At 38.1% G+C, this 57,671-nt stretch carries 54 protein-coding genes, 2 tRNA genes and 1 pseudogene (2 of these 57 cut by a window edge); 35 read left to right on the forward strand and 22 right to left on the reverse strand.

The window, feature by feature from the left end:
* The 4 genes in view from ACNKXV_RS02710 to ACNKXV_RS02725 are tightly spaced (at most 8 nt apart) and all read left to right on the forward strand, a layout consistent with a single transcriptional unit that may run on beyond the window.
* Positions 1–437: the 3' portion of an LUD domain-containing protein gene (locus tag ACNKXV_RS02710; protein ID WP_417906161.1), read on the forward strand. 175 nt of this gene lie to the left of the window's left edge; 437 of the gene's 612 nt are visible here — the last part of the coding sequence; its start codon lies beyond the left edge, outside the window; its stop codon occupies positions 435–437.
* Positions 438–440: 3 nt separating this feature from the next.
* Positions 441–1,277, forward strand: a complete 837-nt coding sequence (locus ACNKXV_RS02715) for a phosphatidate cytidylyltransferase (protein WP_417906162.1) — start codon at positions 441–443, stop codon at positions 1,275–1,277.
* Positions 1,267–1,923, forward strand: a complete 657-nt coding sequence (locus tag ACNKXV_RS02720; RefSeq protein WP_417906163.1) for a phosphatidylserine decarboxylase family protein — start codon at positions 1,267–1,269, stop codon at positions 1,921–1,923. The genes ACNKXV_RS02715 and ACNKXV_RS02720 overlap by 11 nt, the downstream gene beginning before the upstream one ends.
* An 8-nt stretch (positions 1,924–1,931) precedes the next feature.
* Positions 1,932–2,204: an acyl-CoA-binding protein gene (locus ACNKXV_RS02725; protein ID WP_417906164.1), complete on the forward strand. Its 273-nt coding sequence runs from the start codon at positions 1,932–1,934 to the stop codon at positions 2,202–2,204.
* A gap of 63 nt (positions 2,205–2,267) precedes the next feature.
* Here the strand turns inward: ACNKXV_RS02725 and ACNKXV_RS02730 are convergent, their stop codons facing one another.
* Positions 2,268–4,898, reverse strand: a complete 2,631-nt coding sequence (locus tag ACNKXV_RS02730; protein ID WP_417906165.1) for a valine--tRNA ligase — start codon at positions 4,896–4,898, stop codon at positions 2,268–2,270.
* A gap of 136 nt (positions 4,899–5,034) precedes the next feature.
* On the opposite strand from ACNKXV_RS02730, the gene ACNKXV_RS02735 reads away from it, so the two are divergent.
* Complete coding sequence (locus ACNKXV_RS02735) at positions 5,035–5,427, forward strand: DUF1573 domain-containing protein (RefSeq protein WP_417906166.1); 393 nt, start codon at positions 5,035–5,037, stop codon at positions 5,425–5,427.
* Positions 5,428–5,476: 49 nt separating this feature from the next.
* On the opposite strand, the gene ACNKXV_RS02740 is transcribed toward ACNKXV_RS02735, so the two are convergent.
* On the reverse strand, positions 5,477–6,820 hold the full coding sequence (locus ACNKXV_RS02740) for an aspartyl protease family protein (protein WP_417906167.1): 1,344 nt from the start codon (positions 6,818–6,820) through the stop codon (positions 5,477–5,479).
* A 96-nt stretch (positions 6,821–6,916) separates the two neighbouring features.
* Here ACNKXV_RS02740 and ACNKXV_RS02745 point away from each other — a divergent pair, with 96 nt between their 5' ends.
* Together ACNKXV_RS02745 and murB are read left to right on the forward strand one after the other, a co-directional pair.
* Complete coding sequence (locus ACNKXV_RS02745; RefSeq protein ID WP_417906168.1) at positions 6,917–8,107, forward strand: pyridoxal phosphate-dependent aminotransferase; 1,191 nt, start codon at positions 6,917–6,919, stop codon at positions 8,105–8,107.
* A gap of 4 nt (positions 8,108–8,111) precedes the next feature.
* Complete coding sequence (gene murB, locus ACNKXV_RS02750; RefSeq protein ID WP_417906169.1) at positions 8,112–9,125, forward strand: UDP-N-acetylmuramate dehydrogenase; 1,014 nt, start codon at positions 8,112–8,114, stop codon at positions 9,123–9,125.
* Between the two features lie 50 nt (positions 9,126–9,175).
* Here murB and ACNKXV_RS02755 read toward each other — a convergent pair whose 3' ends face one another.
* Positions 9,176–9,802 carry a fasciclin domain-containing protein gene (locus ACNKXV_RS02755; protein ID WP_417906170.1) on the reverse strand — a complete coding sequence of 209 codons (627 nt, stop codon included), beginning with the start codon at positions 9,800–9,802 and terminating at the stop codon, positions 9,176–9,178.
* 167 nt (positions 9,803–9,969) lie between these two features.
* On the opposite strand from ACNKXV_RS02755, the gene ACNKXV_RS02760 reads away from it, so the two are divergent.
* The 6 genes from ACNKXV_RS02760 to ACNKXV_RS02785 all read left to right on the forward strand — a co-directional run bounded on the left by ACNKXV_RS02760 (position 9,970) and on the right by ACNKXV_RS02785 (position 16,093).
* Complete coding sequence (locus ACNKXV_RS02760) at positions 9,970–10,173, forward strand: membrane or secreted protein (protein ID WP_417906171.1); 204 nt, start codon at positions 9,970–9,972, stop codon at positions 10,171–10,173.
* A gap of 8 nt (positions 10,174–10,181) precedes the next feature.
* A complete protein-coding gene (locus ACNKXV_RS02765) occupies positions 10,182–11,285 on the forward strand; it encodes a glycosyltransferase (protein WP_417906172.1) in 1,104 nt (367 codons plus the stop codon).
* Positions 11,276–11,845: an RNA polymerase sigma factor gene (locus ACNKXV_RS02770; RefSeq protein ID WP_417906173.1), complete on the forward strand. Its 570-nt coding sequence runs from the start codon at positions 11,276–11,278 to the stop codon at positions 11,843–11,845. Before ACNKXV_RS02765 ends, ACNKXV_RS02770 begins: the two co-directional genes overlap by 10 nt.
* Before the next feature lie 78 nt (positions 11,846–11,923).
* Positions 11,924–12,805, forward strand: coding sequence for a lipoyl synthase (gene lipA, locus ACNKXV_RS02775; RefSeq protein WP_417906174.1), 882 nt, complete (start codon positions 11,924–11,926; stop codon positions 12,803–12,805).
* A gap of 7 nt (positions 12,806–12,812) precedes the next feature.
* On the forward strand, positions 12,813–13,820 hold the full coding sequence (gene gap / locus ACNKXV_RS02780) for a type I glyceraldehyde-3-phosphate dehydrogenase (protein WP_417906175.1): 1,008 nt from the start codon (positions 12,813–12,815) through the stop codon (positions 13,818–13,820).
* Between the two features lie 41 nt (positions 13,821–13,861).
* On the forward strand, positions 13,862–16,093 hold the full coding sequence (locus tag ACNKXV_RS02785; protein WP_417906176.1) for a response regulator: 2,232 nt from the start codon (positions 13,862–13,864) through the stop codon (positions 16,091–16,093).
* A 96-nt stretch (positions 16,094–16,189) separates the two neighbouring features.
* Here the strand turns inward: ACNKXV_RS02785 and lpxK are convergent, their stop codons facing one another.
* Positions 16,190–17,200, reverse strand: coding sequence for a tetraacyldisaccharide 4'-kinase (lpxK, locus tag ACNKXV_RS02790; protein ID WP_417906177.1), 1,011 nt, complete (start codon positions 17,198–17,200; stop codon positions 16,190–16,192).
* Positions 17,201–17,304: 104 nt separating this feature from the next.
* Between lpxK and ACNKXV_RS02795 the strand changes: the two genes are divergently transcribed.
* From ACNKXV_RS02795 to msrA, 4 genes are all read left to right on the forward strand, one after another.
* Positions 17,305–18,399, forward strand: a complete 1,095-nt coding sequence (locus ACNKXV_RS02795) for a Nif3-like dinuclear metal center hexameric protein (protein WP_417906178.1) — start codon at positions 17,305–17,307, stop codon at positions 18,397–18,399.
* A gap of 1 nt (position 18,400) precedes the next feature.
* Positions 18,401–19,180 carry a zinc ribbon domain-containing protein gene (locus tag ACNKXV_RS02800; RefSeq protein ID WP_417906179.1) on the forward strand — a complete coding sequence of 260 codons (780 nt, stop codon included), beginning with the start codon at positions 18,401–18,403 and terminating at the stop codon, positions 19,178–19,180.
* A 184-nt stretch (positions 19,181–19,364) separates the two neighbouring features.
* The gene (locus tag ACNKXV_RS02805) at positions 19,365–19,934 is read left to right on the forward strand and encodes a hypothetical protein (RefSeq protein WP_417906180.1); all 570 of its coding nucleotides are present in this window, start codon (positions 19,365–19,367) and stop codon (positions 19,932–19,934) included.
* Entirely contained in the window at positions 19,935–20,597 is a 663-nt protein-coding gene (gene msrA, locus ACNKXV_RS02810) for a peptide-methionine (S)-S-oxide reductase MsrA (RefSeq protein ID WP_417906181.1), read from the forward strand.
* 27 nt (positions 20,598–20,624) lie between these two features.
* On the opposite strand, the gene ACNKXV_RS02815 is transcribed toward msrA, so the two are convergent.
* Positions 20,625–21,968 carry an FAD-dependent oxidoreductase gene (locus ACNKXV_RS02815; RefSeq protein ID WP_417906182.1) on the reverse strand — a complete coding sequence of 448 codons (1,344 nt, stop codon included), beginning with the start codon at positions 21,966–21,968 and terminating at the stop codon, positions 20,625–20,627.
* Between the two features lie 193 nt (positions 21,969–22,161).
* Here ACNKXV_RS02815 and ACNKXV_RS02820 point away from each other — a divergent pair.
* From ACNKXV_RS02820 to ACNKXV_RS02840, 5 genes and pseudogenes are all read left to right on the forward strand, one after another.
* A pseudogene (locus ACNKXV_RS02820) lies at positions 22,162–23,270 on the forward strand (alkene reductase).
* A 200-nt stretch (positions 23,271–23,470) separates the two neighbouring features.
* Positions 23,471–23,626, forward strand: a complete 156-nt coding sequence (locus tag ACNKXV_RS02825) for a lmo0937 family membrane protein (protein ID WP_011710576.1) — start codon at positions 23,471–23,473, stop codon at positions 23,624–23,626.
* A gap of 67 nt (positions 23,627–23,693) precedes the next feature.
* Positions 23,694–24,452, forward strand: a complete 759-nt coding sequence (locus ACNKXV_RS02830; RefSeq protein ID WP_417906183.1) for an SDR family oxidoreductase — start codon at positions 23,694–23,696, stop codon at positions 24,450–24,452.
* A 60-nt stretch (positions 24,453–24,512) separates the two neighbouring features.
* On the forward strand, positions 24,513–25,151 hold the full coding sequence (locus tag ACNKXV_RS02835; protein ID WP_417906184.1) for an SDR family oxidoreductase: 639 nt from the start codon (positions 24,513–24,515) through the stop codon (positions 25,149–25,151).
* Positions 25,152–25,207: 56 nt separating this feature from the next.
* The gene (locus ACNKXV_RS02840; protein WP_417906185.1) at positions 25,208–25,879 is read left to right on the forward strand and encodes a hypothetical protein; all 672 of its coding nucleotides are present in this window, start codon (positions 25,208–25,210) and stop codon (positions 25,877–25,879) included.
* 40 nt (positions 25,880–25,919) lie between these two features.
* On the opposite strand, the gene kynU is transcribed toward ACNKXV_RS02840, so the two are convergent.
* Complete coding sequence (gene kynU / locus ACNKXV_RS02845; protein ID WP_417906186.1) at positions 25,920–27,206, reverse strand: kynureninase; 1,287 nt, start codon at positions 27,204–27,206, stop codon at positions 25,920–25,922.
* Positions 27,207–27,298: 92 nt separating this feature from the next.
* On the opposite strand from kynU, the gene ACNKXV_RS02850 reads away from it, so the two are divergent.
* The gene (locus tag ACNKXV_RS02850) at positions 27,299–27,940 is read left to right on the forward strand and encodes an O-methyltransferase (RefSeq protein ID WP_417906187.1); all 642 of its coding nucleotides are present in this window, start codon (positions 27,299–27,301) and stop codon (positions 27,938–27,940) included.
* A 1-nt stretch (position 27,941) separates the two neighbouring features.
* Here the strand turns inward: ACNKXV_RS02850 and ACNKXV_RS02855 are convergent, their stop codons facing one another.
* From ACNKXV_RS02855 to ACNKXV_RS02875, 5 genes are all read right to left on the reverse strand, one after another.
* Positions 27,942–28,499, reverse strand: coding sequence for a phosphatase PAP2 family protein (locus ACNKXV_RS02855; protein ID WP_417906188.1), 558 nt, complete (start codon positions 28,497–28,499; stop codon positions 27,942–27,944).
* 13 nt (positions 28,500–28,512) lie between these two features.
* On the reverse strand, positions 28,513–28,794 hold the full coding sequence (locus ACNKXV_RS02860; protein WP_417906189.1) for a Sec-independent protein translocase subunit TatA/TatB: 282 nt from the start codon (positions 28,792–28,794) through the stop codon (positions 28,513–28,515).
* An 82-nt stretch (positions 28,795–28,876) separates the two neighbouring features.
* On the reverse strand, positions 28,877–31,174 hold the full coding sequence (locus ACNKXV_RS02865) for a M1 family metallopeptidase (RefSeq protein ID WP_417906190.1): 2,298 nt from the start codon (positions 31,172–31,174) through the stop codon (positions 28,877–28,879).
* Positions 31,175–31,236: 62 nt separating this feature from the next.
* Entirely contained in the window at positions 31,237–31,737 is a 501-nt protein-coding gene (locus ACNKXV_RS02870) for a DUF6702 family protein (protein WP_417906191.1), read from the reverse strand.
* Between the two features lie 100 nt (positions 31,738–31,837).
* Entirely contained in the window at positions 31,838–32,653 is an 816-nt protein-coding gene (locus ACNKXV_RS02875; protein WP_417906192.1) for a peptidase associated/transthyretin-like domain-containing protein, read from the reverse strand.
* Between the two features lie 171 nt (positions 32,654–32,824).
* Here ACNKXV_RS02875 and pepE point away from each other — a divergent pair, with 171 nt between their 5' ends.
* Together pepE and ACNKXV_RS02885 are read left to right on the forward strand one after the other, a co-directional pair.
* On the forward strand, positions 32,825–33,529 hold the full coding sequence (gene pepE, locus ACNKXV_RS02880) for a dipeptidase PepE (RefSeq protein ID WP_417906193.1): 705 nt from the start codon (positions 32,825–32,827) through the stop codon (positions 33,527–33,529).
* A 2-nt stretch (positions 33,530–33,531) separates the two neighbouring features.
* The gene (locus ACNKXV_RS02885; protein WP_417906194.1) at positions 33,532–34,446 is read left to right on the forward strand and encodes a glutaminase; all 915 of its coding nucleotides are present in this window, start codon (positions 33,532–33,534) and stop codon (positions 34,444–34,446) included.
* Positions 34,447–34,520: 74 nt separating this feature from the next.
* Here the strand turns inward: ACNKXV_RS02885 and rpsT are convergent, their stop codons facing one another.
* The 4 genes from rpsT to proS all read right to left on the reverse strand — a co-directional run bounded on the left by rpsT (position 34,521) and on the right by proS (position 36,570).
* Positions 34,521–34,769, reverse strand: coding sequence for a 30S ribosomal protein S20 (gene rpsT, locus ACNKXV_RS02890; protein ID WP_417906195.1), 249 nt, complete (start codon positions 34,767–34,769; stop codon positions 34,521–34,523).
* A 30-nt stretch (positions 34,770–34,799) separates the two neighbouring features.
* Positions 34,800–34,871, reverse strand: a tRNA-Glu gene (locus tag ACNKXV_RS02895).
* 70 nt (positions 34,872–34,941) lie between these two features.
* A tRNA-Glu gene (locus ACNKXV_RS02900) sits at positions 34,942–35,013 on the reverse strand.
* A 78-nt stretch (positions 35,014–35,091) separates the two neighbouring features.
* Positions 35,092–36,570: a proline--tRNA ligase gene (gene proS, locus ACNKXV_RS02905; RefSeq protein WP_417906196.1), complete on the reverse strand. Its 1,479-nt coding sequence runs from the start codon at positions 36,568–36,570 to the stop codon at positions 35,092–35,094.
* Positions 36,571–36,675: 105 nt separating this feature from the next.
* Between proS and ACNKXV_RS02910 the strand changes: the two genes are divergently transcribed.
* A complete protein-coding gene (locus ACNKXV_RS02910) occupies positions 36,676–37,764 on the forward strand; it encodes a hypothetical protein (RefSeq protein ID WP_417906197.1) in 1,089 nt (362 codons plus the stop codon).
* Positions 37,765–37,832: 68 nt separating this feature from the next.
* Positions 37,833–39,350 (forward strand): OmpP1/FadL family transporter, encoded by a 1,518-nt coding sequence (locus ACNKXV_RS02915; RefSeq protein WP_417906198.1) that lies wholly within the window; start codon positions 37,833–37,835, stop codon positions 39,348–39,350.
* A 47-nt stretch (positions 39,351–39,397) separates the two neighbouring features.
* Here the strand turns inward: ACNKXV_RS02915 and ACNKXV_RS02920 are convergent, their stop codons facing one another.
* Positions 39,398–41,230 carry a T9SS type B sorting domain-containing protein gene (locus ACNKXV_RS02920; protein ID WP_417906199.1) on the reverse strand — a complete coding sequence of 611 codons (1,833 nt, stop codon included), beginning with the start codon at positions 41,228–41,230 and terminating at the stop codon, positions 39,398–39,400.
* 152 nt (positions 41,231–41,382) lie between these two features.
* On the opposite strand from ACNKXV_RS02920, the gene folE reads away from it, so the two are divergent.
* Genes folE through ACNKXV_RS02945 form a run of 5 tightly spaced genes read left to right on the forward strand, consistent with a single transcriptional unit; the run spans position 41,383 to position 45,185 of the window.
* Positions 41,383–42,060: a GTP cyclohydrolase I FolE gene (gene folE, locus ACNKXV_RS02925; protein ID WP_417906200.1), complete on the forward strand. Its 678-nt coding sequence runs from the start codon at positions 41,383–41,385 to the stop codon at positions 42,058–42,060.
* Positions 42,061–42,082: 22 nt separating this feature from the next.
* Positions 42,083–43,567, forward strand: a complete 1,485-nt coding sequence (gene cysS, locus ACNKXV_RS02930) for a cysteine--tRNA ligase (protein ID WP_417906201.1) — start codon at positions 42,083–42,085, stop codon at positions 43,565–43,567.
* A 5-nt stretch (positions 43,568–43,572) separates the two neighbouring features.
* Entirely contained in the window at positions 43,573–43,821 is a 249-nt protein-coding gene (gene yidD / locus ACNKXV_RS02935; protein WP_417906202.1) for a membrane protein insertion efficiency factor YidD, read from the forward strand.
* Positions 43,822–43,866: 45 nt separating this feature from the next.
* Positions 43,867–44,691 (forward strand): prolipoprotein diacylglyceryl transferase, encoded by an 825-nt coding sequence (gene lgt, locus ACNKXV_RS02940; protein ID WP_417906203.1) that lies wholly within the window; start codon positions 43,867–43,869, stop codon positions 44,689–44,691.
* A complete protein-coding gene (locus ACNKXV_RS02945; RefSeq protein WP_417906204.1) occupies positions 44,688–45,185 on the forward strand; it encodes a DUF192 domain-containing protein in 498 nt (165 codons plus the stop codon). Before lgt ends, ACNKXV_RS02945 begins: the two co-directional genes overlap by 4 nt.
* 89 nt (positions 45,186–45,274) lie before the next feature.
* Here the strand turns inward: ACNKXV_RS02945 and secDF are convergent, their stop codons facing one another.
* From secDF to asnB, 5 genes are all read right to left on the reverse strand, one after another.
* Positions 45,275–48,277, reverse strand: coding sequence for a protein translocase subunit SecDF (gene secDF / locus ACNKXV_RS02950; protein WP_417906205.1), 3,003 nt, complete (start codon positions 48,275–48,277; stop codon positions 45,275–45,277).
* Between the two features lie 167 nt (positions 48,278–48,444).
* Positions 48,445–49,371 (reverse strand): malate dehydrogenase, encoded by a 927-nt coding sequence (gene mdh / locus ACNKXV_RS02955; protein ID WP_417906206.1) that lies wholly within the window; start codon positions 49,369–49,371, stop codon positions 48,445–48,447.
* 95 nt (positions 49,372–49,466) lie between these two features.
* Complete coding sequence (locus ACNKXV_RS02960; RefSeq protein ID WP_417906207.1) at positions 49,467–50,444, reverse strand: DUF6588 family protein; 978 nt, start codon at positions 50,442–50,444, stop codon at positions 49,467–49,469.
* Between the two features lie 111 nt (positions 50,445–50,555).
* Positions 50,556–52,496, reverse strand: coding sequence for a DNA topoisomerase (ATP-hydrolyzing) subunit B (gyrB, locus tag ACNKXV_RS02965; protein WP_417906344.1), 1,941 nt, complete (start codon positions 52,494–52,496; stop codon positions 50,556–50,558).
* A 168-nt stretch (positions 52,497–52,664) separates the two neighbouring features.
* Positions 52,665–54,275 (reverse strand): asparagine synthase B, encoded by a 1,611-nt coding sequence (gene asnB / locus ACNKXV_RS02970; protein ID WP_417906208.1) that lies wholly within the window; start codon positions 54,273–54,275, stop codon positions 52,665–52,667.
* Positions 54,276–54,531: 256 nt separating this feature from the next.
* Between asnB and ACNKXV_RS02975 the strand changes: the two genes are divergently transcribed.
* The gene (locus ACNKXV_RS02975; protein WP_417906209.1) at positions 54,532–55,110 is read left to right on the forward strand and encodes a DUF2911 domain-containing protein; all 579 of its coding nucleotides are present in this window, start codon (positions 54,532–54,534) and stop codon (positions 55,108–55,110) included.
* A gap of 43 nt (positions 55,111–55,153) precedes the next feature.
* Here ACNKXV_RS02975 and ACNKXV_RS02980 read toward each other — a convergent pair whose 3' ends face one another.
* The gene (locus ACNKXV_RS02980; RefSeq protein ID WP_417906210.1) at positions 55,154–55,786 is read right to left on the reverse strand and encodes a 7-carboxy-7-deazaguanine synthase QueE; all 633 of its coding nucleotides are present in this window, start codon (positions 55,784–55,786) and stop codon (positions 55,154–55,156) included.
* 37 nt (positions 55,787–55,823) lie between these two features.
* Between ACNKXV_RS02980 and ACNKXV_RS02985 the strand changes: the two genes are divergently transcribed.
* Both ACNKXV_RS02985 and ACNKXV_RS02990 read left to right on the forward strand, forming a co-directional pair.
* A complete protein-coding gene (locus ACNKXV_RS02985) occupies positions 55,824–57,155 on the forward strand; it encodes a D-alanyl-D-alanine carboxypeptidase (RefSeq protein ID WP_417906211.1) in 1,332 nt (443 codons plus the stop codon).
* Positions 57,156–57,205: 50 nt separating this feature from the next.
* Positions 57,206–57,671 carry the beginning of a S66 peptidase family protein gene (locus tag ACNKXV_RS02990; protein ID WP_417906212.1) on the forward strand. Its footprint extends 584 nt past the window's final position, so the window shows 466 of its 1,050 coding nt (coding positions 1–466); its start codon is at positions 57,206–57,208; its stop codon lies beyond the right edge, outside the window.

Here is a 57,671-nt window from a genome sequence, read left to right on the forward strand (position 1 = left end):
CAGAAGTATTGGAGGCTTTTGACAACATACTTCTTGAAAACGACTGGTATGAAAAGCAATGCTGTTGTTTTGATGAACAGCTAAAGAATAAATTTCAGGGCTTTAATCTGGATTTTAATAAATCTGCAGATGCAGAATTTTATTTATCTACCTGCGAATTTCTGGTTGCCAATGATGGTTCAATTTTGATCTCATCAAACCAGATCAAGGAACGTAAACTTCATGAGCTCCCTGCTAATTTCATAATTTTTGCCTCTACAAGTCAGTTAATTGACACCATTGGTGAAGGCCTGAGAGGAATAAAATTTAAAAACAAACAGCAGATCCCATCGAATATTACAACCATTAAAAATTTTGAGACTCAAAAGGAAGGTGATTTCATGAGTTACGGGAGTAGTACAAAAAACCTATATTTGCTCCTGCTGGAAGATCTGTAATATATGAGGGAAACCATTATACGTACTGTATCAGGATTATTGTATACTTCCATTTTGGTTGCTTCAATACTCTCATCTGAATTAATTTTTATCTGCCTTTTTTACTTGTTAAGTCTGGTTTGCCTCGTAGAGATGCAAAAACTTCTAAGGCTTAAAAGTTATGCTTTATACATTTTGCAGGCGGTGCTGTTCTATTTATTCAGCTTCTTAAAGTTTAATCAGGACGCTACCATTCTTTTACTATTAGTGACCATATTTGTGAACCTGTTTCTGGTAAAGGACCTCCTGGTGGTCAAAAAAATTCCGGTATTCGAAAAGAAGAAATATATCATCATCATATTCTATCTTATTTCATCTACCATCTTTTTAACCCTTATTCCAACTATTGAAGGGGTATTTATTCCAAAACTGGTTATTGGTATTTTCTTCCTTATCTGGACCAACGATACCTTTGCATACCTGGTGGGTAAAAATTTCGGGAAACATAAACTCTACGAAAAGATTTCCCCCAACAAGACCGTAGAAGGTTTTATGGGTGGTCTGGTCTTTAGTTGCATTATGAGTTATGCTATCTGGTATTACAGCCCGTTGTTTCCAACAACATTTTCTGAATTCAGTTCATTTAACACCCCCGGGATCTGGTTAGGGATGGCGATCATACTAAGTATTTTTGGAACTCTTGGAGATCTTATTCAGTCCAAATTCAAGCGACAAGCCGGAGTTAAGGATAGCGGAAAATTAATGCCCGGCCATGGCGGATTGTTTGATAGGTTGGATAGTATTATATTTGCAAGTCCATTCATTTACGCATATTTATATATATTGAATTATGTTTCATAAGGAAGGTTATAAAATAATGACTGTTACCGCGATCGTTTTAATCGCGATAAATATTGTAAGCTACAACCTTATAGAAACCTACTGGGTGAAATTTCTTATTCTTGTTGTATCAATACTATTCTTCCTTTTAATCATTCAATTCTTCAGAAATCCTGCAAGAAGAACGGTTCATAATAATGAACATATTGTTTCACCAGTAGATGGAAAAGTTGTGGTGATCGAAGAAGTATATGAAAAAGAATATTTTAAAGATAAGAGATTACAGATCTCGATCTTCATGTCGCCAATTAATGTGCATGTTACCAGACACCCTGTTGGAGGGAAAGTAAAATTCAGCAAATACCATCCCGGTAAATTTCTTGTTGCCTGGCATCCAAAATCCAGCGAAGAGAACGAAAGAACCACGGTGGTAGTAGAAAATGAAGTGGTAGGCGAAGTGCTTTACAGGCAGATTGCCGGTGCACTTGCAAAACGCATTGTAAACTACGCAAAAGAAGGAACCGAAGTGGTTCAGGGTAGTGACAGTGGATTTATCAAATTTGGTAGCAGGGTTGATGTATTCCTGCCTCTTGGAACGAAGGTGAATGTTGGAATCAATGATAAAGTTAAAGGTGGTGTTAGCGTAATTGCTGATGTTGCATCATAAATTACATAATGGCAGAAGAAAACCTGAAATTTTTAAAAGCCTATGAAATGGCTAGCAAAACGCAGCAGCAATTCCCGCCTGACGTAATGCTACACTTCTATGCCCTTTACAAAAGAGCTACCGAAAAAAACGGATTCTATATCCCTCCAAGCAGCCACGGAGACCTTAAAAGCGCTTTTAAAATGAATGCTTTGATTCAAGTAAAAGAGTTAAGCAAGAAGGAAGCTGAGGAGAAATACATAGAACTGGTTGAAAAGCATATTGGAGAAATATCTCAGTAATCTGAAATAAGAACATAAAAAAAGAGGGCGATTGCCCTCTTTTTTTATGTGTAATACTCAATTTTAGTTCAAACTATTCAAGCTGGCTTTTAGAGCTTCGATCTTAGCTTCGGCATCGGCTTTTTTAGCTTTTTCAATCGCTACTACCTGCTCCGGTGCATTATTAACGAATCTTTCGTTTGAAAGTTTTTTATCCACAGATTTTAGAAACCCTTCTGTATAACTTAACTCTTCCTGAATTTTCTTCTTTTCGGCTTCTATATCTATAGCTCCAACAATTGGAATAAAATATTCATTTGACTTTACTCTAAATGATAAGGCACCGTCTACTGCCCCGGAAACATATTCAAAATTGGAGATATTCCCCATTTTAGCAATTACCGAATCAAAGGAATTCCCGGTATTCTCGTTATTCAATACTTTAAGGTCTATCACATTTTTAAAAGCGATATTCTTATCCTTCCTTATTTTTCGTACTCCAGCAATAACTTCAGCAGCATGAGTAAATTCCTTAATGATTGTAGCATCATATTCTTTCTCTTCCGGCCACTTTGCAATTATTAAAGCTTCCTCTGGCGTACGCTCCGTGATCGTTTGCCAGATTTCTTCAGAAACAAAAGGCATGAAAGGATGTAACAATTTAAGGTTCTCCTCTAAAATTGTGATAACAGCTTTAAAGGTTTTAGCATCTATAGGATCTCCATAACCAGGCTTTACCATTTCCAGGAACCAGCTACAGTAATCATCCCAGATTAGTTTATAGGTGGTCATCAAGGCATCACTAATTCGATATTTTGAAAAGTGATCTTCAATTTCTCTTAAGCTTAGCTGAAATTTAGCATTATACCAGTCTATTGCTTTTTTAGCAGTTTCGGGCTGTTCTATTTCTTCTGAAACTTCCCAACCTTTAACAAGCCTAAACGCATTCCAAATCTTGTTAGAAAATGCACTTCCCTGTTTGCAAAGATCCTCATCAAACATAAGATCATTCCCGGCAGGTGAACTAAGCAACATTCCAACTCTTACCCCATCTGCACCATACTGCTCTATCAATCCAAGCGGGTCTGGTGAATTTCCCAGGGATTTAGACATTTTTCGTCTTTGTTTATCCCTAACGATACCTGTTAGATATACATTTTTAAAAGGTCTTTCACCTCTGTATTCATAACCAGCCATGATCATTCTGGCCACCCAGAAGAATAGAATTTCCGGTGCGGTAACAAGATCGTTGGTTGGATAATAATATTGAATCTCTTTATTCTCCGGTTCAAGAATTCCGTTGAAAACACTCATTGGCCATAGCCAGGAAGAAAACCAGGTATCCAAAGCATCTTTATCCTGAGTAAGATCTGATGCCTGTAATTCTTTATTTCCGGTAACTTCTTTAGCCTTTTCAAGTGCAGCTTCAGCAGTCTCGGCTACTACAAAATCGTTTTTACCGGAACCATAGAAATAAGCCGGAATTTGATGACCCCACCAAAGCTGGCGGGAAATATTCCAGTCTCTTACATTTTCCATCCAGTGACGGTATGTATTAAGGAATTTTTCTGGAACCAGGTTAATGTCATCACCAATTACGGCTTCAATAGCAGGCTTGGCCATCTCCTTCATTTTAAGGAACCACTGGTCACTTAATTTTGGTTCGATTACTGCACCGGTACGCTCACTTGTCCCAACTTTGTTCAGGTGGTCTTCCACCTTTTCCAAATGGCCGGTAAGCTCAAGCTCCTCTACAATTTCAGCCCTTACCACAAAGCGATCTTTCCCTTCGTAATGAAGTCCGAATTTATTTAAGGTAGCATCATCATTTAAAATGTCTATAACTTCAAGATCATGCTTATCTCCAAGGTTCTTGTCATTCTCATCATGTGCAGGAGTCACCTTTAAACATCCTGTCCCGAATTCCATATCCACATACTCATCTTCAATGATTGGAATTACCCTGTTGCAGATTGGCACAATGGCTTTTTTACCTTTAAGATGTGTGAACCTTTCATCATTTGGATTGATACATATTGCAGTATCACCTAAAATGGTCTCCGGTCTTGTAGTCGCAATCGTTAGAAACTCTTCAGTCCCTTCTACTTTATATTTCAGGTAAAATAATTTACCGTTTCTCTCTTCATGATTTACTTCTTCGTCAGACAAGGTAGTTTGTGCCACCGGATCCCAGTTCACCATACGATAACCGCGATAAATAAGACCTTTCTCGTAAAGATCTACGAACACCTTTATAACAGATGCCGACATATCTTCGTCCATCGTAAACTTGGTTCGGTCCCAATCACAGGAAGCACCAAGATGCTTTAACTGCTGTAAAATTATACCGCCATGTTTGTGAGTCCAGTCCCAGGCATGCTGTAGAAATTCTTCACGGGTAAGATCATTCTTGTCTATCCCTTCAGCTTTAAGCTTGGCAACCACTTTTGCTTCAGTAGCAATAGATGCATGATCTGTCCCGGGTACCCAGCAGGCATTATAACCCTTCAATCTTGCTCTTCGCACCAGTACATCCTGAATGGTATTATTCAGCATATGCCCCATATGAAGCACCCCGGTAACGTTAGGCGGTGGAATTACTATCGTATATGGCTCTCGTTCATCAACTTCAGAATGAAAATAATTATTTTTCATCCAGTAGTCGTACCATTTATCTTCTACTTGTTTAGCATTATAATGTGAAGCAATTCCCATTTCTTGGTCTGATTTTTGAAATAATGGCAAAAGTAATTATTAATGGAGGATTATGAAAGCTGCTGAATTGATTTAAAAATTTGAGATTTGAACTATTTCAGCTTATATTTACTATTCCGCTTAAAATTTTCGAATTATGAAAAAACTTATTGCAATCGCCATATTCATATTTGCAGGTCTGGCTACCGCACAGGCGCAGAAGACTGCTAAATTTGAATTTAAAACCGAAACTATCGATTACGGCGAAATAAAAAAGGGCAGTGACGGAGTCCGCGTTTTTGAGTTCAAGAACGTAGGAGATGCGCCGCTCGTTATAGAGGACGTTAAATCCAGCTGCGGCTGTACTGTCCCTAAAAAACCGGAAAAACCGATAATGCCTGGAGAAACCGGGAAAATTGAAGTTAAATATGACACGAGTCGTGTTGGACACATTCGAAAAACAGTTACTGTTTATTCCAATGCCGATGAACCGATAAAAGGTTTGAAAATAAAAGGGCAGGTTATAGATGAATCTGCAGATAAGAGTTAATCATTCTTAAAATGAAAACTAATAGCCTTCCATTGTGAAGGCTATTTTTTTATAAAATCCTTTTTAATACAAATGAAAGTTTAACTGGCTTTCCCTCCCGCAAAACTTCCATTCTAATCCTTTTCCCTTCACCAGACGACAACACTCTGTTTATATTTTCCAGGCTGTACTTATGGACAACCTTTCCATTTAATTTTAAAAGTTCATCTCCAATTTTCAATCCGGCAAATTCTGCCGGGGAATCCGGCCTTATCTCGGCGATTTCGTAATTAGGCTCCATGGAATAAAATACCTGAACACTGGTTTTATAGACCATCACACCTCTCTCCGGCCCCTCTTCATCTGAGTATCTTTGGGAATTAAGGTCTTTATTTTTCACAATCTTGAAGCCACTGTGTTTTACCACCACTCCACTCATGTCGTATTCAAAGGGTTCCCTAAAGTCACCATTGGGTTTTAATCGAATATTCCTTCCGCGATAATCTATCACCGAGTGAAATCTCTTGATGACCTGAGCGCCCAGGGTTCCGTTCCGGGCTTCAAAATTATCCATATAAGCCAGTGAGGTACTATCAGGAAAACTGGCCGTGACATCCATTAACTGAAATTTTCCAATGTGCAGTTCTTTTATTCTCGTTCTGTCACCATAGACACTTCCGGAAATTCCGAAGCCTAAAAAGTCACTAAAAGAAGCCTCCGGTAATTCGATTCCTTTTTCTTGATTTTGAAATAACCAGATTGCGTCGCCAGATCCACTGTCCAGGAGAAGTTTTACTTTCTTTTTTTGATTATCGTCTAAAACCACCTCAGCATCTATATAGGGTTTCTTTTTATAGAAACTTAAGGGGAGATCTATGCACTTTCCACATTTACCATATTCATAATATTGGGGATCGAAAACACTGACCTTCTCTCTCCTGTAATTGAATTCCACAATAAAATTTTTAAAGAAATCATATCCAAGAATTCCATTTATGGCCACCCCCATTCTATTGGAAAGATTAAAAACACCTCCCTGAATAACATAGATATTGTGTTTATCACTTATCGCATCGCCAAACTGAACCTCATTTCCTCGGGAAAGAATTGCCCGTAAGGGCTTCCCATCCCCCAGCCCTTTCAAATAAATAACCGACTGGCTATTAAGATCAATGGTATCACCCTCTGCATGATCAAAAAGAATTGTTGAATCTACACCTGTATCCAAAAGAAATGAGAGAGGCTGACCGTTCACCGAAATCGGGATAATTACAAGGTCATTAACCAGATCAAATTTGGCAGTAAACTTTCCTTTTCCATTCTCAATTCTGAAATTATTTTGCGAATAAATTGAAGCAGACAGAATAAGGATGAAAAAAACTAAAAGATACTTAGTCAGGATTTGAAAGTTCATACCTTATTAAATTACAAAAATAACGGGATAATAACCGGTGATTTTTATTGATTAATCCATTAATTTTGCAATTTTGCAACCCACAATTAATAAGCTATGCCTAAGATATCTATAAAAGGGCTTCAAATGCCCGAATCACCAATTAGAAAACTGGTTCCTTATGCTGAAGCAGCAACTGCTCAGGGTCGTAAGATCTATCAGCTTAATATTGGTCAACCCGATATTAAAACGCCGGAAGGAGCTCTTGATGCAGTAAAAAATCATAATATCGAAGTTCTTTCCTATAGTCATTCGGCAGGTTTTGAAAGCTACAGAAAGAAACTTGCGAAATACTACCAGAAAACTTCCATTCCTGTAGATAAAAATGAGATCATTATCACCACCGGTGGATCTGAAGCTTTATTATTTGCCATGGGAAGCATTACAGATCCGGGAGATGAAGTTATAATTCCTGAGCCATTTTATGCCAATTATAATGGATTTGCAACGGCTTCAGGAGTTAGCATCAAACCTATTCAGTCTAACATCGATAATGGTTTTGCGCTTCCTCCAATTTCTGAATTCGAAAAACTGATTTCAGAAAAAACAAAAGCAATTTTAATTTGTAACCCGGGAAATCCAACAGGATATTTATATACTGAAGAGGAAATCAAACAACTGGCAGACCTTGCTATTAAACATGACCTGTTCATAGTTTCAGATGAAGTTTACAGAGAGTTTGCTTATGATGGTGCTGTTCACCATTCTATTATGAGCATCCCGGAACTTGCAGATCACGCGATCATGGTTGACTCCGTTTCCAAGCGTTACAGCATGTGTGGAGCCAGAATTGGATGTCTGGTATCTAAGAATAAAGAGGTGATCGCCACAGCTATGAAATTTGCTCAGGCGAGATTAAGCCCACCTACTTTTGCACAGATCGCCAGTGAAGCAGCGCTGGATACACCAGAAGAATATTTTAACGAGGTAATTGAAGAATACACTTTTAGAAGGAACCTTTTAGTAGAAGGTCTTGAAAGAATAGAAGGTGTAAAAGTTGCCAAGCCAAAAGGCGCATTTTATTGTATCGCTGAACTTCCGGTAGAAAATGCCGATGATTTTGCTAAATGGTTACTGGAGAGTTTCGAAGATAATAATGAAACAATTATGGTTGCTCCGGCCGCCGGGTTTTACTCCACTCCAAATACAGGAAATAATCAGGTTCGAATTGCTTACGTACTTAAAAAGGAAGACCTTGAAAGAGCCATTGTAATCCTGGAAAAGGCTTTAAAAGAGTACAACAGATAATCGAATGCAAATACAGCATAATTTTTCCTTAAAGCAATACAATACTTTTGGAATCGATGTAAAAGCTGAAGCTTTTATTTCGGTAACAAAGCTGGAAGATTTACGTAAAGTTTTAAAGAGAAGTTATGCTTCAGATCTTTTTATTCTGGGAGGCGGGAGCAATATGCTCTTAACCGGGGACATCCCGAAAACCGTACTTCATATTGCCCTTACCGGGAAGGAAATAATTTCTGAAACTGAGGAAAATGTTATAATCGAAGCTGCCGCAGGAGAGAACTGGCACGAATTTGTAATGTGGACTTTAGACCAGGATTTTGGAGGACTCGAAAATCTCTCCTTAATTCCGGGAAATGTAGGAACCTCCCCTATTCAAAATATTGGGGCTTATGGCGTGGAATTAAAAGACAGCTTTGTTAGCTGTAAAGCCATGCACATCCAGACTCTTGAAGAAAAGGAATTCAGTCTGGAAGATTGCAATTTTGGTTACAGAAATTCTGTATTTAAACATGATCTAAAAGGGGAATATATAATCACCTCGGTTAGATTCAGACTCACCAGAAAGAAACACCAATTAAAGGTAGACTACGGCTCCATAATTTCAGAACTGGAAATCAAAGGAATCACTTCTCCCTCCATTAAAGATATTTCAAATGCTGTGATCGCAATTAGAAGATCTAAATTACCAGATCCTGCCGAAATTGGGAATAGTGGGAGTTTTTTCAAGAATCCGGTGATTGAAAAAAGCCAATACGAAAAATTAAAAGCTGAATATCCAAATATCCCCTCCTACCCGATATCGCACACTCAGGTAAAAGTCCCTGCAGGTTGGCTTATCGATACTGCCGGCCTTAAAGGATACAGGGATGGAGACGCAGGAGTTCATAGAAATCAGGCGTTGGTACTTGTCAATTACGGAGAAGCCAGCGGGAATGAAATTTTAATGCTGTCAAAGAAGGTTCAGGAAACAGTTTATAAACGCTTTGGCATTCATTTAGAAGCCGAAGTGAATATTATATAAAAAAAGGAGGGCAAATGCCCTCCTTTTCCTTTAACTAATAACTAATCAAATTAAGATTTCTTCATTACAACGGCGTCAATTACGTGAACCACACCATTTGAAGCATCTACATCTGCCATTACTACGGTAGCTTTTTTACCATTTTCATCTGTAAGCACTACTTTATCTCCCTCCATAGAAGCAACTAAAGTACCTCCACCAACGGTATTCAATTCATACTTTCCGTTATTATCCTTGATTTTTTGAACAAGCGCTTGAGAATTAACTTCCTCAGCAACTACATGATATTTCAAAACATCTGCCAACTTCTCTTTATTTTCAGGCTTCATCAGGGATTCCAATGTAGCTTTATCTACTTTATTAAAAGCGGCATTATGCGGAGCGAATACAGTAAATGGTCCTTCTTCAGATTTGAACATAACCGCCAGATCTGCAGATTTTAGAGCAGAAACCAGGGTGCTAAGCGTATCTGTTTCCATTGCTTTGGCTGCAATGCTATTGGATTCCATTTCCATGGTTGCTTTTTCAGCTTCCATTTCGGCTTTTTTCTCAGCTTCCATTTCTTCCATTCGTTCCTTTTCAGCCTGTAACTCCTGTTCTTTTTTATTATTGTCTTCACAGGATGTGAAAACTATTGCAAAAAGCGCAAGAGTCATAAATAACATTCTAAATTTCATATTTTTAGTTTTTTCGTGATTAACAGTGCAAGATATTGTAGAAAAGGCAGTTACGGTCATTATAGGGATTAAACTTTAGTTAAATATTGTAAAGATTATATTAATGATGCGTCCTACTTTCAGAAGGTTTTAATTATTATTATTTTTGCATCAGAATTAAGGAAGCTATGAAACTATTTATCATCAGTATTATTCTATTAGGTCTCGCTTTTGCCGGAATCGCCATTAAGATCTGGGGAAAGAAAGAAGGAAAGTTTGCAGGCACCTGCGCCAGCCAGAATCCTTATCTTAACAAAGAGGGAGAACCTTGTAGTTTTTGCGGAAAAATGCCTGATGAAATAGAGAATTGTTCAGATACTCCAAAGAACTAGAATACTGAATGGCTTTAATTTTACTCGGGATCTTTATACTTATTAGTTTAGTTAATCTTATATACTTTTTTTCTTTTTTCTCTTTTGCCAACGCCACTACTTCTGGAAAGAATGGTGCAGAAGTGCCGGTGAGCATCATCATCTGTGCTAAAAATGAAGAAGAAAATTTAAGGAATTTTCTTCCCGCTATAATTGAACAGGATTATCCATCATTTGAAATTATTGTAATCAATGACGCCTCGACCGATAATACTTTGGAGGTCATTGAGGAATTTCAGCAATTAGATCCAAGAATTAAAATTGTGGATGTTGCAAATAATGAGGCTTTTTGGGCGAATAAAAAATACGCCTTAACTCTTGGGATAAAAAAGGCTGTAAACGAACATCTACTCTTTACAGATGCCGACTGTGCACCTCAATCCCGCAACTGGATTAGAGAAATGGCCGGGCAATTCCAACCGGGAATCGATATTGTTCTGGGATATGGAGGTTTTTTCCAGCATACCGGTTCTTTATTGAATAAACTTATTCGGTTTGAAACTCTTCTAACCGCGATTCAGTATTTTTCATATGCCAAAATGGGCTCCCCTTATATGGGTGTTGGGCGTAACCTTGCATACACTTCCTCAAAATTTTACGAAATGAAAGGTTTTGCCAGTCATCTGCATTTAAGGTCCGGGGATGATGATCTTTTTGTAAATGAAGCTGCAACGCCGCACAATACTGCTCTTAGTTTTGGTCCCGATTCTATTACGCGGAGTGTCCCAAAAGGAAGCTTTAAAGAATGGTTTACGCAAAAAAGAAGACATGTTTCTACGGCAACAAATTATAAAAGCAAACACAAACTTCTGCTTGGTGTCTTTTATATAGCCAGATTATTATTCTGGGTCTTTTTTACTTTGCTTTTAATTCTTCAGGTGCATCCGGAAATCGTTCTTGCTACTTTAGGAGTTAAATTATTAGTTGAAGGAATAATTTATTTCAAATCTGCTAAAAAACTCGGTGAGCAGGATGTCGCCTGGTTCTTCCCCTTTTTCGACATTTTCCTGATATTAATGCAATTGGTTATATTTATCACGAACCTTGTTTCAAAACCTAAAAGTTGGAAATAGACCCTGATAAGTTATCTGCAAAAATACAAGAAGCAAAACAGGGCAACCAATCTGCTTTTAACTACCTGTTGGACAGATTTTGGAATGATGTTTATGGATTTCAGTTAAAAAAGACTCACAATGAGTATGAATCTGAGGACATCACCATTCAAACCTTTTCCAAGGCCTTTAAAAAAATAGATACTTTCGACAGCAATTATTCTTTTGCTACCTGGCTTATAGCAATTTCCAAGAACATTCATATCGACCAGATTAGAAAAAAGAAATCTTCAATTCGCTCCGGCACAACGATTGAAAACGAAGATCTGGTTTATGAGATTGCTGATGAAACTCCAGGAATAGAAGATAAATTAATTAAGGAACAGAACCTGGAACAATTGCTTGCAGACATCAAGCAACTTAAACCACAGTATCAGGAGGTGATCAACCTTCGGTTCTTTCAAGAAATGTCCTACAAAGAAATTGCTGGCAACCTTAATGAACCCATGAATAATATTAAGGTTAAATTACTCAGAGCCAAGAAACTACTTGCCCAAATTATCGAACAGAGGAAGGCTTAAGTAAGGTTTAAAAACCTGAGCTGTCTAATTTATGCAGTTTGGCTTATTATTGTATCTTTGAACCCTTAGATTTTGACTATGAATACAGACGTTGCTCCCGTTAGATCAAAGACCGAAAGAACTCCTAAACCAAAGTGGTTAAGGGTAAAACTTCCTACGGGGAAAAAATATACAGAATTAAGAAGTCTTGTAGACAAATATGACCTTCACACCATATGTACCTCCGGTAGTTGTCCAAATATGGGAGAATGTTGGAGTGAAGGGACTGCAACCTTTATGATTCTGGGAAATATTTGCACAAGATCCTGTGGGTTTTGTGGTGTAAAGACGGGGAGACCGGAAACTGTAGATTGGGATGAACCTGAAAAAGTTGCCAGATCCATTAAATTGATGAAAATCAAACATGCGGTGGTAACAAGTGTAGACAGGGACGACCTTAAGGACATGGGATCTATCATTTGGGCTGAAACCGTTAAGGCAATTCGCCGAATGAATCCAGAAACCACTTTGGAAACTTTAATTCCCGATTTTCAGGGAAATGAAAGGAATATTGACCGAATTATCGAGGTAATGCCTGAAGTTGTTTCCCATAACATGGAAACTGTAAAAAGGTTAACCCGAGAGGTTAGAATTCAGGCAAAATATGACCGAAGCCTTGGTGTTTTAAAATATTTGAAGGATAACGGGATAAGAAGAACAAAATCCGGAATCATGCTGGGTCTTGGTGAACAGGAAGATGAAGTAATTCAAACGCTGCACGATCTACGTGATGCCGGGGTGGATGTGGTTACTATTGGCCAGTACCTTCAACCAAGTAAAAAACATTTACCGGTAAAACAGTTTATTACTCCAGATCAATTTAAAAAATACGAAGAAGTAGGACTGGAACTTGGATTCAGACATGTTGAAAGTAGTGCTTTGGTAAGATCTTCTTACAAAGCTCAGAAACATATAAACTAGTCATTAAATGGCTACACCCATAAAGATTGGTCTTAACGGTTTCGGAAGAATTGGAAGAAATTTTTTCCGACTGCTACTCGACCATCCTACGATTCAAATTGTTGCGATAAACGATATCCATGATTCGGTTAGTCTGGCACACCTTTTAAGGTATGACAGTATTCATGGCCGTATTTTTAATGATATTACCGCCGGAGAAGGGTTTATAAAAGTGGATGGAAGAGTTATACCATTAACTCATCACCCACAACCCGATGATATTCCATGGAATAACCACGAGGTGGATTATGTTGTAGAGGCAACCGGTAAATTTAAAACCGAGGACACGTTATTTGGTCATTTAAAAAAAGGAGTTAAAAAGGTAATTCTTTCTGTTCCTCCACAGGATGATAATATTAAAATGGTGGTTTTAGGAGTAAATGAACATATTCTGGATGGTTCAGAAAAAATTATTTCAAATGCCTCCTGCACCACTAATAATGCTGCTCCCATGCTAAAAGTGATTCACGATCATTTTACAGTGACTCAGGCATATATTACCACCGTGCATTCTTACACTTCAGACCAGAGTTTACATGATAAACCTCATCGTGATTTAAGAAGAAGTCGTGCGGCTGCACAGTCTATTATCCCAACCACAACCGGTGCAGCCAAAGCTCTTACAACTATTTTTCCAGATCTTAGCGAAGTAATTGGAGGATGCGGAATTAGAGTACCGGTGCCAAACGGATCACTTACAGATATGACTTTGAATGTGGCAAAAAACACCAGCATTGAAGAAGTAAATGAAGTTTTCAAGAAGGCTGCGAATTCACAAATGTCTCATATACTTGAATACACTAGTGATCCTATAGTATCCATAGATATCATTGACAATAAACACAGCTGCATTTTCGACTCCCAGATGACCTCGGTTATTGGTGGGAAACTTGTAAAATTAATAGGATGGTATGACAATGAAATTGGCTACTCTAACCGTCTTGTCGATTTAATTTCACTTGTTAACGATAAATAGCTATATTTAACAAATATTAACAGCTTCTAGCTATTTCCCAAATGAAGAACCTAAAGCTTATATTTCTCTTTATTGCCAGCATGGTATTGTTTGGATTCCAGGATCCCGGAATCGACGAGGCTGCGCCTAAACCTGAAGAGATCAGGGAATTGCTGAATAAAGCTGAACATTCCATAGATATAATGGAATTTGACAAGGCCCGGGAAGATTTAAACAAGTCTCTCGAGTATGCAAAAAGAATTGACAATAAAAGATATATTGCTCTTGCCAGTAGTATTCTTTCCAGATTACACCACGTAAGGCATGAATATGACAAAGCAATTACGCAGCTGGATAGAGCCATGTCCATCCAAAGGGATATAAAAGACGACCTTGGCCTGAACTATTCTTACATTTTATATTCTAAAATACTTACCTCTAAACGTGAATATGATCGTGCTTTAAAATATTTGGATCTTGCTGATAAATTTTATCAAAAACAGGAAAATTCAGAACAATTAGGTGTGATAGCTCTTAACCGGGCTGTTATTTATTTTGGGAAAGTAGAGAATCATGACCGGGTACTTTCAGAATTGCACAATGCTGAAGTTTATTTAGATAGGAGCAAAAATAAATACGAATTGGCCAGGTTAAACTATTTCTACGCCCGAGCTTATGCCCTAGAAGGAGACTATCAAAAGGCTGAAAAAGCTGCTCAGGATGCTCTGCGAATTTCTCAGGAAGGCGGATATACAGGAATGACCATGTACACCTATGGCTTATTAAGTCAGATCTCCGAAAGCAGAAATAATTTACCAAATGCACTGGAGTATCTTAAAAAAATGAATGAGATACGCGAGACTGTTTTTGACATGAACAAAGAAGCACTGGCAACTGAAGCCAATGCTAAACTGGGAATGAATGCGCTTAAAACCACGGTTGATGAATTGACTTTACAGGCTGAAGAAAATGAAAAAACATTAAAGGTCAATAAACTTACAACCATCCTTAGTGTGGCCTTAATAACCATACTTTCGTTACTAACGCTTTCTTTATATAAGAACAATAATTTACGGGCAAGAGCGAATGAATTGCTTCAGAAGAAAAATTCTGAACTTATTCTGGCAAAAGAAAATGCCGAAAAAGCCTCTCTGGCAAAAGCACAGTTTTTAACAACCATTACCCACGAATTACGAACACCGCTTTATGCGGTTACAGGCTTGACTCATCTCCTCCTGGAAGAAAGTCCTACCGAAAGTCAAAAAGAGCACCTTAATTCATTAAAGTTTTCTGGGGAATATTTACTTTCTCTAATCAACAATATCCTTGACCTCAATAAACTGGAGGCAAATAAGGTAGAAATTGTAAAAAGTAAATTCGATCTGGAAAAAAGAATTTCTGATGTACTTATCGCATTAAAAAATTCTGCCGATGAGCGCAATACTAAATTACATTTCAATTACGATAAAAAAATTCCGGAGAAACTGGTTGGTGACCCGCTTAAGGTCTCACAAATCCTCATCAATTTAATAGGGAACTCTATTAAGTTTACCGAAAATGGAGACATCTGGATCAATGTAAAACAGTCTAAAATCGAAGGCGAGAAGGTATTCTTACAGTTTGAGATAAAGGATAACGGAGAAGGTATTGGTAAAGAAAAACAAAAAGCGATTTTTGAGAATTTCACTCAGGGCTCCACGCAGATCAACCGTAAATTTGGTGGCACCGGTTTAGGTCTTTCTATTGTGAAAAACCTTTTAGGCTTACTTGGAAGTGAGATCATCCTGGAAAGTGAACTTGGCGAAGGATCTTCTTTCGCATTTGAACTTGAATTCGAAGCTCCTGAAGCAGAATTGAAAAAAGCTGCAACAGCTTCTCCGCAAACCAAAGAGATTGAACTTACCAACGATATCATGAAAGACAAGCATATCCTGGTAGTAGAAGACAACAAGATCAATCAAATGATCACCCGGAAAATACTTGAGAAAAACAAGGTTGTTTGTGATGTTGCAGATAATGGGACCATTGCCATTGAAAAGGTGAAAAATAATGATTTCGACCTTATTCTTATGGATATTCATATGCCGGGAATCAGCGGAATTGAAGCAACCATAGAGATCAGGAAGTTTGATTTTGACATTCCTATTATTGCTTTAACCGCAGTGACTCTGGATGATAATCTGGACGAATTCTATTTGAATGGATTTAATGATATTATCCCTAAGCCATATAAAACCGAAGAATTCTTCCATAAGATTAATAAGTATTTAGCGGCACGGGAAGCAGCTGTATAATTTATGGCATGGGCTTTGCAAAATATTGCTAAGTAGGATTATATAAAGAGAAGAAATTATATAGTTTGAATTAGCCAAAACAAAATGAGGTGTATTTTACACCTCATTTTTATTTACATAATCTTTAATCGCTGAATCAAATTGTTCAGCATTATCAATAATTTCTGTTTTTATTGGCAAATAGTATAACTTCCCCTTAAGCCTGCTGTCCTTTAACCGCATAAAATCCTTTTCAGTAGTTAATATCCCTTCATACTTATCAAGCTGACTTAACTCATTCTCGGTAAAAATATGATGGTCTGGAAATTTTAAATGCGGTAATTCAAGTCCTGCTTTTTTCAGATGATCAATAAACGGGGCCGGATTGGCGATTCCTGTAACAATAGCATAGTTTTCCTGCTTCATGTCATTCAGGTTCTTTATATCATACTTTCCATATATTTTATTTGAATATTCAATTTTACTGAAAAAGACTTTCTGCTTATCATTTGCCTTGAGCTTTTCCCTGATCTTTTCCATCTCTACAGAGGTGATCTCCGGCGGACATTTTGTTACAACTATAACATCTGCCCTCTCAGCTCCTTTTCGCGATTCTCTAAGATTCCCCGCCGGCAGAACCAAATCCTGAGAATAAAGGTCACCATAGGACGTAAGTAAGATATAGTATCCAGCCTCAACCTTTCTATGTTGAAATGCATCATCCAGCAGAATCACCTCAGCCTGCTCGTTTCTTAATTTTGCGATGCCGTTTCTCCTGTCAGCATCCACAGCCACAAGCAATTCGGGATATTTATTTTTGAACTGTAGAGGTTCATCACCGCTTTTTGCCGCATTATCATCGCTGCCTATTAACTGAAAGCCTTTACTTTCCCGTTTATAACCTCTGCTTAGTGTCGCAACTTTGTGCTCCTCTATCAACAAACCAACCAGGTATTCTATCATTGGTGATTTTCCGGTACCACCGGTATTCAGGTTACCCACTGCGATCACAGGAAAATCATATCTGGCAACTTCAAAATAACCATAGTCATAACCAATATTCCGAAGATCGGTTAGTCCTTTATACAGGACCGAAAATGGATATAGTAATTTTCTTAAATTGGGCATCTATGACTATGTCTAAGATTTATAATTAATTTCGCAGCAGAGCTTATTAGATCGAACTGTATAACTTTATAAGCAATCTTAAGAGTAGGCTAAAATATTAAAATATGATCATAAAGGAAGTAATTGATATCATCGAAGATTTTGCACCACCGGCATATGCTGAAGGCTTTGACAATATTGGCTTATTAGTTGGGGACGAATCCAGGGAAGTAACCGGAGCTCTAATAACTCTTGACACCCTGGAAGCTACTGTAGAGGAGGCGATTTCGAAGAATTGCAATTTGATCATTAGTTTCCATCCAATAGTATTTTCCGGATTAAAAAAACTAACCGGAAGAAATTATGTAGAAAGAACTGTCTTGAAGGCCATCAAGAATGACATTGCAATTTATGCCATTCACACTGCCCTGGACAATCAATATAAAGGAGTGAATGATATGATCGCTGAAAAACTCAATTTAAGCGATCGGCAAATTCTCATTCCAAAAAATGACAGTATAAAAAAACTAACCACTTTTGTCCCTGTAAAAGATGCGGAAAAAGTTAGGACAGCATTATTCCAGGCCGGTGCCGGAAGTATAGGAAATTATGATCACTGCAGTTTTAATATTGAAGGTTCCGGAAGCTTTAAAGGAAATGAAGAATCAAACCCGGTGATTGGCCAAAAGGGACAATTACATTTCGAGAAGGAGATACAGCTGGGAATGACCTTTCCAGCACATTTGAAATCAAAAATCGTAAAAGCGCTATTTGACAGCCATCCTTACGAGGAAGTTGCCTATGAAATCCATCAGCTTGAAAACCTGAATCAGCATCTGGGAATGGGAATGATTGGAAAACTCAAACAGGAAATTTCAGAAGAGAAATTTCTAAAACATGTGAAGGAAGTATTTAAATGTGGAATAATTAGACATTCAGCCTTTCTCAACAAACCCATGCAAAAAGTTGCAGTTCTGGGTGGAAGTGGAGCTTTTGCTATCGAAAATGCCAAAGCTGCAGGAGCCGATATTTATATCACGGCCGATCTAAAATATCATGACTTCTATAAAGCTGAGCAAAAGCTGGTAGTGGCAGATATTGGACATTATGAAAGTGAACAGTATACAAAAAATTTACTATATTCTTTTCTTAGCAAAAAAATTAGTAGTTTTGCACTTATTTTAGCAGATACAAATACCAATCCAATACATTATTTATAATATGGCGAAAAAAAACGATGTTACTGTAGAAGAGAAGTTAAGATCACTGTACGATCTTCAGTTGGTGGATTCGCGAATTGATGAAATTAGAAACGTACGTGGAGAACTTCCTCTAGAAGTTGAAGATCTGGAAGACGAGGTAGCAGGGTTAAACAGACGCCTGGAAAAACTGGATGCAGATATCGAAGTTATTGAAAACGATATCAAGAATAAGAAAAACCAGATTGAGGAGTCCAAGACTACCATCAAGAAATACACAGAGCAGCAAAAAAATGTTCGCAACAATCGTGAATTTAATGCACTAAGCAAGGAAGTAGAGTTCCAGGAATTGGAGATCGAACTTTCTGAAAAGCACATTAAAGAATACAAAGCGAAGATCGAGCAGAAGAAAGAAGTTATTTCTCAAACTAAAGAGAAACTTGCTGAAAGAGAAGCTCACCTTAAGCACAAGAAAAGTGAACTTGACGAGATCCTTAAAGAAACCGAAAAAGAGGAACAGGCTCTTATCGATAAGTCTAAGGAATACGAAAAGAACATCGAAGAAAGACTGGTTACTGCTTATAAAAGAATAAGAAGTAATGTGAAAAATGGTCTTGCTGTTGTACCGGTAGAACGTGGTGCATCTGGTGGTTCTTTCTTTACAATTCCACCACAGGTTATCATGGAGATCGCAGGACGCAAAAAGATCATTACAGATGAGCACAGTGGAAGAATCCTTGTTGATGAAGAACTGGCTAAGGAAGAACAGGAAAAAATGGAATCTATGTTCAAAAGGTTCTAATACCTGACAGAACAAACATTATAAACTGCCTGAAAATAATAGTAGGATCTGCGGATCTGAATTAAAAATTTTCAGGCAGTTTTTTTATGCCTAAAAATTACCATGGCCGGAAAACTCAGGTTAACAAGTATTTCACATAAATAGAAAAATTATGGTATACCTTTAATCTAAATTCAAGGCTAACATGAGAAAATTTTTAATTTTTATATTTTCTATTTCGGTTTTAGTATCCTGCAAAAACAATGAGCAGGATGATCAAAAAGAGTCGGTTCCACAAACGACAGATGATTTTAAACCTTCTGAAAAAGAAAAAGGACATCCTGTCAACTCTGATACTGCGACAGTTTCAGAAGCCCCGAAAAAAGAAAAGACACCCTCCAATAAAGTCTTTAGCGGAATCCTGATAAAAGAGGATCATCCAGAGGACACTGCCTGCAATTGCTATTGTTTGGAAATCCAGCCAGCTGCCAATACAAAATTATGCATTAAAGAGAACGAACTCTTTATAAATGCTTTGTCAAAACGGGAAGGAAATGACATTCTGTTATTCTATCAGCAAAAAATTGTAGAATCGAATAACGATGAAATACCATGGAATCAATTCGATAAAGACACTCCTATCGCTATTCTATCTCCTAGCGGAAACAATATATATAAACTTGACTGGAAGGGATTTTCAATAAATGGAGAACTTGCAGTAGATTATGCTATCCTGGGAAAGAAGACCCTTGAAGGAACTTATAAATTAAAATAAATGAAACTTATCCTTATTAAAATATTACCCCTTTTATTTTTCGCATGCGGAAATCAGGGAGATAAATCATCTAATACTCACGAAGATACTGCAAATGCTGAACCCGTTCGGGTGGAAATGCAAAATGGCAAGGAAAAAGCTTATTTCGCTAGTGGCTGTTTTTGGTGTGTAGAAGCGATATACGAAAGCATAGAAGGCGTAGAAGAAGTGATAAGCGGCTATTCTGGCGGACATACCAAAAATCCTACCTACGAATCGAGTAATACCGGGAAAACGGGTCATGCCGAAGCAGTAGAGGTTATTTACGATCCCAACCTGGTAAGTTTTCAAACTTTGGTGGAAGTTTATTTTGGTTCACAGGACCCCACCCAGGTGAATGGCCAGGGGCCCGATCATGGATCCCAGTATAGATCACTGATCTTTTATCAAACCGAAGAACAAAAAAGGATCATTGAAGAGGTGAAAACTAAAGTAAGTCAGGAATACAAAAAACCGATAGCGGCAGAGGTTCTTCCCTTTCAAAAATTCTGGAAGGCCGAGGACTACCATCAAAATTATGAGAAAAACAATCCGCAGAATCCATATATAAGAAACGTTTCGATTCCTCGACTCAATAGATTTAAAGCAAAGTTTCCTGATATTCTCAAAGAGAATAATCATTAACTAAAAAAGTTGCCTCCCGGCAACTTTTTATTTTTTTATAAGATCTATTATCATATTCTCGATCTCTTCTGAATCCCATTTCTCTTCAATATCCGGAACCTTCATTACCCGGTCCATAATACTTTTTTGAAAATTACCCGTTTCAAGAGCTTCAGCATAAGCGTTATCAGAGAAAGTTACTCTTGAATATAGCGGCGCCCATAATTCAGGATGAGACTGAGCGAATTTCTTTTCGATCTTTTTCCGAAGAAGGAATAAAGGATCAGCCGTTTTGCTGCTCATCTCTATAAAATTCTGGTAACTCAGTTCTGCAATAGCATCAGTATTCGGTTTTCTTTCATTTTGATACTCCTCGAAGATCATTTGCCAGTTATCCCCGTACTTATTCATTTTCTGATTTAAAACTGAAATATCTTCAAAACCTGCATTCATTCCCTGACCGTAAAACGGAACGATTGCATGAGCTGAATCACCAACAAGGGTGATCTTATCATAATAAGACCATGGGAAACATTTTATAGTCACCATGGCACTTGTTGGATTTTTAAGGAAATCCTTTTTTAAATTGGAGATTTCATCCTTAATGTCCGGGAAATAGGTTTCAAAAAACTGGTCTATCTGTTCTTCAGTTTTGATTGTTTCAAAAGAGACCTGACCTTCAAAAGGCATAAAAAGAGTACAGGTAAAACTACCATCCAGATTAGGCATGGCGATCAACATAAAATTACCCCGCGGCCAGATATGAAAAGATGAATTGTCAAGCTTATGCGAACCATCTGCATTGGCCGGAATGGTTAGCTCCTTATAACCAACATCAATAAAATGCTGCGAATAATTAAACCTGCTTTGACGCTGCATTTTATGTCGCGTTCTGGAAAAAGCACCATCAGCCCCAAATATCAGATCAAACTGGTATTCTGTCCACGGACTTTTTTCTGACTCACCCGTATAAAGCTTTGCATTAGGCATATCTACGTCCCAGATCTTCTCTTCGAACCTGAATGTAGCGCCTGCCTCCTCGGCCAGATCGATCATTTTACGATTAAGCACTCCCCGGGATATTGAATAAATAGCCTCTCCCTCTTCTCCATACTTTTGAAAATAAACAGATTTTCCTTCTACATGCATGGCACGTTTATCCAAAGGCAGAGCAAGTTTTCTAATCTCATCTTCCACTCCGGCCTCCCTTAATGCTTTCCATCCCCGGTTAGACATAGCCAGGTTTATAGACCTACCGGAAAACTGTACGGTTCTAACATCTGGTCTTCTATCAAAAACGGTAACCTTATGCCCCTGTTTCCTAAGAAAAATAGCTAATAAAGATCCTACCAATCCCGATCCTACAATAGCAACATTCTTTTGTTTTTGCATGAAAATTTTTGAAAATATCCGGCTGGAGAAATTACCAGCCCTAAATAATTTATTAGTTCACGAAATTACTCAATTATAATGAGATGAGCCTCAAAAGGCCTCTTTTAGGTAACTATAACGTTCCCCAACTTTCATTTATACAATTGTTAACAGCTGAAAAAGTTGAGAACCAATATTTTTATAAAAAAAGATTATGAGCGAGAAGCAAGCCTTATTACAATCATACCAATTAGGAAATATCACTTTAAAGAACAGAGTGGTAAAGGCTCCTCTAACCCGAAGCAGAGCCGATAATTCTGATAACGCCCCTACAGACTTACACGTTAAGTACTATTCCCAGCGTGCAGGAGCCGGTTTAATAATAACTGAAGGTTCTCAAATCTCTACCCGCGGAGTTGGCTATGTGAATACCCCCGGGATCCATACCAAACAACAGGTGGAAGGCTGGAAAAAGGTGACGGACGCTGTACATGAAGAAGGCGGCAAAATATTTATACAGTTATGGCATGTGGGAAGAATTTCTCATCCCAAATTTCATCATGGAGATAAACCACTTGCCCCAAGCGCAATTAATCCAAATGCTGAAGTTTACACCCCTGAAGGCTATGAGAAAACTACAGAGCCTAAGGCAATGACCATCCAGGAAATCAAGGAGACCGTATAGGAATTTAAAAATGCGGCTCAAATGGCAAAAGATGCAGGATTCGATGGGGTTGAGCTGCACTCGTCCAATGGTTATTTATTCCATCAGTTTTTTAATAAAAATGCCAATATAAGAACAGACGAATACGGAGGGAATATTCCAAACCGCGCCAGATTCTTTTTCGAAGTTCTGGATGCCATCGGAGAAGTATGGCCGGAAAATAAAATTGGTTGCAGGTTTAACCCATCCTTGCATAAGATCTTCGGTATAACCGCTACTGAAGAAAGCATCCCTACTTTCGATTTCATTCTCGAGAAATTAAATGCCTATAATCTGGCATACGTTCATTTATCTGAACCTTTTACTGATGTAAGCGATGTCCCTTACCTAATTACAGATATCGCCAAACATTACCGAAAAATATACAAAGGCACTTTAATGATTAATTCAGGATTTGATAGAGAAAGCGGCAACAAGGTAATTGAGGAAGGAGATGCAGATCTGGTAGCCTACGGGAAATGGTTTATTTCAAACCCGACCTGGTTAAAAGGTTTGAAAACAACCTTCCATTAGCCAAATATGATGAGGATACTTTCTATACTCCAGGCAAGGAAGGTTATATAGATTATCCCACTTATGAAGAGGAAAAGGTTTCTTAAAAATGAAGAGGTTTAAATGATCATTTAAACCTCTTGTTAATTGCATAATGACAGAAATCTGGAAAATTCTTAAGTTAAATCAAGGTTAAAGAACAACCTACGGGTTCTTGGTTTCTCTAAATTAGTACTACAATTGAAACAAACTAACTTAAATAATATTAACCAACGGCAAGCTTAAAGCTGCCTAAAAACCACCTAACATGAGAGATTTAATTTGGCTTATTATCGTTCTACTGGTAATTGGATGGCTTGTAGGATATTTTGCATTTCCAGATTTGGGAAGCATTATTCACATTCTAATAGTTTTAGCCGTTATCCTTATTCTTTATAAGCTGCTTACCGGAAGAAGACTGTAATTAATTAAAAATTATATGCTAACCCTTTGAGCGATCAAAGGGTTTTCTATTTTAAAAAAATGACAAAATGTGGAATCTCGAGGGTAAAAAAGCTCTGATTACCGGTGGTACTAAAGGAATTGGAAAAGCGGTTGTAGAAGAATTTCTGGAACTGGGAGCTGAAGTTTTATTCACCGCCCGGAACAATGACGGCATCCTGGCATTAGAAACCGAATTACGCAAAAAAAGTTTTAAGGTATCAGGACTTCAGGCCGATGTCTCATCTGGTGATGCTCAGGACAAAGTAAGGGACTGGATTGAAGAAAACTGGGGAAAACTGGATATTCTGGTAAATAATGCCGGAATAAACATCCGTAAGAAAGCAGTAGAATATAAGGAAGAAGAATTACGAAAAGTTCTGGAAATAAATCTGATTGCACCTTTTCAAATTTCCAGGAAATTATTTCCATTATTAGAACAGGAACAAAATTCAAGTATTATAAACATTGCCTCTTCTGCCGCAATTCAGGATGTAGGGACCGGCACGCCATATTCCATGTCAAAATCAGGTTTACTTCAGCAAACAAGAAGCCTTGCCGTGGAGTGGGCTTCCCATGGGATAAGAGTAAATGCAGTTTCCCCATGGTTCACTAAAACTCCTCTTACCCAGGGTTATTTAAGTAATGAAGAGAAGTTGCATTCAATTATCGAAAAAACACCTCTGGGACGGGTAGCAAATGCGCAGGAGATCTCCTCCATCGTTAGTTTTCTGGCCATGGATAAATCCTCATTTGTTACCGGACAAAATATTGTAGCTGACGGTGGAATGAGCATAAAAGCTATATAATTAAGCTTAGACGCTTTAATTAAGGAAATTTATCGGAACTTATAGTTTAAAGCTGTTCTTATGAAAGTCCTGATTATAGGCGCCACAGGCAAAACCGGGAAAAAGCTGGTGCAGCAGGCATTGGCTAAAGGTCATGAAGTAAGCGTACTGGTCCGAAATTCCAAAAAAATTAAAATTGACCATCCAAAGCTTAAAATATATCAGGGAAATATTCTAAAACCTGAAAGTTTTCGCCACGCATTTCAGGATCAGGACGCCGTCCTTAGTGCCCTGGGGCACAAAAGATTCATTTTTAAAACCCGTATTTTATCTGAAGGCACCAAAAATATTATCAAAGCCATGAAGGCTAATAATATCCAGCGCTTTATTTGTATTACCTCCTTAGGTTTAAACAACAGCAGGTATAAACTAGGTCTCTATTACACTTTGTTCACCATTCCCGTAATCCTTTGGTTTTATTTCAAAGACAAAGAACTCAAGGAAAATATTATAAAAGAAAGCGGACTGGAATGGACTATAGTTAGACCCGGACAGCTAACCAATGGTAAACTAAGAACCAATTATTATCATGGACCAAAAGCTGGAAACTTCATTTTAACCAAATTTATTTCCCGGGCTTCAGTAGCTCATTTTATGCTGAAAATATTGGAAGATAAAACCTATATTCGGGAAACACCGGGGATTACCAGTTACCGGTAATTTTTATAGCTTAGCAAATTCAACTGCGACAAGCATCAACCTTTTACACCAACCTTATGAAAAAATTTTTACTCCTTTGTTTTATCTCTACACTGCTAATTTCCTGTAAAGACGGCAGTTCTGAAGATCAAAACATACCAAAAGAATCTACTAATAAAATCGAAGACAAAATTGCTTTAGCCAACGGGTTCAAAGAATTTGAAAATATTAAAAATCTGAAATTTACATTTAACGTAAAGGTCAACGACACTCTTAGAACATCGAGAAAATGGGCCTGGAATGTAGAAAATAACCAGATAAGCCTAACCGAAAAGGATTCTACGATGACCTATACCAAAGGCGATTCGATACCTGAAGAAAATAAATATATCGATCAGCGTTTTGTGAATGACAGCTACTGGTTGCTTTTCCCTTTCCAGTTAAAATGGTCTAATGCAAATATAAGTGAGGTTACAAGCGCAAAAGCACCTATTAGCGGAACAGAGATGCAAAAATTAACTGCCAGCTATCCTTCTCAAGGTGGATATACTCCCGGTGACAGTTATGACGTTTATTTTGATAAGGACCACATTATAAAAGAATGGGTGTATAAATCATCGCAAGGTGGAAGAGAACTTGCCACTACCTGGGAGGATTATCAAAATCATAAAGGAATAAAAATCGCCAACATGCATAAATCTGCAGACGGGACTTTCCAGCTATTCTTTACAGAAGTGGCTGCCGAGTAAAATTATATAAACAAAAAAGGAGGCAATTGCCTCCTTTTTTTTATGCCAGTTCTTTATTTAAAATCCCCTCTTTAAGAATCTGACCAAATTGGTACATATCTTCAAAGGAACAATAGAAAGGAACCGGAGCGAGTCTTATTACGTTTGGTTCCCTCCAATCTGTTATCACCCCGTTTTCCATCAGATATCTAAATAATTCCTTTCCTTCTCCATGAAGAAAAACAGATAATTGTGTACCTCTCTGGATTTGTTCTGCCGGAGTAATAATTTCAAATGTACTGTCCACCTCTTTATCTATTTCATGCAGTACAAATTCGAGATAGGCAACAATCTTATTACGCTTTTCAATTAGCGCAGGCATTCCAACTTCATCAAACATTTCAAGTGAAGCAAGATAAGGTGCCATCGCCAGGATAGGCGCATTACTAATTTGCCATGCATCTGCATTTGGCTGTGGCTGGAATTCTGGTTCCATTAAAAACCTTCTTTCCTTATTATGCCCCCACCAGCCTTCAAATCGTGGTATGTCAGTTTTATTATGATATTTTTTATTTATAAAACAACCCGAAGCATTCCCGGGACCTGAATTCATATATTTATAACTACACCAGGCTGCAAAATCTACATTCCACTCGCTAAGTTTAAGTTCAATATTTCCAGCTGCATGAGCAAGATCCCATCCTACAAAAGCACCAACGGCATGACCCGCTTTGGTTATCGCTTCCATGTCAAAAACCTGTCCTGTATAATAATTTACACCGCCAATCAAAACAAGGGCGCACTCCTCGCCTACTTCATTAATCTTCGCGATCACATCTTCGGTTCTAAAATTATTTTCTCCCTCTCTTTTTTTGATCTCTACAATAGCATCTGCAGGATCATAACCATGAAATCTAACCTGACTGGAAATCATATATTGATCACTGGGAAATGCTTTTTCCTCACAAATGATCTTATATCTTTTACCGGAAGGCCTGTAAAAAGAAACCATCAATAAATGCAGGTTTACTGTAAGTGTATTCATTACGGTTACTTCAGAAGCATCTGCACCCACAATTTTGGCCAGTTTTGCTGAAAACCTTTCATGATAATCCCACCAGGATTTTTCGGCGTAGAAATGACCTTCAACTGCCAGTTCCGCCCAATCCTTCATTACCTCATCTACAAACTTTTTGGCCGATTTAGGCTGCAGTCCCAAAGAGTTTCCTACAAAGTAGATCACATCTTTTCCATTCACCTTCGGAAAAATAAATTCATTTCTATATTTCGCCAGTTTATCTTCCTTATCCAGGTTTCTTGCAAAATCCAGGGAGTTTTCGAAATGCATATTTTGAGTTTTTCGTAAAAATACAATTTCGTTTTAAATCCTACAGCGGGAAAACCCGGCAGAAAATCTTTATTTTTATCAAAAATTGAAGAATGCATTTTCTACCGGAAGAAATAGACGAATACATTGTTGATCATTCACAAGGGGAGCCCGATTTATTAGCCAGGCTTAACCGCGAAACCAATCAAAAAATAATGCAACCGCGAATGCTAAGCGGGCATTATCAGGGAAGAGTTCTAAGTTTACTTTCAAAAATAAAGATGCCCGAAACCATACTTGAAATAGGCACTTACACAGGCTACTCTGCCTTATGCCTTGCTGAAGGTTTAACAGCTACAGGCAGGTTACATACCATTGATGTAAACGAGGAGTTTTTTGATTTTCAGAAAAAATATTTTGAAGCTTCAGAATATTCAGGAAGAATCATTCAGCATCTTGGCGATGCTACCGAGATTATTCCAAATATTGAAGAAAATTTTGATCTTGTTTTTATTGATGCAGACAAACCTAATTACCCCAGGTATTTTGAACTCATCATTGAGAAAATGAACAGCGGCGGGATGATTTTATCAGATAATGTACTTTGGTCCGGGAAAGTGGTTGAAAAACTAAAAAAGGATGATGAATCCACAGCTGCACTTTTGGAATACAACAGGTTGCTTAATGAAGATGATCGTGTGGAAACAGTAATTTTACCTATACGGGACGGGTTAACATTAACACGGGTAAAATAGATTATTGGAATTTATATTCAGTTTTATAATAAAGCCTGAAGAAAAAATAAGCGAAAATAATACCCACCATTGCTCCTACAATGATATCACCGGGATAGTGAACTCCCACGTAAATTCGGCTCATTACAAATATAACAGGCCATATAAATGCCAGATAAATCCATTTTGAGGTTTTTGAAAGTACGAGCACAATAAAGGTCGTTGCCGCGAAAGAGGTGGAGGCGTGACCAGAAAAGAAACTATAATTGGTAGGTTCCTGAAGTATCCTTATCAATTCTTCTAATTCGGGTGTATTATTAGGTCGTAATCTTACAGCAAAACCTTTTACCAAATTTGTAAAAAGGTAAGTTGCCAACACGGTAACCAAAAGCATTACTCCCGTATAAATGGCTTTTTTCCATGGAAAAGCAACAAAAAACAGCACGAAGAATAGAATATGAAGTGGAATCCAGTGCGCGGGATTTGTGACAAATATCCAGAAGCCATCATACTTCTCAATCCCCAGGTTGTTCAAAAATACAAACAGTTCTCTATCCCATTGAGCAAGTTTTTCTTCCATTCCTTATAAGAGTTTAAAACTTTCGTCTCACAGATCCGGTTATCTCATCGATATCTTCCTTAACCTTATCTATCTCTCCTCTTACATCTTTGGTAAAATCTGTATCGATGCCCTGCTTTTCAGCACTTTTTTGAATTTCGCTCTTAATATCGTTGGAGGCATTCCTAATTGCCTTCATACCTTTTCCCATTCCGCGGGCGATATCAGGAATCTTATCGGCACCAAAAACCATCACCAGAATAAACATGATAAAGGCTATTTCAGCTCCACTAATAAATAAGGGTATTGTATGCATAACTAGACAAATATAATTACAAATCTAAGCATAAAAAAAGCCGACTCGTTAAAGTCGGCTTAAATATTCTTAGGGCTAAAAGTTAATCCTGAGCAGAGTTTTTAAATTCTTCAAACTCATTCATATTTTCATTTTTAGGCCAGCTATTATTACTAACATCCACATCTGCAGTTTCCAGATCCGGGTCGATAGTAATATTTGTTATCTCCTTATTAGTTGGAATAACTTTGCTTACAACAGTATCATTTTTTCTCCAGATTTGTACCGGCAAAGTTTTCTTTTCTTTGGTACCATCAGCATAAGTAATTTCGAAAATTAAAGGCATTACAAGTCCACCCGGCTTTTCAAAAACAACCTGATAGAAATATTTTGGAGCCTTTATTTTCTTACGCTCCTCTTCACTAAAATTATCCATGATATATGCCTGCAAGGTCTCAGAATTCTCTAACAAGGATTTATTCTTCATATCCTCATTAAATTCTTCGTCTTCTTCAGAAACTACATAAAGAGCTTTAGTCTCTTCGGGAGTAGTACCGTAACGCTGAAGCATTTCTCTACCTGCCTTTGTTGGTGTATCGGTTACATAATACTTATTTACTTCTTTGATCCCTATATCCACAAAATCTGTAGTATAGAACCATCCTCTCCAGAACCAGTCAAGATCCACACTTGATGCATCCTCCATGGTACGGAAGAAATCTTCAGGAGTTGGATGTTTGAACATCCATCTGTGCGAGTAAGTCTTAAATGCGTAGTCAAATAACTCTCTTCCCATTACCGTTTCTCTAAGAATATTTAGAGCGGTAGCCGGTTTTCCGTAAGCATTGTTCCCCAATTGGTAAACATGCTCTGGATTTGACATAATTGGAGCGATATAATCCTGATTTCCTTTCATGTAAGGAACGATCTTACTTGGCTCCCCTCTTCTGGAAGGATATTTAGTAGCAGGTGCGATGGCTTCTGGATATTCCTTAGCAAATTCCTGTTCTGCCAGATACTGTACAAAGGTATTAATACCTTCGTCCATCCACCCCCATTGTCTTTCGTCTGAATTTACGATCATTGGGAAATAGTTGTGACCTACTTCATGAATAATAACGCTGATCATTCCAAATTTTGTACGATCACTATAGTTTCCATCCTCATCTGGACGTCCATAATTCCAGCAGATCATTGGATATTCCATCCCCTGATTCTTAGCATGGACAGATACTGCCTTGTGATATGGATACTGGAAAGTATGAGCAGAGTAACTCTTTAAAGTACTGGCAACTGCACGAGTTGACCATTGCTCCCAAAGTGGGTTACCTTCTTTAGGATAAAGGGAAATTGCCATCACATCTTTTCCCATTACATCTACAGCCATCATATCAAGAATGAATTTTCTTGAGGTAGAGAAAGCAAAATCTCTTACCATATCGGCCTTATACTTCCAGGTTTTTGTTTTTGTCGAAACATTCTTTTCAGCTTTTTCAGCTTCTTCCTGAGTTACGATCATTACAGGCTTGTCATAACTTTTCTTAGCCTGCTCATAACGCTTCATCATCTCTTTGGAATAAACTTCTTTTCTATTCTGAAGTTCTCCCGTAGCTTCCATTACATGATCTGCAGGAACAGTAATATTCACTTCATAATTTCCAAAAGGAAGTGCAAATTCTCCATTCCCCCAGAACTGGTAGTTTTGCCATCCCTCAACATCATTATACACAGCCATTCTTGGGAAGAATTGTGCAATAACATATGCTTTATTTCCATCTTTTGGGAAAAGCTCATAACCAGACCTTGCACGGTTGGTTACGTGGTTATTTACGTTGTAGTTCCATTTGATCTTGAAAGTATAGCTCTCACCAGATTTTAATGGTTGCGCCATATCTACACGCATCATGGTTTGGTTGATGGTATATTTTAGAGGAGAACCATTTCTTGATACTTCTTCAATATTGAATCCACCGTCAAAAGGCTCTTCCAGGAACTTGTTGGCAAACCCTGCAGCGGTAGAAACCGGCGCCATCCCTTCACCGTCTTTCTCCGGTGCATCTTTTTTACGAATATTTTGATCTAACTGAACCCACAGATATTCTAGATCCTGAGGGGAGTTATTATGATAGGTAATAGTTTCTGTTCCGCTTAAAACTGAAGTTTTCTCATCCAGAACAATATCCATTTTGTAATCGGCTTCATTCTGGTAATATTGTGGCCCCGGAGCTCCGGAAGCAGTCCTGTACTGGTTTGGAGTTGCAAACTCCTGGTACATTTGTCGGAATTTATTCTGGTTAATATGACCTTCCTGTTTGCTTTCTTTCTGCTCTGATTCCTGAGCGTTTAAGCCCGCAAAGATGAACATCAAGAAAACAGAGCTTAACAATTTTAATCGCTTCATTTACTTTGATTTAATTTAAGGTTGCTAAAAATAAGATTTTAAATATCATTGGAGAAAAATTTTTAGAAATAAACCGTATTAGAACTCTTATCTTTCATTAACAGCATGCTTTCTATATTATCTCCTTTTTTTACATGAACAATATTTTTCTGGTTATCAAAAAGATCGGTTAACAGAAGATTTTCAATTTCCACCTTTTTAAAACTATTAATATCCACACCTTCAAGAAATAATACAATCTGGTCTGCATCAAATTTACTACCCAGCAATTTCAATTCCACAGGCTTGCCTTCTACGATCACCACCAGCTTTTTTGAAAAATACTTCTGAAGTAAATTTTTATGAGTTTTTAGATCCTGCTTATAGGACAGGCTTACCTCTTTACCATATCTCTTGCTCAGCACGTTTTCCATATCATCAATAAAAACTCTGGAAATTACCTGAAGGCTATTTTTTTCAGATTTATATTCAATTTCTGTTACACTAAGGTAAGTCTCATGATCTTTCAGGCTGAAAGAAGAAAAGAGAAAAAACGAGATTATAAGGGCAGTAATTCTAATCATGGGATTTTTTATACCAACTAATCAAATTTTAAACCAAAGCAGAATACCTGATTTTCTAATTGTTGGACTTAATAAATTTGGTTTGGTTTAATGACAATATTTAACCGGGGATATTTTTTGAAGTAGCATTTAAAAGTACCCCGCGATGACTCCTGAATTCGTCAATCCTGCTTTCAAAATACTCGATAAGTACAAATGCATTTTCGTTAACTACCAGTTTTTCAAAGTCAGCATCTTCTTTGCAGAAATAGAGGAAATTGCAAACTTCATTATTTTCAAGTCCCAGATCTTCTCTAAAGAACTCATAACCCACAGTTTTAATACTCAAATTGGCAAGTTCTCTGGCATTATAGGTTTTAATCTCCCCATTAGGCGCTGAAAGTTTATCTACAATTGCTCCGGCAATTTTATCGATTCTTATCCCTCCTGAGAAATTTGGCTGAGAATACGGATTAAGTTCTCTATCCTTTTGAATAAATTCATTAAGATTATTTTGCAACCTGAACTTCGTCTCTATATCCTTAATAGAAATTTTAGCCAGATCATTCGCCAGATACCCACTAAATTGAATATCGTCGATCATAACTTCGGCTAGTTCATTAACTTTTGGAAAAAGAGAGATGGAAATTTGATTTCTTTCAATCATCTCCTTAGTAACCACCAAATACCGGTTCTCATATTGCACCGAAGAAACATACAAGCTGTCTGTTTCGGCTACAGGAATGCTAAATTTTCCAGAACCATCAGTAACGGCACCTTGTTCCCGGGTAATATTAATAACATGAATCTTATCAAGATCTAAGGCGCCCGTAATTACCGTCCCTTCAATCAATTTTACTTCCTGTGCAAAACCGGAAACTCCAATAAATAAAAATATGGTGAGGGCTATTAAATTTTGAGGATGACGAAATTTCAAAATGGTGATGTTTATTGATTGATTATGAATTTTACAAAGGAAGGTATTTAATCTAACTTCCGCAATTGAGGGCAAAACCCCTTTCCATTAACGAGGTTTACCGCTATTTAGTTTCTATACCGATGCATTTTTGATACCCTCTAATCTTTCCCTAAATTTACTTCAAAAAATATGAAAGCCATTTTAGCGAGTACCTCCACACTACATGGAGAAGAATATTTAGAATATCTGCTTCCTCACCTGAACAATCATTATAATGATGTAGAAGAGGTATTATTCATTCCTTATGCCCGGCCCGGTGGCATTAGCCTCGATGATTATACAGGTAAAGCCCGTGAGGCATTCGCTCAGGCTGGAATTAATATTAAAGGGATTCATGAATTCGAAAATCCAATAGAAGCTGTTCAAAAGGCTCAGGGAATTTTTACCGGTGGAGGAAACACTTTCTTATTAGTATCAGAATTGTACCGGAATAAGGTAATGAATGAAATAAAGCAAGTTGTTCGAACCGGAACTCCTTATATGGGAACAAGTGCCGGGACTAATATTGGTGGTTTAAGCATGCAAACTACCAATGACATGCCTATTGTTTACCCTCCTTCTTTCCAAACCTTAGGCCTGGTGCCTTTTAATATTAATCCACATTACCTTGATCCTGACATTAATTCAACTCATAAGGGGGAGACAAGAGAGACAAGAATCAAGGAATTTCATGGCCTAAATTCTCAACCGGTAGTAGGCCTAAGAGAGGGTAGCTGGCTTGAGCTCGACGATAATAAAGTTACGTTAAAAGGAGACCTGGAGGCAAGAATTTTTAAAAAGGATAAAGTACCTTTCGAGATAAAGCCGGGAACAGATCTAACCGAATTAAACTAAAAATGGATTACCAGAAAATTCTTGATACGATATATGACGAAATAAGTTACCGGGATGTAACCGGAAAGGTAGCCTCCTATATCCCCGAACTCGCAAAAGTGGACCGAAGAAAATTTGGGATGCATGTTTACTGTGGGGACGAGCAACATTTTTCGTTTGGAGACAGCACTGAGCTTTTCTCCATTCAAAGTATTTCCAAAGTTTTTACCCTGGCCATGGCCATGAGGTTAATGGGAGAACATTTATGGGACCGGGTCTCAGTAGAACCTTCTGGCGATCCTTTCAATAGTCTGACTCAGCTGGAATACGAGAGTGGGATTCCCAGAAATCCATTTATAAATGCCGGGGCGCTGGTGATCTCAGATATTCTGGTAGATCAACTGGACGACCCTAAGCAGGAATTACTGGATTTTGTAAGACACATTACCGGAGATCCAAGTATAGATTATGATAAAACGGTGGCCGCTTCAGAAAAATCTACCGGTTACCGGAATATTGCTTTGGTAAATTATATCAAGGCTTTAGGAAATATTAAATGTGATGTGGAACCAATCGTCGATTTTTATTTTCACCAATGTTCCCTGGCGATGTCCTGTGAACAGCTTTCCAAAGCTTTTATGATCTTCGCTAATAAAGGCAAGATACTTTCCACCGGAGAAAAGATCTTAAAACCCAAGACCGTAAAGCGTATCAATGCGCTTATGCAAACCTGTGGGTTTTATGATGAAGCCGGAGAATTTAGTTTCCAGGTTGGATTACCGGGAAAAAGTGGCGTGGGAGGAGGAATAGTTGCAATCCATCCAGATAATTACTCAGTAGCCGTTTGGAGTCCTATATTAAATGAAAAGGGGAATTCTGAACTTGGAATGAAGGCGCTGGAAAGATTCACTACCTTATCTGGAGTTTCAGTTTTTTAAGCTAAAGTGTATATAACAAAAAAATGCCTTCCGTAATCGGAAAGCATTCTTTTATAAATTGAACACTGCTAAAATTAAAGTGCTGCGACGTGCTTAGTCAAATTTGACTTTAGGTTAGCAGCTTTATTATCATGAATAATATTCTTCTTAGCCAATTTGTCGATCATAGAGATCACAGAAGGCAACATTCCTTCAGCTTCTTTCTTATCGGCATCACGCAATTTCTTGATCGCGTTTCTTGTAGTTTTATGCTGGTAGCGGTTTCTAAGACGCTTAGTCTCATTGCTACGAATCCTCTTCAACGCTGACTTATGATTTGCCATTACAATTATTATTTAAATGTGTTTTAAAAGTAGTCCGTAGGGGAATCGAACCCCTGTTACCAGGATGAAAACCTGGCGTCCTAACCCCTAGACGAACGGACCATAATTTATTTCAATTTGCAACTTTATTGTTGCTTTCAAACGAACTCAATTTTACTCGAGTTTCATCTTGTAGTCCGTAGGGGAATCGAACCCCTGTTACCAGGATGAAAACCTGGCGTCCTAACCCCTAGACGAACGGACCATTTTTGTTTCAAATGCGGATGCAAAAATACAACTTTTTTGGAATGCCGCAAATGTTCTTCAAAAATTTTTAAAATTTTTAATAGGCTTTTGCAAAAAGCACTCTTCCTGAAGATGGTTTTCCGGTTAAAACACAGTCTCCAGTTTCTTCTTTTCTATCGAACGGAATGCACCTAATCGTAGCCTTAGTAAGCTCTTTGATCTTATTTTCGGTTTCCGGAGTTCCATCCCAGTGAGCAGAAATAAATCCACCCTTCTCTTTTAAAACTTTTTTGAACTCATCAAAATTATTTACCTCGGTGATATGTTCATTTCTGAAATTTCTCGCTTTTTCAAATAAAGCATCCTGGATTTCGGTCATTAATCCAACAACCTTTTCCACCACTTCATCTCTGTTGACGAATTCCTTGGTAAGAGTATCTCTTCTCGCGAGTTCTACGGTACCTTTTTCAAGGTCTTTAGGTCCAAGTGCCAATCTCACCGGAACTCCCTGCAATTCGTATTGAGCGAATTTCCAGCCCGGCTTATGAGTATCCCTGTCATCAAATTTCACAGAAACACCTGCCTTTCTTAGATCTTTAACTAATTCATTAGCCACTTCAGAGATTTGAGCCAATTGCTCTTCCCCTTTATATATTGGAACTATCACAACCTGTATTGGAGCAAGATTAGGTGGCAACACCAAACCATTATCATCACTATGTGTCATGATCAATGCTCCCATAAGTCTGGTTGAAACCCCCCAGCTGGTTGCCCAAACGTGTTCAAGCCCACCTTCTTTAGTAGCATATTTCACATCGAAAGCCTTTGCGAAATTTTGACCAAGGAAATGGGATGTTCCGGCTTGCAATGCTTTTCCATCCTGCATCAAAGCTTCGATACAATAAGTTTCGAGAGCTCCGGCAAAACGTTCGGTTTCTGTTTTCGCTCCTTTTATTACCGGAATTGCCATAAAGTTCTCTGCAAATTCGGCATAAATATTATTCATTAATTCGGTTTCCTGTAGTGCTTCCTCGCGGGTAGCATGAGCAGTATGACCTTCCTGCCATAAAAATTCAGCAGTTCTCAGGAAAAGTCTGGTTCTCATCTCCCATCGAACCACATTCGCCCACTGGTTAATCTTTATAGGAAGATCTCTATATGACTGAATCCAGTTTTTATAGGTATTCCATATAATAGCTTCTGAAGTTGGACGAACCACAAGTTCTTCCTCCAGTTTCGCTTCAGGATCTACCATTAGCTTCCCCGGTTTATCCGGATCGTTCTTTAATCTGTAATGGGTAACAACGGCACATTCCTTGGCAAATCCTTCAGCATTCTTCTCTTCAGCTTCAAATAAACTTTTAGGAACGAATAATGGAAAATAGGCATTTTGATGTCCGGTTTCTTTGAACATCCTATCTAATTCAGCCTGCATTTTTTCCCAGATGGCAAACCCGTAAGGTTTAATCACCATACATCCACGAACAGCGGAATTTTCGGCCATATCAGCCTTTACCACCAATTCGTTATACCATTTTGAATAATCCTCGCTTCTCTTAGTTAACTTCTTCCCCATTACTTGTGATTTGGCATAAAACTTGTATATTTTTACGTGTTAAGTACTAACCGTTCGGGCAAAACTAACCATTTTTGGGATGTCCAACAATAAAAAGCATTACCAATGAAACTTTACTCTCATATAAAAAACAAACTAAGTCTCCTGTTCCTTCCGGTGGCGCTTCTTTCTTTGGTATCCTGTGGTTCCTATCAATATTCGGGATATGAGACTGATGGTATATACAGCGAATCGAGACCTGGAATCTGGGAAGAAAACAGAACTCAACCTCAAACACAAGAGGTAAAACCTAATAATGAAAATACCTATTATAAGAATCTGTTTGCCCAGCAATCACAAATGTATGGTGAACTTATAGAAGGTGATGTATTTACAGATGTGGACAGCTATAGCTCGAATAATGGTTACGATGACTATTCTGAAACTGGAGGAGATGTTGCATATGTAGGCGGAAATGCTCCATGGGGAAATGATCCTGACACATACACTATTAACATCATAAACAATAACCGGTTTGGTGGATATTATAGCCCCTGGAATTATAGATGGGCCTACAGATATGGAAATCCATATTATGCCGGGTTCTACGCTCCATTCTGGGATCCTTTTTACTCACCTTACTGGGGAGGACGCATGGCTTACGGCTATGGAAGCCCTTACTGGAGTTTCGGTTTTTCATTTGGATACGGACGTGCTTACGGATACCCTCATTATTATAACCCATACGCACCATACTATTATCACCATGGTTACCCATACAACACTTTTAGAAGCAATAACATAGCTTATAGCAGATCCAGAAGAAACACCACAAATTACCGAGATAATGATAATCGTAGAAGTTCCTATTCAAGAAGCATCAGGGAAATAAGAAATTCCCAGAATACTTACGGCACTTCCAGAGTGAGAAGCTCAGTTAGTGACAACGAAGGAAATTCGCGGGTGTATACCAGAACCAACAGGAGAACAGAACCAACCAGAACTTATGATGCTAATTCAAGAAGCTCTTCCCCTGTTTATCAAAGATCATCTGAATCTTCTAACAGGGCATACAGATCTACACCTTCACGAAGAACCAACACAGGAACTAACAGAAGTGTTAGAAGTTCTTCAAGCAGCAACAGAAGTTCTTCCGGAAATACTACCAGAAGCTCTTCTAACCGAACTTCCAGAGGTGGTAGAGGTGGAAACTAAAATATTATAATGAATTTAACCTTACAGTTATACTGTGAGGTTTTTTTTACCCTAATCTGAAAATTTCGATGAAAAAACTATTATATCTTTTATGTCTGGCCGGCGGACTTCTATCTGCTGAAGCTCAAACTATAGACGATGCTTACAGATACTCCACTACCGAGCTTAATGGTAGCGCAAGATTTATTGGAATGAGTGGAGCATTTGGTTCATTAGGAGGAGATATTTCTGCGATCGCCATTAACCCGGCCTCTTCAGCAGTTTTCCTGCATAGCGCAGGATCTTTAAGCTTTAATATCAACGATATTGAAAGTGACAATTCCTTTAACCGCGAAGTTTACACTAATGGTCAGAGCGATTTTAGCTTGGGGAATTTAGGTGGTGTCTTTGTATTTAATGCCAGTGATGGTAATAAATGGGGGAAAATAAGCCTGGGTATTAATTATAGCGAAATGGCGAATTACGACGATAATTTTGGAGTTCGTGGTTTTACCACTAAATCTATAGATCAATACTTTTTACAAAAAGCGAATGGGATTTCGCTTGATAATTTACAGAGAAGAGATGGCGAAAGTGTAAATGAATTGTACTCTTATCTCGGTGGGAACTATGGGTTTGACCACCAGCAGGCATTTTTAGGTTACCAGGCCTATGTTATTGAAGCAAAAACCAATAACCCTAATAATACCGAATATTTCTCTTTAGTAGAACCGGGAACTTTCGATCAGCAGTACCAGTATGCAGCCACAGGGGTGAATGGAAAATTAAGTTTTAACCTGGCGGGTCAATATAGTGACTGGCTTTATGTGGGCGCGAATTTAAATACGCACTTTATTAATTACGAAAGGTCTTCAGAAATTTCTGAATTCAATAATAATTCCAGTGAAAGCAACTTCAACGCGACCACAGATATTTATTTTGGTAATAATTTAAGCACCTCCGCAGATGGATTTTCACTTCAATTAGGTGGGATCGCTAAAGTTGGTGATAATATTCGCTTAGGTTATACATATCAATCTCCAACCTGGTTCAATATCAGGGAAGAGACCAGTCAATATCTGGAAACGAACAGCCGGGAAAATGATTTTGTAAGCATAGCGCCTAATGTTATCAATATCTATCCTGAATATACTCTTCAATTGCCGGCAACCCACACTACAAGTATCTCATTTTTGTTCGGAAAAAGCGGACTTATAAGTGGAGATTTTGGGTTTACAGATTATTCTAACATGAAATACAAACCGGAAGCTGACCTCTATTTTCAGGATTTGAACAATCAGATTTCTTCTTCCATGGGACAGGTTACCACTCTTAAATTAGGTGGTGAGTATAGATTTGACAATTTAAGCTTAAGAGCGGGTTACAGATTAGAAGGAAGTCCCTTTGAAGGCGAAAATACAGCAGGAGAATTAACCGGTTACAGCGGTGGCCTCGGTTACCGTTTTGGAAACCTTAGCCTGGATGTGGCTTATGCTCTAGCAAATTACGACAGCTCTATAAATCCTCTTGATGGAAACGCAGTAAATCCTGTATACCGGGATAGATCGAAATCTCAGGTAGTGATGACTTTAAGTTTTGGTCTTTAGACAAAAACTAAAATACAAAAGAAAAAAGCGGTCATTGACCGCTTTTTTTATCTTACCAGACTAAAGTTCGCTTTGTACTCATTCAGTTCACCGGTAGTTTCATTTTTAAAGACCACCCTGAACCAATAATCTGCAGCAGGCATATCCCTTCCTCCCATTTTTCCATCCCATCCTCTAAAGTTATTTGGATCTACATTAGCGATAAGTTTACCATAGCGGTCGAAAATTAAAACACTTTTAACCGTAATACTGGAATCTATTATCAACTTCCAATAGTCATTAAAACCATCCCCATTGGGAGTGAAAAATCTTGGAAATCCCACAAGAAAGAAACTTTTACTTTGAGTTGATCCGCAGCCATTTATTTCTCTCACCCTTACTATATGATTACCGGCGGGAACATTTTTAAATACAGAATCCGGTTTCCAGGCACCGTTATCAAGACTATATTCATATTGAGCAAATTCAGTCCCAATACCATTTTCAGGAATCACGGTGACTTTATAACCATCTCCAAAATCAGATCCACTTATCTCATAATTCACAATTTCCGGACGTGAAACTTTTACCGGAGTGGCTCTGTATTCAATTTCACAACCCGATACCGGATGGCTTATATTTAACACAATATCTTCAGCAGGAAATTGATCAATTGAAATCTCAGCATTGGTACCTGCCACCACTCCATCTATTAACCATTCATATTCAAAGCCTGCACCCAGATCACTTCCCACAGTAACCGGCCCTAACAAGACTCCTTCGAGATCCACACAAAAAATAACAGGATCCGGAAGCGCATAATTTGGAAAGTCGAAAGTTTTTAAGCTAAAGTTTACCAGTGAAGATCTACATCCAGAAACCTGGTCTACCACCTGAGCAAAGATTTTTTTCCCTTCTACAAAAGGAAAAGTTTCCGGATTAGTAATTGGTACTCCTTCTTCAACAGAGGTCTCGTTCTCAAAATACTCTACTTCATAAGACCCTGCATTAGCATTAGGAGCGATAAAATTTTCTTCAGTTTGAGTAAGATCGACTGTATTTTCCTCAACATTACAACGTGCCAGATCTACTGCTTTACCAATAGCCGGTTTATCATAAAAAGTCACTTCCACTTCATCTTGTTCAGATTTTCCTTCCACAGGATCTGTCACGACCAATCTAAATTTTCCATCTGAAGTAACTCTGAGAGTAGGACCTGTTTCACCGGACAATACTCTATAATTAGAAGTAGCTTCATCATATTCATACCACTGATAAGTGGCACCCGCATCACTTTCACCATCCAAAATATATTCAGATTCTCCACAAACTGAAACATTTTCACCCAGATCAAATTCAAGGATAGAACAATCTGTAGACCCCTGCCCTTCATTTGTCTGCTCCAGACTAATAAAACCGGGAATTTGCTCAAAATTGGTAATCACCACTACATAGATCTCATTTTCCTTAGCCTGCGGGATGGTCATAGTTTCTACAGAAGCGGTAAGGTAACTGCAGTCAACTATTTTAGAAGAACTAAGACTTTGAACATTGCAATAATCATCATTTCTCTGGAAAGGCCCCCAAACCACAAAATCCACATCAAGCGGAGCACCGGTACCGTTTCTATTACTGTTTTGTGAAATTCTGAATCTTAGGTTTCCACTGTCTTCAATTTGCAGAAAAAACCAGGCAGGATAGGGTTGCTCCTCCAAACAACCATAATCAGGACCAAATTCACCTGATACCTGATCACTATTGGAAGAATTGGAATTTGGAAAGGTCAATCTCTCAGATCCGGCGCAAAAAGGCTCAATATCAGCACATCGTGAACCCTGGGCATTTACTGTATTTCCTAAAGAAATCAGTAAAAATATCAGTAAACTTAAAATCTTTTTCATCGCAAAACCGGAGTTGCCTCAACCTCGTGCAAATTATGAAATATTACACAAACAACAGCTTTGGCTATTTGAATTTGATTACCACTAAAACCTTATAAATATGTATCTTTGCAAGCCAATACGGTTTTTACCGACTATTATTGCAAAAAAGCATGAAAGTAGATAAGATTTTGAACGAAATAGAGGAAATGGGTGATGCCCATGCAGGTAGTAGCGCCAATACTCCCTTGAGAGATGACGCTTTTGAACTAAGCGATGAAGAAAAAATAGCAAGTATCAAGAATGATGTTCGCAGTATCCTGGACACTCTTGGCCTTGACCTTGAAGACGACAGTTTAAAAGGCACTCCTCAAAGGGTAGCAAAAATGTTTGTAAACGAGATATTTTCCGGTTTACACCCAAAGCGCAAGCCAAAAGCTTCGACTTTTGAAAATAAATATAAGTATGGTGAAATGCTTGTAGAGAAGAACATTACCGTTTATTCTACCTGCGAACACCACTTACTTCCTATCGTTGGAAAAGCTCACGTTGCTTACATTTCAAACGGAACAGTTGTAGGTCTTTCCAAAATGAACCGAATCGTGGATTATTTTGCTAAAAGACCACAGGTTCAGGAGCGAATGACGATGCAAATTGTTCACGAGCTTCAAAATGTATTGGGAACTCTTGATGTTGCCTGTGTTATTGATGCTAAGCATCTATGTGTGAACAGCCGCGGAATCAGAGATATTGAAAGCAGCACAGTTACAAGTGAATTTGGCGGAGCTTTTAAAAAGAAAGAAGTTAGAAGAGAATTTCTGGATTATATTAAATTAGACACTACGTTCTAAAAATTCAAAATACTTTTATTACATGGCCTTATACCAGGAACAAAGCCTGAAATTTTACAATTCAATGAGCGGTGAAAAGGAAATTTTCACCCCAATTAACGAAGGAAATGTTGGAATGTATGTTTGCGGTCCTACCGTTTACAGCAATGTCCATCTTGGTAATTGCCGAACCTTTATTTCCTTTGATCTGGTATTTAGATACCTTAAGCATCTTGGATATAAAGTGCGCTATGTAAGAAATATTACCGATGCCGGCCATCTTGAAAATGATGCCGACAGCGGAGAAGACAGAATTGCTAAAAAAGCAAGACTGGAACAAATTGAACCCATGGAAGTGGTTCAAAAGTATACGGTAGATTTTCACAATATTCTTCAAAAATTCAACAATCTGCCGCCAAGCATTGAGCCTACAGCTACCGGTCACATTGTTGAACAAATTGAGATAATTAAAAAAATCCTGGAAAAAGGATTTGCTTATGAGGCAAATGGCTCAGTTTATTTTGATGTGATCAAATTTAACAAAGAACACTCTTACGGGAAGTTAAGCGGAAGAGCGATTGAAGACATGATCGCCAATACCCGTGAACTTGCTGCACAAAGTGACAAACGAAATCCGCAGGATTTTGCTTTATGGAAAAAAGCAGAGCCACAGCATATAATGCGCTGGCCTTCACCATGGAGTGACGGATTCCCCGGATGGCATCTTGAATGTACAGTAATGAGCACCAAATATCTAGGCGAAGAATTTGATATTCACGGTGGCGGAATGGATCTAAAATTCCCACATCATGAATGTGAGATCGCTCAGGGTGAAGCTGCAAGTGGAAAGTCACCGGTTAATTACTGGATGCATGCCAATATGCTTACCCTAAACGGAAAGAAAATGGCCAAGAGCACCGGTAATTTTATTTTACCGGAACAAATCTTTACAGGGGAGAATGATGTTTTAACCAAAGCATTTTCGCCAAATGTGGTAAGATTCTTTATCCTTCAGGCACATTATCGCAGTATCCTTGATTTTTCAAGCGATGCCCTACTTGGAAGCGAAAAAGGATTTAATAGGTTGATGGATGCCTTCCATTCTATTGACGATCTTGAAGCTTCTCAAAATACCGATTTTGACATTCAAGGCTGGAAGCAAACCTGTTATGACGCTATGAATGATGACTTTAACAGTCCTATTTTAATAGCGAAACTTTTTGATGCCGTTAAAGCCATCAATAATATTAAAGAAGGATCCACCTCTATTTCTGAAAGTGATAAAGCGGAGTTGAAAAAAACCATGAGTGCTTTTATGTTTGATATTCTTGGACTCGTTGATTCGGTTTCTGAAGCTAATGGGGATGGAGAGAAATTGACGGGTACGATTGAACTTTTGATCCGCTTGAGAGCAGAAGCCAGAAATAACAAGAATTTTGCCTTAAGCGATCAAATTAGAGATCAATTACAGGAAATGGGGATACAGCTGAAGGACGGGAAAGAAGGAACCTCTTTTTCATTAAACTGATTTATATGCTGAAGCGTTGGTTAACTTTATTATTGACCTCCTTCGTTCAGTTCTACAAGAAATTTATATCACCACTTACTCCTGCCAGTTGCAGATATGAGCCTACCTGCTCTACATATATGCTTCAGGCCTTAGAGATTCACGGCCCTTTTAAAGGCTTTTGGATGGGATTAAAAAGAATTCTCAGTTGCAACCCCTGGGGTGGTTGTGGCTATGATCCTGTCCCCCGAAAATCAAAAGGTAAAAACGGCTAAAGAAATGCCAATTACTTATATTTACACCTATTCAAAATTAATTTTATGTTGCTAAATGCTATAAACTGGAACCCAGCAGATGGATTGGATCTTGGGTTCTTTTCTCTTAAATATTACAGCCTAATGTTCCTTATTGCTTTTACGCTGGGATGGTACATCATGAAAAGTATTTTTACGAGAGAAGGAATTTCAATTGAAAAACTTGATTCTCTGTTTATATATACGGTATTGGCAACGCTGATTGGAGCCAGATTAGGACATGTAATATTTTATGACTGGGAATATTTTCAAAATCACTTATTAGAGATTTTTCTTCCTGTAAAATTCGAACCTGAATTTCAGTTTACCGGATTTCGTGGTTTGGCCAGTCATGGTGCCGCAATAGGTATTATTATCGCTATGTATCTCTATTCTAAAAGAGTACTTCAGAAACCAATATTATGGATCCTGGATAGGATCGTTATCCCGGTAGCATCTGGGGCGATCTTTGTAAGAATAGGAAATTTCATCAATTCAGAAATCATTGGTAAACCTACTGGGAGTGACTATGGAGTGATTTTCGAAAATCTTGGAGAAGATTTTGCCAGACACCCTGCCCAGCTATACGAATCTGGAAGCTACCTGGTGATCTTTATAATATTATGGTATATCTACTGGAAGACCGAAAAACGATTCAGATCAGGATACATTTTTGGCCTTTTTCTCGTTTTATTATGGACGGTTAGATTCTTTGTAGAATTTATCAAAGAACCTCAGGTTGAAGAAAGGGCAATGTGGCTATTTAACACAGGACAATGGCTTAGTATTCCATTCATCATTGCGGGATTATACTTTATGTATCGTCCTGTAAAGCAAAAAACTGTAGCATGAAAAAAAGATTAATCCGGTTGGGAGCCCTTGCATTATTTGTGAGCTTCACTTATAGCTCCTGTGATGAGGAAAAGGAGACCAAGGTTATTGAAACCGAACCGATAACTTTTACAAAAGAGGGAGAGCTTTATCTTATCAAAGCTTCCGGGGACACCTTGCAACAGCTGGACATTGAACTTGCTGAAACCGAATATGAAAAACAAACAGGATTAATGTATCGAGAAAGCATGGAAAAACACCAGGGCATGCTATTTATTTACCAGGATGAACGTGTTAGGAGTTTCTATATGAAGAACACTTACATCCCCTTAGATATCCTGTATTACGATGCAGACAGCACTTTGGTGAGTATTCAGAAGAACGCCGAACCAAGGGATGAAACCAGCCTACCTTCTGAAGGACCGGCTAAATTTGTTTTAGAGATCAATGGCGGGCTTTCTGACGAATGGAATATAGAAGTGGGCAATCGTATTAGTTTTAAAAAAATAGAGTAATTACATAGGATTATTTCATTTTTAAATAGGTAACAAAAAAAAGGCTTTCCAATGGAAAGCCTTTTTTAATATATATAAGTTACTACTTTTTATACCGTAGTCGCTTCCTGAGTTTCAGGTTGAGTTTTCTTAGCTAGAGAACCTTTCTTCTTTACGCTATCGAACATTACCGGAGTAGCGATGAATAACGAAGAATAAGTACCAACGATCACCCCTACAATTAGTGCGAACATGAATCCTCTGATGCTCTCTCCTCCAAAGATGAAGATGGCAAGCAATACCACCAAGGTAGTAAGCGAGGTATTTAAAGTTCTGCTCAAAGTACTGTTAAGTGCTGCGTTTACTGTTTTTCCAAGAGGCCATGTAGAATGCTCGTTAACAAACTCACGGATTCTATCAAATACAACCACGGTATCATTCAGCGAGTATCCAATTACAGTAAGTATCGCTGCAATGAAAGCCTGATCTATCTCCATGTTGAAAGGCATCACTTTATATAATAAAGAGAAGATCCCTAATACCACAAGTACATCATGGAAAACTGCCGTTACAGCTCCTAAACTAAACTGCCATTTACGGAAACGTAGTAAGATATAAAGGAATACCACGATTAGAGAACCTAATACGGCCCAGAACGATGCATTCTTAATATCATCGGCAATCGTAGCTCCTACTTTCATAGACTGCATAATTCCAACAGTCTTATCGTCTGCTCCGTCTACAAATTCTTCGTAAGAAAGATCTGCAGGAAGGTAAGATTGTAATCCATCATAAAGAGATCTCTGGATTTCTTCATCAACTTCAGCACCTTCTTCTTCAACTTTATATTTAGTAGTGATCTTTAACTGATTGTCCGGACCAAAAGTTTTAGCTTCAGCACTACCAAAAGTAGCTACAAGATCATTTTGAACAGCAGTTGGATTAACATCATCTGCAAATCTCACAGTATATGTTCTTCCTCCAACAAAATCAACACCCTGGTTAAGACCCTGTACGAAAAGTGAACCAATACTAATTACGATAAACAATCCTGAAACGATATAAGCAACCTTTCTCTTTTTAAGGAAGTCTATGCTCATGTTTGAGAATAGGTTCTTGGTAAGTGAAGTAGAGAAGTCAAGTGATTTCCCGTTTTTACCATAACCATCTATAAATAATCTGGTGATAAAGATCGCAGTGAATAAAGAAGTAGCAATACCAATTAATAAAGTAGTAGCGAATCCTTTAATTGGTCCAGTTCCTAGAATGAACAGGATTAAACCTGTAAGACCAGTAGTAATGTTGGCATCAAGAATTGAAGACAAGGCATTGTTAAATCCATCCTTGATCGCATCTTTCTGAACTTTTCCTTTTGCAAGCTCTTCTTTAATTCTTTCGAAGATAAGAACGTTTGCATCCACAGACATACCGATGGTTAATACGATACCGGCAATTCCAGGTAAAGTTAATACAGCTCCAAGTCCTGCAAGAACTCCAAAGATGTAAAGGATATTCACCACAAGAGCGATATCAGCAAAAATACCAGCTTTTCCATAGTAAAGGATCATCCAGATCAATACTAATACCAATGCAATAGCAAAAGAAGCAATACCACTGTCGATAGCTTCCTGACCTAATGAAGGCCCTACTACTTCACTTTGAATGATATCTGCAGAAGCCGGAAGTTTACCAGCTCTTAATACGTTAGCTAAATCCTGACCTTCAGTAATTGTAAAATCTCCTGTGATCTCACTTCTTCCTCCTGAGATAGCACCTGTTGATACTCCCGGAGCAGAATAAACGATATTATCAAGAACGATCGCGATCTGGCTTTGTTCGTTAGAAGCCTTACCGGTCATATCTTCCCAGATTTTAGCTCCTGTTCCATCCATTTGCATGCTTACAGCAATACGACCAAGCTGATCATAAGTTTGCTGAGCATCTGTAATAACACCTCCGCTTAATGGTGGCTCCATTTTACGGTTACCTTTTAATGCATAAAGACCTGTAGTTTGAGTCTCTGCATCAGCAACTCCCCACACAAATTTTGCATAACGCATTTGAGATGGAAGTAAAGATCTAATTTGTGGCATTTGAAGGTAATCCATCACCTTCGCAGTATCCTTAACATTAAAGTTAGCGATTACCGGTCCTCCCTGGAATCCAGGAGCGACAATAAGGTCTAAAATTGGATTGCTCCCTGTCTCAACCTGAGTACTGTCTTCAGCATCTGCAAGCAGTTCTTCAATTTCATTATCACCGGAAGCAGAAGTAGTATCTTTCTCTTCCTGAGTTGTAGCTTTTTCAGAACGCTTCATCTCAGCCAACCTGTTGTTAGCCTGGAAAAGGAAGTTTCCTAATTCGTTACTTTTATAAACATGCCAGAATTCCAGCTGAGCTGTACTCTGTAATAGATTTTTCACCCTGCTGATGTCCTTGGCACCCGGAAGTTCTACAAGAATTCTCCCTGAATTTCCAAGTCTCTGGATGTTAGGTTGAGTAACACCAAATTTATCAATACGCTTTCTCAATACTTCAAAAGCAGAAGTAATGGATTCGTCTATTTTTCTTCTGATGATTGGCTCAACTTCCTGATTGCTCATGTTGAAGTTAATCTCGTCACTTAATGTTTTATTTGCAAATACGTCCGGAGATGCAAGTTTTGCATTTGGGATCTCATTAAAAGACTCGAAGAATAGATCGATATAGTTTTCCTGTGAATCAGATTGAGCAGCATCTGCCTGAGCAATTGCTTTTCTAAATGCAGGATCCTGAGAATCGTTTGCAAGTCCGCTTAAGATATCTTTAACGGAAATTTGAAGAATTACGTTAATCCCTCCTTTTAAGTCAAGCCCTTTATTAAGCTCTTTATCTTTTGCACCATTATAAGTGATTCCGGCAACGATTTCCTCATTTCCAATAGAATCCAAATAGGCGGCTTCTGCCTGGTCGCGGAGTGCTGAGTAGTCCTCAACATCATCTCCTACCTTCTGTACGGCAAACTCCTCGGCATCAGTCTCAACATTATTTGTTATAAATGTAAATGACAGCTGATAAAGACATACCAGCCCGAACAAAATTGCAAAAACTTTAATCAGTCCTTTATTCTGCATTATTCCTCAAATTATTGATTATAGGTCTATTTTAAAAACGGACAAATATAGGATTTCATAATTCAAATCCCAATATTTTTTTTTGGATAATTTTAACTTTTATCCTTAGTAAAAAAGCCACATTAAATGTGGCTTTCAAAAGTATTCTTATTGTTTTGAGCTAAACATTAAACATCCAGCAATCCGTTGGTCTTTTTCACCCCTTCGGCACTTTCTTTTATTTTAGCTTTTTCGGCATCTGTAAGTTCGATCTCAACGATTTTTTCAAGACCATCTTTTCCTAAAATTACCGGCACACCTATACATAGATCATTTAGACCATACTCTCCTTCCAGCATTGCTGAACATGGGAACATTTTCTTTTGATCACATGCAATAGCCTGAACTAATCCTGAAACTGCTGCTCCAGGTGCATACCATGCACTAGTACCTAATAATTTAGTAAGCGTTGCTCCACCTACTTTAGTGTCTTCAGCCACCTGCTCTAATCTCTCGTCTGAAAGGAATGCTGCAACAGGCACAGAATTTCTTGTAGCAAGACGTGTTAATGGCACCATTCCGGTATCACTGTGACCTCCAATAACCATCCCGTCAACATCAGACGGTGGGCATTCAAGGGCCTCACTTAATCTATATTTGAATCGTGCGCTGTCAAGTGCACCACCCATACCAATAATCTTATTCTTTGGAAGTCCAGTAGTCTTATGCACTAAATACGTCATAGTATCCATTGGATTACTTACCACGATCAAAGTAACATTTGGAGAGTGCTTGATAAGGTTTGCAGAAACTTCTTTTACAATCCCGGCATTGATCCCAATCAATTCCTCTCTTGTCATTCCCGGTTTACGTGGAATCCCACTTGTAATAACAGCAATATCACTATTTGCTGTTTTTGAGTAATCATTCGTACTTCCGGTTATTTTCGTATCGAAGCCATTAAGAGTTGCGGTTTGCATCAAATCCATTGCTTTACCTTCAGCAAAACCTTCTTTGATATCCACTAATACTACTTCTGAAGCAAAGTTTTTAATGGCAACATATTCTGCACAACTGGCACCTACGGCACCCGCTCCTACTATGGTAACTTTCATGTTAAAATATTGTTTAAATTTTATTAATAATGACTGCGAAATTACGAATAATGAGGCAGTAATAATAATAAGGAATGGTTAAATCCAATTTCGCACTACAATATATAATGTAGTCCAATGTTCAAATTCAGGAACTTTCCGGCTGTAGCCATGGTACTAATTTTGAAGCTATCGAAATAAAGGTTAAAACCAATATCTCCTTTGAACTGAGCTTCTTTATCATTAAGTGTGGCTACAGATGAATTAACCAAACTAAGAGCCGCACCATCTCCTCCAAATTCATATTCAAAATCTGACTGAGCTACTCCCAGTGCTCCAAATATTTCAAAATTCTCATATTTCTTGGAAGCCATAACCTCAGCCATCCAAACTCCTGCATTTACATCTATAAAGTTAAGATTTACCAGGTTAGGTATACTTATTTCATCAAAGGCATATTTTACATCAAAAATATCATAAGCCAAAATCGCAGCGATTTGCAGATCATCTTCACGATTAAATCTAAAATACTGGCCAAAATTATGCTTCAAGCCAATTCCATAGGTACTAAAGTTAGTCCCGTCAATTTCAACTTCCGGAAGTGCACGCAAACCAACCTGAAATCCATAAGGCAAGCCAACGGACACCTGTGCAAAAGGATAGAATAATGCTCCTTTATCTATTCCCTCTATCGCCTGAAATGAGAAATCATCTCCCATAAACTGGCCATCAAACATCACTGTAGAACTACCTCCAAAAGCTGTTGGAATCCTAGCACCGCGATCTCCCGAAATAGTAAGATTTCTAAAATCTCCATTTCCAACCGTAAATTCTTTTTTACTCGACGGAACAAATAATCCGTTTCCATGAATAGAAATATCTACTTTCCAGGGATCCAATGCTCTCGCAGAGGTAAACCAACTGGCAGTAGCCTGGTAGGCTGCACTTTCTGAAGCAGGACTGGCAAAACCATCTGCAAGAAATAGTAAATCGTTTATAATATCTTCCCCTTCTGCCGGAAGGCTCTGTGCATATGAATTACCACCGGTTAGAACCATGGCAAAAATCAAGACTAATCTATTTAAATTCTTCACGATAATTTTTTTAATTTTTGTAAAAGTAATGAATTATGATACTTACTTATTATTGAACGAAAAAAACCCACACTTATTAAAGCATGGGTTTTAAAATAATTTTATTGCCTACTACGCATCGATATTTGCATACTTCGCATTCTTCTCGATAAATTCACGTCTTGGCGGAACCTCATCCCCCATCAACATTGAGAAGATCCTATCGGCCTCTCCTCCGTTATCGATATTCACCTGTCTTAGCTTTCTAAAACCTGGATCCATAGTGGTATCCCACAATTGCTCCGCATTCATCTCTCCAAGACCCTTATAACGCTGGATTTGAACTCCTCCGCTATAACTTTCAGCGATCTCATCACGCTCTTTCTCATTCCATGCATATCGCTTTTTCTGACCTTTCTTTACCAGGTAAAGTGGAGGTGTAGCGATATAAATATGTCCGTTCTCAATAAGTTCTTTCATATACCTAAAGAAGAACGTTAGTATCAAAGTCTCAATGTGGCTACCATCTACATCGGCATCACACATAATCACGATCTTATGATATCTTAACTTGGAAAGGTTTAAGGCTTTGCTATCCTCTTCAGTTCCAATAGTCACCCCAAGAGCAGTGTAAATATTCTTGATCTCTTCGTTATCAAAAACCCGGTGAGACATTGCTTTTTCCACATTAAGAATTTTACCTCTTAATGGAAGTATCGCCTGAAACTTACGATCTCTACCCTGTTTTGCTGTTCCACCTGCCGAGTCTCCCTCCACAAGGAATACTTCACATTGTGCCGGATCCTGCTCAGAGCAGTCAGATAATTTCCCAGGTAGACCACCAACACTCATGGCAGTTTTACGCTGAACCATTTCACGGGCTTTTTTCGCAGCATTTCTGGCCTGCGCAGCAAGTATTACTTTTTGAACGATGGTTTTAGCATCATTCGGATTTTCTTCAAGGTAATTCTCAAGCATTTCTGAAACCGCCTGAGATACTGCTGATGTCACCTCACGGTTACCCAGCTTTGTTTTGGTTTGCCCTTCAAACTGAGGCTCCCCAACTTTTACTGAAATAATCGCAGTTAACCCCTCACGGAAGTCATCTCCGGTAATTTCGAATTTCACTTTATCAAGAAGACCTGAAGCATCGGCATATTTTTTTAGAGTGGTAGTTAAACCTCTTCTAAAACCAGAAAGATGCGTTCCTCCTTCGTGAGTATTAATATTGTTAACGTAAGAATGAAGATTTTCGCTAAATGATGTATTATAGATCATCGCAACCTCAACAGGAATATCATTCTTTTCACCTTCCATAGAGATCACATCTCCAATGATAGGCTCACGGTTTCCATCAAGGAACTTGATAAATTCCTTTAATCCTGCTTCAGAATGGAAATCATCATGAACATACTCTCCGTTATCTTCTTTGTTCCTTTTATCGGTAAGACTAATACGGATTCCCTTATTCAAATAAGCCAGCTCACGCATACGGCTTGCCAGAGTATCATAATTATATTCCAGAGTTTGCTGAAAGATACTTGGATCCGGCTTAAAGGTTACAATTGTTCCGCTTAGATCTGTTTCTCCAACGGTTTTAACCGGATATAATGGTTTTCCAAGCTCGTATTCCTGTTGCCAAACCTTCCCGTCGCGGTAAACCGTAGCGGTTAAATGCTCAGATAATGCATTTACACAACTTACACCTACCCCGTGAAGACCTCCTGAAACTTTATAAGAATCTTTATCGAATTTACCACCCGCACCAATTTTGGTCATTACTACCTGCAAGGCAGAAACTCCCTCTTTTTTATGAAGGTCGATTGGAATCCCCCTACCGTTATCTTCGGTAGTAATGGAATTATCCTCGTTGATAGTAACTTTTATATTATCACAGTGTCCGGCAAGGGCCTCATCTATCGAGTTATCAACAACTTCGTACACCAAATGATGTAGTCCTCTCACCCCGGTATCACCAATATACATTGAAGGTCGCATTCTAACATGCTCCATTCCCTCCAACGCCTGGATACTATCGGCGGAATAATTATGCTTCTTAGCTTCTTCGCTCATAAATTTGCTAATTAATTTAGTCTCTTTTGGATAACGAACAAATATAACAATTCGCATAATTTTAACAGGTTAGAGCAACCTTATAACCTCCGAAGTTATCAACAAAATATGTGGAAAAACCCGAAATGGCATCTGCATTTCGGGTTCACTATTCACTAATTCTTAATTTTAAGCTTTTACCAGTTTTTTAACCAGACCGGGAGCAACATGAGTTTCGTTAGCTCTTCCACTTGGATCAAGATCCTTCTGCCATTTTGGAACCCATCTTTTCACGGTTCGGGCAGCGGAATCCTGTGGGAAATGCTTGTGAAATATCTCACGGTAAAAATATGCTTCTTTTGTGGCCGGAGTGTTCACCGGATATTTAACAGCAGCAGTTTCCATGTCTACATCACTCACCTGCTTAGAAGCGTATTCAATCAACTGATCTATCCAGTTGTAACCAACACCATCACTAAACTGTTCTTTTTGTCTCCACAGAACCTCTTCCGGAAGGAAAGGTTTCTCGGGAGTATCAAAAGCTTTTCTTAGGATGTACTTTTCTATACCATCATAAGTGACAGGCATTTTTTCTTCCGGAACGATCTCCATAGCCGTCTTTAAAAATGCTTTATCCAGAAATGGCACTCTGGCCTCCAGACCATGAGCCATGGTAGACTTATCGGCTCTCAAACAATCGGCAGTGGCAAGACGTTGTACTCTTCTAATGGTTTCTTTCTGAAATTCTTCAGCTGAAGGTGCATTTTTAAAATACAGATATCCCCCAAAGATCTCATCAGATCCCTCACCAGATAGCACTACTTTAATTCCTTTTTCTGCTATGGCTTTAGAAAGGAAATACATTGGGGTGCTTGCTCTTATTGAAGTAACATCATAAGTTTCCAGATGCCATACTAATTTTTCAAGGATGCTTATACCCTCTTCCACGCTAAAGTGAATTTCATGATGTTCAGTTCCTAAAAATTCCGCAACTTTTCTCGCGGCAACCAAGTCCGGCGCCTCTGAATCCAAACCTATAGAAAATGAGTGCAGTTTTTGCCCCGTGTCCTCCATCAGCCTGGCTGCTATTGAAGAAGTAAGAGAAGAATCCAGTCCGCCACTTAGCAATACTCCTAAAGGCACATCTGCCATTAGTCGTTTTCTGGTCGCTTCAATCAAGCTTTCTCTAAGAGCAGTAAGATCTGCCGGTTGCACCGCTTTTTCAGATTCAAACCAATCAGGAGTATAATATCTAACAAAACCAGTTTCAGGAGTATAATAATGTCCCGGAGGAAATGCTGAAAACTCTACACAACTATCTGCCAAAGTTTTCATTTCGCTGGCAAACCATAAAGCCCCAGATTCATCGGTCCCATAATAAAGTGGTTTTACTCCAATGAGATCTCTTCCTACGATAAAATCATCTCCATCTATAATTACAAATGAAAACACCCCATCAAGTTTATCTACAAAATCATAACCGTATTTTTCATACATATGCACGATCACTTCAGAATCACCCGTTGTACGAAAGCTATGTTCTTTTAATTCATTATTTCTAAGCTCCATGTGGTTATAGATCTCACCATTGTGAACCATCCAGGCATCTCCAGTTCCCTGAATAGGCTGAATTCCTGTTGTAAGATCTACGATAGACAGACGTTCGTGTGCAAGCACGTGTCCTTTATCAGTAATTTTTAATCCGCTTTCATCGGGGCCTCTATGAGACATTCTCTTTGAAAGATCTGCAATTTTCTGTTTTTCAAGATCTTTCCCGATAACTGCTAAAATTCCACACATGACTATTATTGTTTTATAATTACAAAACAAATATGAACTTAAGCTTCTGTTTATAAAACACAATTATCAATTTCAATTACATTTAAAAAGTTTTTAACTCATTTTAAATACATATATAAATTAATATACCAGCATTTCTTATTTCTGCTTTCATACTTTAATTCTGTCAAAATTTAACAACACATTTTATACTTTTTTAACAAATGAGGAATCCTCTTCAGCTATCTTTATAGAAACTTAAATAATTACATAAGTCATGAAAAAATTAATAATTGGAGGAATCAGTGCCATATTTTTACTGGTAGCCAATCCTATGAATGCACAGGAAGAAGACCAGGTAAATTTCTCTAAAGAAGAATTAAAATTCTCAAAAGTAGATGCGAGTCCTATGGACCTGTCTTTATATCGCGACAAGGATAAAGCTGCGGTAGCAAGGGTGATCTATAGCAGACCACAAAAACGCAACAGAGAGATCTTTGGCAAGCTTGTTCCTTTTGGAGAAGTATGGAGAACCGGTGCTAATGAAGCAACAGAACTTACTTTATATAAAGACATGAAAGTTGCAGATGCTACCGTGAAGGCCGGAACTTATTCTCTGTATACCATTCCCGGAGAAAAAGAATGGGTAGTAATCCTTAACTCTAAAACCAATACCTGGGGAGCATACGAGTATACAGACAAGGAAGACAAAGTTAGAATTAATGTGCCTGTTAGAAAAGCTCCTAATACCATTGAATCTTTATCAATGACCTTCCAGGAAGCCAATAATGGAGCAGATCTGTTAATTGGATGGGATGACAGTTATGTAAAAGTCCCGTTTAAAAACGTAAAATAATTAGAAAGACCTAAAATCTAAAAACGCCCTTCCGGGCGTTTTTTTATGGGATATTTAGATACTTATGAGTTTGCAAAGAAACCTTCCATCTTGGATTTTCCATTACATAATCCACGATCATAGGAATTACTTTTTCCCGGTTACTCCATTCGGGCTGGAGATATAATATACAGTCATCACTAACCTTTGCGGCCTGCTCTTCAGCAAACTTTAGGTCATGTTTATTGAAAACGATCACTTTTAACTCATTGGCCAAAGGATAGATCTCCTCTTTTGGTAATTTGATCTTCTTGGGAGACAGGCAAATCCAGTCCCAGGTTCCTGAAAGATCGTATGCCCCTGAAGTTTCTATATGAATGTCACAGCCCTGATTTTTTAAACTGCTCGTTAAATGAGTCATATCCCATGTTAACGGTTCTCCTCCTGTAATAACAATAGTCCTGGAATATTTCGTGGCATTCTCAACAATTTGTCCAATATGCGTAGGCGGATGCAATTCTGCATCCCAGCTTTCTTTTACATCACACCAATGGCATCCCACATCACAACCACCTATTCGAATAAAATAAGCCGCGGTGCCTTTGTGAAATCCTTCTCCCTGGATGGTATAGAATTCTTCCATTAAGGGAAGCATAATTCCTTTATTTACCATCTCCTTTATCTCTTCTGAAATCATAGCCGGCAAAGATAATCATAAAACTTAAGGATAAAGAATGAAAATCCCTTATCCAAAATCTATGGGTAATGCAGAAATAAACCTTTTAATTATTCCTCTATATTTAGACGAAATATTAATTCCATTGAAAAGCTACATCCTAAAATCCTTCAGTTTAATAACCCTTTTTCTTATTGTTTCCTGCGCCCCGGCATTAAAAAAGAAATTCCGGGCAATTGAAACTAAAAATCACGGATTCTCAGGGCTTGTTGTTTATGAGCCGGAAACTGATAAAATCCTTTTTGAACATAATGCTCATAAATATTTTACTCCGGCATCTAATATTAAAATCCTAACCTTATATACCGGCCTGCAGCTGTTAGAAGATTCTATTGTTGCCTTAAATTATACCCAGAGGAACGACTCCTTAATTTTCACCTCAACGGGAGACCCCACTTTCCTAAATCCTAAATTCTCCACTGCAGATAAAGCATTGCAATTTTTACAAGATTCCGATAAAAAGTTATTCTATCAATCACCTAATTGGGAAGAGAAAAAATATGGCGCCGGATGGGCCTGGGATGATTTTGAATATTCTTTTTCTGCACAAAAATCGGCATTCCCGGTATATGGTAATCTTCTGCACATAACGCGGCAAGAAGGACAAACCGACTTAGATATAATTCCTGAACTGTTTAAAGATTCCATTTCCGGATCAAATAAGATCCTGATTTCTAAAAATTCGAATGCTTCGTTAAACAAAACTTTTCCATTTAATACTTCAGAAGAGATTAGCCTTAAAATCCTCGAGGCTGAACTGGAGAAATCAATCGGCATTATTTCTACTAATTTTATGCTGAACAAAAAAGTATATTCTGTAAAGTCGGATAGTTTATACAAAATAATGATGCATCAAAGTGATAATTTTCTGGCAGAACAGCTGCTTATCATGAGTTCAGTAAAAATTACTGACACTTTAAAAACAGATGCAGCGATCAATTTTATAAAAAGCGAAAAATTCAGCATGTTTGAAGATAAGACTTATTGGGTAGATGGCTCTGGCCTGTCCCGCTATAATCTTATAACTCCAAATTCTCTGGTAGCGACCTTAAATCTGATATTTAAAGAAAAGGGAAAGAATTATGTAAAGAATATTTTTCCTACTGCCGGACAGCATGGGACTTTAAAAGATTTACTTAAGAATGAAGGTCCATTTATTTATGCAAAATCCGGTTCGCTAAAAAACAATTACAGCTTAAGCGGTTATTTGGAAACTAAAAAAGGCAGGTTTTTGATCTTTAGCTTTATGAATTCGAACTTCACAACAGATTCAAAACAACTAAAAAATAAGTTGGAGGAATTTTTACTTGAGATTAGAAATAAATACTGAAATTCCTAAACTGCTAAATATTCCCTAATTTCGGAATAGTATACATACTTATGAAAAGAAGAAATTTTGTTTATAGCCTTGGATTGGCAGGACTTTCCTTTCCTTTAAGTTCATTTGCGAATAATAACAATGTGAAAATTCCAAACTCCATAAAAGTCCCTCAACGACTTTTAAAAGGAGATACCATTGGAATTATTAGTCCGGCAGGCGCCATTTTCGAATCTGAACCATACCAAATAGCAAAAGAAACTTTTGAGGCAATGGGCCTTAAGGTTAAAATGGGAAAACATGTTCAGGGTCGATACGGTCACCTTGCAGGAACAGATGTGGAGCGAGCTGAGGAATTGAATAGTATGTTCAAAGATCCGGAAATAAAAGCTATCATAGCGTTGCGCGGAGGATCAGGTTCGGCAAGAATCCTGGATAAAGTGGATTATAATACAATATCACAAAATCCGAAAATATTTATTGGCTACAGTGATATCACCGCTTTACATCTGGCTATATATGAAAAGA

The organism is Christiangramia aquimixticola (genome assembly GCF_048285835.1).
In the GTDB taxonomy this organism is placed as follows: Bacteria; Bacteroidota; Bacteroidia; order Flavobacteriales; family Flavobacteriaceae; genus Christiangramia; species Christiangramia aquimixticola.

Coding starts and splice junctions, on each gene's coding strand:
- lgt (WP_417906203.1), top strand. CDS start 43,867: ATGTTGCTAAATGCTATAAACTGGAACCCAGCAGATGGATTGGATCTT.
- ACNKXV_RS02815 (WP_417906182.1), bottom strand. CDS start 21,968: ATGCAAAAACAAAAGAATGTTGCTATTGTAGGATCGGGATTGGTAGGA.
- pepE (WP_417906193.1), top strand. CDS start 32,825: ATGAAAGCCATTTTAGCGAGTACCTCCACACTACATGGAGAAGAATAT.
- ACNKXV_RS02840 (WP_417906185.1), top strand. CDS start 25,208: ATGAAAAAATTTTTACTCCTTTGTTTTATCTCTACACTGCTAATTTCC.
- lpxK (WP_417906177.1), bottom strand. CDS start 17,200: ATGCCCAATTTAAGAAAATTACTATATCCATTTTCGGTCCTGTATAAA.
- ACNKXV_RS02735 (WP_417906166.1), top strand. CDS start 5,035: ATGAAAAAACTTATTGCAATCGCCATATTCATATTTGCAGGTCTGGCT.
- gap (WP_417906175.1), top strand. CDS start 12,813: ATGGCTACACCCATAAAGATTGGTCTTAACGGTTTCGGAAGAATTGGA.
- ACNKXV_RS02755 (WP_417906170.1), bottom strand. CDS start 9,802: ATGAAATTTAGAATGTTATTTATGACTCTTGCGCTTTTTGCAATAGTT.
- ACNKXV_RS02825 (WP_011710576.1), top strand. CDS start 23,471: ATGAGAGATTTAATTTGGCTTATTATCGTTCTACTGGTAATTGGATGG.
- ACNKXV_RS02865 (WP_417906190.1), bottom strand. CDS start 31,174: ATGAAGCGATTAAAATTGTTAAGCTCTGTTTTCTTGATGTTCATCTTT.
- ACNKXV_RS02860 (WP_417906189.1), bottom strand. CDS start 28,794: ATGCATACAATACCCTTATTTATTAGTGGAGCTGAAATAGCCTTTATC.
- lipA (WP_417906174.1), top strand. CDS start 11,924: ATGAATACAGACGTTGCTCCCGTTAGATCAAAGACCGAAAGAACTCCT.
- ACNKXV_RS02835 (WP_417906184.1), top strand. CDS start 24,513: ATGAAAGTCCTGATTATAGGCGCCACAGGCAAAACCGGGAAAAAGCTG.
- ACNKXV_RS02910 (WP_417906197.1), top strand. CDS start 36,676: ATGAAACTTTACTCTCATATAAAAAACAAACTAAGTCTCCTGTTCCTT.
- ACNKXV_RS02915 (WP_417906198.1), top strand. CDS start 37,833: ATGAAAAAACTATTATATCTTTTATGTCTGGCCGGCGGACTTCTATCT.
- ACNKXV_RS02945 (WP_417906204.1), top strand. CDS start 44,688: ATGAAAAAAAGATTAATCCGGTTGGGAGCCCTTGCATTATTTGTGAGC.
- folE (WP_417906200.1), top strand. CDS start 41,383: ATGAAAGTAGATAAGATTTTGAACGAAATAGAGGAAATGGGTGATGCC.
- ACNKXV_RS02980 (WP_417906210.1), bottom strand. CDS start 55,786: ATGATTTCAGAAGAGATAAAGGAGATGGTAAATAAAGGAATTATGCTT.
- ACNKXV_RS02715 (WP_417906162.1), top strand. CDS start 441: ATGAGGGAAACCATTATACGTACTGTATCAGGATTATTGTATACTTCC.
- ACNKXV_RS02760 (WP_417906171.1), top strand. CDS start 9,970: ATGAAACTATTTATCATCAGTATTATTCTATTAGGTCTCGCTTTTGCC.
- ACNKXV_RS02920 (WP_417906199.1), bottom strand. CDS start 41,230: ATGAAAAAGATTTTAAGTTTACTGATATTTTTACTGATTTCTTTAGGA.
- ACNKXV_RS02870 (WP_417906191.1), bottom strand. CDS start 31,737: ATGATTAGAATTACTGCCCTTATAATCTCGTTTTTTCTCTTTTCTTCT.
- ACNKXV_RS02975 (WP_417906209.1), top strand. CDS start 54,532: ATGAAAAAATTAATAATTGGAGGAATCAGTGCCATATTTTTACTGGTA.
- msrA (WP_417906181.1), top strand. CDS start 19,935: ATGAAACTTATCCTTATTAAAATATTACCCCTTTTATTTTTCGCATGC.
- ACNKXV_RS02985 (WP_417906211.1), top strand. CDS start 55,824: ATGAAAATCCCTTATCCAAAATCTATGGGTAATGCAGAAATAAACCTT.
- proS (WP_417906196.1), bottom strand. CDS start 36,570: ATGGGGAAGAAGTTAACTAAGAGAAGCGAGGATTATTCAAAATGGTAT.
- murB (WP_417906169.1), top strand. CDS start 8,112: ATGCAAATACAGCATAATTTTTCCTTAAAGCAATACAATACTTTTGGA.
- cysS (WP_417906201.1), top strand. CDS start 42,083: ATGGCCTTATACCAGGAACAAAGCCTGAAATTTTACAATTCAATGAGC.
- ACNKXV_RS02720 (WP_417906163.1), top strand. CDS start 1,267: ATGTTTCATAAGGAAGGTTATAAAATAATGACTGTTACCGCGATCGTT.
- ACNKXV_RS02795 (WP_417906178.1), top strand. CDS start 17,305: ATGATCATAAAGGAAGTAATTGATATCATCGAAGATTTTGCACCACCG.
- ACNKXV_RS02785 (WP_417906176.1), top strand. CDS start 13,862: ATGAAGAACCTAAAGCTTATATTTCTCTTTATTGCCAGCATGGTATTG.
- ACNKXV_RS02725 (WP_417906164.1), top strand. CDS start 1,932: ATGGCAGAAGAAAACCTGAAATTTTTAAAAGCCTATGAAATGGCTAGC.
- ACNKXV_RS02805 (WP_417906180.1), top strand. CDS start 19,365: ATGAGAAAATTTTTAATTTTTATATTTTCTATTTCGGTTTTAGTATCC.
- gyrB (WP_417906344.1), bottom strand. CDS start 52,496: ATGAGCGAAGAAGCTAAGAAGCATAATTATTCCGCCGATAGTATCCAG.
- rpsT (WP_417906195.1), bottom strand. CDS start 34,769: ATGGCAAATCATAAGTCAGCGTTGAAGAGGATTCGTAGCAATGAGACT.
- ACNKXV_RS02885 (WP_417906194.1), top strand. CDS start 33,532: ATGGATTACCAGAAAATTCTTGATACGATATATGACGAAATAAGTTAC.
- ACNKXV_RS02730 (WP_417906165.1), bottom strand. CDS start 4,898: ATGGGAATTGCTTCACATTATAATGCTAAACAAGTAGAAGATAAATGG.
- yidD (WP_417906202.1), top strand. CDS start 43,573: ATGCTGAAGCGTTGGTTAACTTTATTATTGACCTCCTTCGTTCAGTTC.
- mdh (WP_417906206.1), bottom strand. CDS start 49,371: ATGAAAGTTACCATAGTAGGAGCGGGTGCCGTAGGTGCCAGTTGTGCA.
- ACNKXV_RS02800 (WP_417906179.1), top strand. CDS start 18,401: ATGGCGAAAAAAAACGATGTTACTGTAGAAGAGAAGTTAAGATCACTG.
- asnB (WP_417906208.1), bottom strand. CDS start 54,275: ATGTGTGGAATTTTAGCAGTTATCGGGAAAGATCTTGAAAAACAGAAA.
- ACNKXV_RS02740 (WP_417906167.1), bottom strand. CDS start 6,820: ATGAACTTTCAAATCCTGACTAAGTATCTTTTAGTTTTTTTCATCCTT.
- ACNKXV_RS02765 (WP_417906172.1), top strand. CDS start 10,182: ATGGCTTTAATTTTACTCGGGATCTTTATACTTATTAGTTTAGTTAAT.
- ACNKXV_RS02745 (WP_417906168.1), top strand. CDS start 6,917: ATGCCTAAGATATCTATAAAAGGGCTTCAAATGCCCGAATCACCAATT.
- kynU (WP_417906186.1), bottom strand. CDS start 27,206: ATGCATTTCGAAAACTCCCTGGATTTTGCAAGAAACCTGGATAAGGAA.
- ACNKXV_RS02850 (WP_417906187.1), top strand. CDS start 27,299: ATGCATTTTCTACCGGAAGAAATAGACGAATACATTGTTGATCATTCA.
- ACNKXV_RS02855 (WP_417906188.1), bottom strand. CDS start 28,499: ATGGAAGAAAAACTTGCTCAATGGGATAGAGAACTGTTTGTATTTTTG.
- secDF (WP_417906205.1), bottom strand. CDS start 48,277: ATGCAGAATAAAGGACTGATTAAAGTTTTTGCAATTTTGTTCGGGCTG.
- ACNKXV_RS02830 (WP_417906183.1), top strand. CDS start 23,694: ATGTGGAATCTCGAGGGTAAAAAAGCTCTGATTACCGGTGGTACTAAA.